The organism is Labrenzia sp. 011 (assembly GCF_003075075.1).
Lineage (GTDB): Bacteria > Pseudomonadota > Alphaproteobacteria > Rhizobiales > Stappiaceae > Roseibium.
In genome coordinates, this window is the sequence record NZ_QCYM01000004.1 from 227,529 (window position 1) to 280,037 (window position 52,509).

Consider the following 52,509-nt stretch of genomic DNA (forward strand, 5'->3'; position numbering starts at 1 on the left):
GCAGGTTCGGGTCGATCCGGCTTGGTTCCGGGCTCGGTTTGCCGTAAACCTGTGCGGCAGATATTTCGCATCTCCAGAGACCTTCCACGAAACGTGCAATGACAGATTCAGCAGCCACGGCCGGCGAGGCCTTTCAGCCGACGGAATATATCGACGGCGACCCCGGGTCAGGCATCCTGCTCCTGTGCGATCACGCGTGCAACGCGGTCCCGCCGGGCTATGGGAGCCTGGGAGTTCCTCCGGAACAGTTCGAGCGCCATATCGGTTACGATATCGGGGCGCGCGCGGTCACGCTCGAACTGGCCAGGCGGCTCGGCGCACCGGCCTGTCTGACGACCTACTCCCGCCTGCTGATCGATCCGAATCGCGGCGCTGACGACCCGACCCTGATCATGCGCCTGTCGGACGGCGCCGTGGTTCCCGGCAATGCGGCGGTGGATGCAGCCGAACGCTCCCGCCGGATCGAGGCCTACCACCGGCCCTATCACCAGCTGATCGCGCGGACACTCGACACGATGCTGGCCGTGGCTGACCCGCCGGTGATCTTTTCGATCCACAGTTTCACGCCCGTGTGGCGCGGGGTGCCGCGGCCCTGGCATGTGACGGTCCTGTGGGACAGCGATCCGAGGGCCGTCGAGCCGCTGCTGGCGGGGCTGCGCGCCCAGGAGGGGCTGGTCGTCGCAGACAACGAGCCTTATGACGGGGCTCTCAAAAACGACACAATGTACCAGCACGCAACGCGCCGGGGATTGGCCCAGGCACTGCTCGAACTGCGTCAGGACCTTATCGCCGACGCGGCCGGCGCGCTGGAGTGGGCAGACCGGCTGGAACCTGTCCTGAGAGATGTCTCCCGGCTGCCGGAGTGCCGGCAGATCCGGCATTTCAAATCGCGCTGCGACGCCGACTGAGGGCGGGCAGCCTGTTACGGGAAAGGAATTCGAGGGCATGGACGAACAGACCAGAGTGGAATTGGAAGCCGCGGTGTTCCGGCGCCTTGTGGAGCACCTGCGCGGCCGCACCGATGTCCAGAACATCGATCTGATGAACCTGGCGGGCTTCTGCCGCAACTGCCTGTCCAACTGGTATCAGGACGCGGCCGGGGAAAAGGGGATCGAACTGGACAAGGCGGCAGCCCGCGAAGTGGTCTATGGCATGCCCTATGACGAATGGAAGGCGAAATACCAGTCGGAAGCCTCGGCGGAGCAGCAGGCCGCCTTCGAGAAAAACAAACCGCAGCACTGATGTCGCCGCGGTTTTGCACCGGTGCTGCTTGACGGAGTCGCGCAAGTCTGGCACGGCACGGTCGGATTTCAGCGGCTGCCAGGGAATCGTTTCTGGAACCGGCAGCCGGTTTCAACCAACCAAGAAGACGACAGAAGGAGAACTGAGTTCATGTCCGATCCGGGTGGAGTGGCAGCCGATCAGCTGCGGGCATTCGTGGAACGCATCGAGCGCCTTGAAGAAGAAAAGAAAGTCATCTCGGATGACATCAAGGACGTATACGCCGAGGCAAAGGGCAACGGCTACGATGTGAAGATCCTGCGCAAGGTCGTGTCGCTGCGGAAAAAGCAGCCGCATGAGCGTGAGGAAGAGGAAGCCGTGCTGGATCTTTACATGCATGCACTCGGCATGGCCGGTCAGGCACCGTCCGAAGGCTGAAACGGCTTATCCGGTTCCGGTAATGCAGACAAGAAGAGCGGCTCAGACGGGCCGCTCTTTTTTCGTTTCCGGCAGGTGCGATCAGCGTGCGAAGCGGACCGGCAGGACAACGATGGCGGGGCCTTCGAACCGGTCGGTGCGCAGTCCGGCGTAGGGATCGATCTCGAAGCTCGCAGCAACAAAGCGGTTGCCGGGCATCATGACGTTTTCAAGCGCGCGCTGGTTGGGATGGCTCAACCCGGCGAAGGTCTGATGGCGCGTGGTGCCGGCGCCTGAGAGCAGCGTCGGCGCGGACTTGTCCGGCAGGCTCGCAAAACCGGCGAGCGGGTCGATGATCTGGTCACGCGGTATGCGTCCGGACACGGAGGGCAGTTTCCGGCCGTTGGTGGCGGGTGCTGCGGGGCCGGTGCGGCTCTCGGAGCGCTGCTGTGGCACGCCTGCGGATGGCCGCAGCGCGCTGTTCAGGCTCTGGGGCGCGGCACTCGCGGAGGCATAGGCGAGTGTCGTTTCAGGACGTGGGGCCGGCAGCGGGGAGGGGACCGTTCCCGTTGCCGCCGCGATTGCGGCTACCGGATCGGAGGCGGTCGCACCATCGGCAAGGCCGAGGGTTTCAGCCGCCGTCCTGGCCGCATTGCTCAGGTCGGTCCGGGGTTTTTGAACCGGCGCACGGGCGACCTGAAACCGGGCATCGATTTCGTCGCCGGTCGGGGCTGGAGCGCCGGAGTCCAGCGCGAAACGCTGGGCGTCGAGCGTATTGGGCGCGGGAGGCGGAGCGGCGGCTACCGGAGCCGGCGGTGTGGGCGCTGCGGCCGCTGCGGCTGGTGCCACGTCTTCCGGCTTGAGGATCGGCTCGGCGCTGGCGACGACGATCGGCTCCTCGGGCGTTTCCGGTTTTTTCTCCAGTACCTTGCGTGTCGGGATCGGCGGATTTTCCAGAACCGGAGAGGCTTCCGCGGTCAGGGGCGCGGGCGGCTTGGCGCCGACTGCGCCCGGACGCTGGTTCTGTTCACCACGATTGTTGCCGCCAAAGAGGCTGGCGAACAGGTTGCCGCCACCGGCGGGCTTGTCGTTGCTTGTGGCGACCGGGATCGGGGTTCCGGGTTTGGTCAGGCTCTGGTCCCGGGTGCTGGCGGGACGGGTGCTGGACGCGGGGCGGCTGTTGGAGGCGACGATTGTCGGCCGTGAGGAGCCGCGGCTGCCGGAGCGCGATTCCGCAAGCGCGAGCTTGTAGCCGCTCAAGGGCTTGCCGTCGGACGGGATGTGCAGGGTCTTGCCGTCCGGGAAGACCTTGGCGAGCTGCGAACGGGTCATGCGCGGCCAGTGGCGGACCGTGCCGGTATCCATGTGGACGAATGGCGACCCCGAACGCGGATAATAGCCGACGCCGCCCACTTGCTTGCGCAGGCCGGTTGCCCGCAGCTTGGCGAGATTGACGCCGGGAATGTAGAAGTCCATCGCCTTGCCAAGCGTATGCTGGCTGTTTTTCGCAACACCGGAAGAGCGCTTGCGCAGCATGTTGTTGGTTGCCGGAGAGCGGTAACTGGAGACGACGTTGATCGGTTCACGGGCGCCGACGTTCTGGTAGACTTCCCAGACCAGATCCAGAAGTTCCGGATCCATCTTGATGATTTCGTTGCGCCGCCAGTCGCGCAGGAAGCGGTTGGCCTCGCGCAAACCTTCGGGCAGATAGCGGCCGTTTTTCTTGAAGGTGATCGAAACACGCTCTTTGGTATGCGTATTGTACAGCTTCAGGGTACGGGTTTCCGCCTGTGCGGCACCCGTCAGGAAGGCACACACAATTGCCAGCGCGCCGACCGCTGTTGCAACATCTTTCAGCCAATCGACGGCGTCGAAATCAAACAACCGTTTACGCAAAATCTGTCTCGCCGTGTTTGATGGCTTCACCCATCCCGTGCTCCCCAGCAGGTGACCCATGCTAACTGCAGCAGGTTAAGAAGTTTTTACCCTAATTTCATTCGCGCAATAATCGTTGCGGAAATACAACGGCGCAACAGGAAATTCGAGAAAAGCCTTCCGCAGATCTGCATACCGGCAGAATGCGTCAAAAAATCGTCCGAAGTCCGTCGGTCGGCGAGGGCGATTGGTCAAGGGACCTTCGGCAGGAAATCAGCATATCTGCCGGAGGGCGCGGGTTCGGGCGGTCTCAGGCGGCCGCGTCCTCCAGACCGTATTCCTTCAGCTTGCGATACAGAGTCGACCGGCCGATGCCCAGGCGCTTGGCGACTTCCGTCATGCGGCCCGAGTAGTGGGTGATGGCGGTGCGAATCATTTCTTCCTCGATATCGGTCAGTTTGCGCACATGGCCGTCCTGATCGAGAGTGCGCATGAACCCGAAGGGAGCGGCCTGTTCGAAGCCGGTGCGAGGCGCGGAATGGGCGGCAGGGTCCTGCGGTCTTGCGCCGGTTTGCGCCGGAGGAGCGGGCGCGGGAGCCGGTGCCGACGCTTCGGCGGGAGCCGCAAGACCGGCGGGAGCGGAGGATGGCGCCGCGGGCTGATCGACAGCGGCGGCGACCTGCGGAAAATCGTGAACCGTCAGTTGCGGGCCGTCACACAGGACAACGGCCCGGAAAACGGCATTTTCCAGTTGCCGGATGTTGCCCGGCCAGTGATAGGCCTGAAGCATGGCAAGGGTGTCCGCGCTCACGCCGGCAACCTGGGGCTTGCGTTCCTCGGCGGCGAATCTGGCCAGGAAATGGCGCGTCAGGGCGGGGATATCCTCACGCCGGTCGCGCAGGGGCGGAATCCAGATCGGAAAGACGTTGAGCCGGTAGTAGAGATCCTCCCGGAACGCGCCGTCCTTGACCTGATCGATCAGGCGGCGGTTCGTCGCGGAAATCAGCCGGAAATCCACCTTGACCGGGCGCCGGGCGCCGATCGGATCGATCTCGCCTTCCTGGATGGCCCGCAGCAGCTTGACCTGGACTTCCTGCGGCAGTTCGCCGACCTCGTCGAGAAACAGCGTGCCGCCGTGGGCTTCCTGGAACTTGCCGACGTGCTTGTCGACGGCACCGGTGAACGCGCCCTTCTCGTGGCCGAAGAGAATCGATTCAACCAGATTTTCCGGAATGGCGCCGCAATTCACCGTCACCAGAGGCTTGGATTTGCGGTCGCTTGACCCCTGGATGGCGCTGGCGATCATTTCCTTGCCGACACCGCTTTCCCCCTCGATGAGGATGGGAATATTCGAGGCTGCGGCGCGCTTGCCGAGATTGATCACCCGTTCCATGGCCGGGGAATGGGTGATGATGTCGGCGAAGGTCAGTGTGCCCGACGCCTGCTTGCGGAACCGGGTGATCTCGTCCTCGAGGGCCGAGGTCTTCAGCAGATTGCGGATCGACACGTTCAGCCGTTCCGGGGCAACGGGCTTGACGGCAAAGTCCTGGGCGCCGGCATTCATGACGCTGACGACCGTGTCGATGCCGCCATGAGCCGTCTGGACGATGACCGGCGTGGCGATCCTGTCGCCGCGCAGCCGCTGCAGGACACCGAGGCCGTCCAGTTCCGGCATGACCATGTCCAGGATGATCAGATCGATTTCGCTGGCTTCCGGTCCGGTCATGATGCGCACGGCTTCCGCGCCGTTTTCCGCAGTCTTGAACCGGTAGCCGAACTTGACGACCGCTTCCTGAAGCAGTCGCCGCTGGATCGGATCGTCGTCTACAATGAGAATTTTACCGCTGATAGCTTGCATTTGCCGGCCGGACCCGTCCCGATTTGTCTCGTTTCGAACCATTCTGGTCGCAATTGGGTAAACAAATCGTCCAGGGCAAGGCAAAAAAGTTTGGCATTAGCAATTGCGGGGCCATGCTGGACCGGCCTACTAATTCGGTACCAGACATGCAGAAGCCTCTCGCAGGCGACCGTTTACCGGAGAAAGAAATGCCGAAGATGCCGCTTCCCGTTTTTGCGCCTCAGTCTTCTTCGTCCGCCGATCTCGGGCATCTGCCCGAGTGGAACCTGGCGGATCTGTATCCGGCGCCCGACGCACCGGAGGTGGCCGCGGATCTGAAAGAGAGCCTGGACCGGTCGAAGACCTTCGAAACCTCCTACAAGGGCCGCCTTGCGGAAATGGCGCAGGACAATGTGGCGGCGCTGGTCACCGCGATCCGGGCCTATGAGGAACTGGAAGATCTCATGGGCCGGCTGGTCTCCTTCGCGGGACTGGTCTACGCGGAGAACACCATCGACCCTGCTTCGCAGAAATTCTATGGCGACGTGCAGGAGCAGATCACCACCGCCAGTTCCCACCTCCTGTTCTTTACCCTGGAACTGAACAAGATCGACGACGCGGTGATGGATGCGGCTCTGCAGGATCCGCAGCTCGGTCATTACCGTCCGTGGATCGAGGATCTGCGCAAGGGCAAGCCCTATCAGCTCGAGGATCGGGTCGAGCAGCTTTTCCACGAGAAATCCGTCACCGGCGCAGGCGCCTGGAACCGTCTCTTCGACGAGACCATGGCGTCGCTGAAATTCGATGTCGACGGCGAGGAACTGGCCATCGAACAGACGCTCAACCTGCTTGTCGATCCGTCACCGGAAAAGCGCCGGCTTGCCTCGCAGGCGCTGACGAAAACCTTCAACGAGAACCTGCGAACCTTCACGCTCATCACCAACACGCTTGCCAAGGACAAGGAGATTTCCGACCGCTGGCGGAATTTTTCCGATGTCGCCGACAGTCGCCATCTGGCGAACCGTGTCGAGCGGGAGGTCGTGGACGCCATGGTTGCCGCCGTCCGGGATGCGTATCCGCGCCTGTCGCACCGCTACTACAAGCTGAAGGCCAAATGGCTGGGCGTGGAGCAGCTCAATACCTGGGACCGCAATGCGCCGCTTCCCGATGCCGATACACGGGTCATCCCCTGGGACGAAGCCAGGACGACAGTGCTTTCGGCCTACAGCACCTTCTCTCCGGACATGGCCGAGATCGCCGGGCGCTTCTTCGAAAAGGGCTGGATCGATGCACCGGCCCGCCCGGGCAAGGCGCCGGGCGCCTTTGCTCATCCGACGGTGCCCAGTGCGCATCCCTATGTGCTGGTCAACTACCAGGGCAAGGTCCGCGACGTGATGACCCTCGCGCACGAACTGGGTCACGGGGTCCATCAGGTGCTTGCGGGACCCAACGGGCCGCTGATGGCACCGACCCCGCTGACACTGGCGGAAACCGCGAGTGTCTTCGGTGAAATGCTGACATTCAAATCCCTGCTGGCCAAGGCGGACAATCCGCAGACGCGCAAGATCATGCTGGCCTCCAAGGCCGAGGACATGATCAACACCGTGGTCCGGCAGATCGCCTTCTATACCTTCGAGCGCAAGGTGCACACGGAGCGGCGCAACGGCGAATTGACCGCCGAAAAGATCGGCGAACTGTGGCTGTCCGTCCAGGGCGAGAGCCTGGGGCCGGCGATCCGGCTGAACGAGGGCTACGAGTCCTTCTGGACCTATATTCCGCATTTCATCCATTCGCCTTTCTACGTCTATGCCTATGCGTTCGGCGACTGTCTGGTGAACTCGCTCTATGCGGTCTACGAAGAGGCGGAGGCCGGGTTTCAGGAGAAGTATTTCGATCTCCTGAAGGCAGGCGGCACCAAGCATCATTCCGAGCTGCTCGCGCCGTTCGGTCTCGATGCCACCGATCCGGATTTCTGGAAGAAGGGTCTTTCGGTGATCGAACGCATCATCGACGAACTCGAAGAACTCGATCAGGCCTGAGACCGGACACCGCCGCATGAAACCAGAATCCGCACCGCCGTTCCGGCATTCACCCTATGACGGATCAAGCCAGCCCTTCACGGTCGGTCTGAAACCGCTCGACGAGGAGGCTTTTCTGGAGCCGGACCCGTTGCTTGGCGCATATCTGGACGAGAAGGACCGGTTGTTTGCCGCGGACCTGGAGACGGTATTCCGGGCCGAGGACGGCACGGAGGCGGCCCAGGCGGAAGTGCTGGATCTCGTCACCGGAAACCTGGAGCGGTTCCACGGCGGAACGCACCGCTGCGGTTCCGATGCGGTGGAGATCCCGGCTGCGGGGCGGATCGTGCGGTTGTCGGAAGGACCTGCCCTTCTCACCGCCTCGCGGCTCGTTCAGGAAGACCTCATCATCATGCGGCCCGGCTGCGACGGCTATCGTCTGGCGGCGGCCTCCCTGTGTTTTCCGTCGTCCTGGTCGCTTGGCGAGAAATTCGGCCAGTCCATGACCGGAATTCACGAGAATGTGCCCGGGTTCAACGGTGAACGCATGGGCAAGACCGTGGCGCGGCTGTTCGAGAACCTGAAGCCGGGCCAGCTTATCGGCAGGTTCAACTGGTCGGTCTACCCGGACGGGGACCTGCATCATCCGCGTCCCAAGCAGATCCGCCCCGAAATTTCCGGTGAGGCGCTCGCCCGGCTGTTTCTGCGGGTGGAGCGCCAGACCCTGCGGCGGCTGCCCGGAAGCGGCGATATCCTGTTCACGATCAAGATCCATCACGACCCGCTCGCCGCGCTGGAGGCTCACGAGGATCGGGCCAGGCTCGCTGCAGGCCTCAGGCAGCAGCTTCTCGAACTGGATGCGGACCAGCTCGCCTACAAGGGGCTGACCGCCACCCGCGATGCGCTCGCGGAGGCTCTCGAAGGACTTTCGGTCGCAGCGCAATAGCACGGGCGGGACTGGATATTGTCGGGCCTCCGCATATGTAGACGATGACACCATGCCTCGAAAATGGAGCCCGTAACCGCATGCCGCAGTCCAAAGACCGGGAAAGCAACCGGTTCAGCGCCCGCATGGGCCGCTATGCCAGGGTCGGCACGAACATGGGCGGAATCGCCGCCAAGGTTGCCGGCGCGAGGCTGTTCGGCATGGAACTGGACAATGCGAAGAACGCGACGGAACTGGCGGCGGCGCTGGGTGGTCTCAAGGGGCCGCTGATGAAGGTCGCGCAGCTCCTGTCGACCATCCCCGACGTTCTGCCGCCGGAATATACGACGGAGCTGGCCAAGTTGCAGGCGAATGCTCCGCCCATGGGCTGGGCCTTCGTGAAGCGCCGGATGCGCGCGGAACTCGGGGCCGACTGGCAAAGCCGCTTCGAGGACTTCGGCCGGGAGCCGGCGGCGGCCGCCTCGCTCGGGCAGGTTCATCGCGCCGTCGGGCATGACGGCAGGATCCTGGCCTGCAAGCTGCAGTATCCGGACATGGCGTCCGCGGTGGAAGCGGATCTCAAGCAGCTGCAAATGCTGTTTTCCGTTCACCGGCGCATGAGCCCGGCCATTGACACGCGGGAGATCGCCAAGGAAATCAGCGCCCGGGTGCGCGAAGAACTCGATTATGTGCGCGAGGCGGCCCATATCGCCATGTACCAACGGATACTCGCCGACAGCAGCCGTATCCGTGTGCCGGAGGTGGTCGAACCGCTTTCGACCGGGCGGCTGCTCACCATGGGCTGGCTGGCCGGGAAACCGCTTCTGGACTTCAAGGAGCACAGCCAGGAGGAGCGCAATCTTCTCGCGGAGACCATGTTCCACGCCTGGTGGCATCCCTTCAGTCATTTCGGCGTCATTCACGGCGATCCGCACCTGGGCAACTATACGGTTTTCGAAACCGACGGGGCACCGGCGGGCATCAATCTTCTGGACTATGGCTGCATCCGTGTCTTTCCGGAAAGTTTTGTCGAAGGCGTGGTCGATCTCTATCGCGGCCTGCTGGAGGGCGACGACGCGCGCGTCGTGTCCGCCTATGAACGCTGGGGCTTCAGGAACCTCAAGAAGGAGGTGATCGAGGTTCTCAACATCTGGGCGCGCTTCATCTACGGCCCGCTTCTGACCGATCGTGTCCGCTCGGTCGCGGACGGCGTTTCGGCGGCCGAATACGGCCGCAAGGAAGCTTTCCGGGTTCACAGTGCGCTGAAGGAACTCGGTCCGGTCACTGTGCCGCAGGAATTCGTCTTCATGGACAGGGCGGCCATCGGCCTCGGGGGGGTGTTTCTTCACCTGCGGGCGGAAGTGAATTTCTTTCGCCTGTTCAACGAGCAGATCGAGGGTTTCGAAGCCGCGACGGTCCGCCGCCGGCAGGATGAGGTGCTCGCGGCGGCCGGGCTGCCGACGGCGGCGCACACGGCCTGATGCGGGGTCGTCGGTCAGGCGAAATCCGCGGCCGGGCGGGCCGCAGGCAAAAAGTCGCGCCCGCAAAGCGCGATTCTGCATGCGGGCACATTGCCCAAGGGGAAAACTTTATTGTATGAAGGCAGCCGAAGATCGCAAATCCTGGGGGACTTTATGTCTGACGATAACGCTCCGGCAATGGACTATGACGCTCACGAGCGGACTTATGAAGGGTTCATCCACTTCTCCAAGGTCGGCACTCTCTCCGTCCTGACCGTCATGGTGTGCCTGATCATGTTCAGTTTCGGTGGTACCGCCGCGGCTATTTTCGGCTGGCTGATGCTGATCGCCACCTTCGTTGCCGCCGCGGTCGGGCTCGCACTGGGTGCCTCCGGCTGGATCCCGCCTGCGGCGGTGTTCGTCCTGTCCGGCATTCTGGCGATCCTGACGGTCTGATCCGTCTGTTCCTGCAGTCCGCCTTGCGGAAAGGCGCGGTTCGTTCCGCGCCTTTTGTCTTGAGTGGCACAGGCTCTGGTATAAGCAGGGGTCATGAGCCCGTCCGCGCCCGTCTCCTTTGTTTACGATCCTCCGTCAGAGCCCTATCTGACTGTCATCCATGCGGATGACGAACTGCTCGTGGTGGACAAGCCGAGCGGGCTTCTGAGTGTTCCGGGCAAAGCCGCCGAACATTCCGACTGTCTTGAGTACAGGGCTCGGGAGGTCCATGGGCAGGCGCGCATCGTTCACCGGCTGGATATGGATACCTCCGGCGTGATGGTCCTGGCGATGAACCCGCGGGCGCATCGCCATCTCGGTCTCCAGTTCGAACGGCGCAAAACCGCCAAGACCTATGTCGCCGAGATTTGGGGCCATCCGGCCGCCGAGGAAGGCGAGATCGATCTGCCGCTGGTGTGCGACTGGCCGAACCGGCCGAAGCAGATGGTCAGTCACGAACATGGCCGCGCGGCGCTGACGCGCTGGAAGGTTCTGGACCGGCGCGAGCGCACGACACGCGTCAGACTGTTTCCCCATACGGGACGATCCCACCAGCTCCGGGTGCATATGCTTGCCCTGGGCCATCCGATCATCGGCGACAGATTTTATGCGCAGGGAGCGGCCCTGAGCGCCTGTACGCGGCTGGCCCTGCATGCGGAAAGCCTCGAACTGCATCATCCGGCGGACGGCGTGCGGGTCCTTTTTGAAAGCCCGTGCCCCTTCTGACCCGGAGCAGTCCGTGCGCAGGCGAAGGCGCTCGTGTTCGCCCGTCTGACATTCATCGATTTCAAGGCCCTTTGAGGGATCTTGCCGGGGTCAGCACATGAACTCGGGGTAAAGGTCCTGCATGCGCGGGCCGCAGATCCGGTTCACGACCTCGATCTCGTCATCCGTCAACTGCGCCGGCTCCTGATAGGACACGGCCGGTGTCATGTCGTTTGCGGAGTTCGGTTTCCAGGTGTTGATCTTCGTGTCGGCAACATCCGCCCTGATGCCTCGCAGGCCGGAAAAGGCCTCGATATCGCGGATGTTCCGGTCCAGATCGCCGGTCAGATCCTCATAGCGGACCACATGCAGCATCGCAGGCAGGTTGCGGAACCCGTTCTTCTTCAGAACGGCGACGACTTCGGTGTTTGCCTGCCATTCCTGACAGGCTTCGATCAGCTTTTGCCGGCTGGTCAGCCAGTTCTTCGACTTCTGGGATTTGATGACGTCAAAAACATTCCGGTAGATATAGATGCATCTGAGATCCGCGATCAGGTCCGCCATCTTCACCACTTGCGGGAACGCAAGCTTTGGAACCTTCGCCGCCCATACCTCTTTGCCGATCGCCTTGGTCGCTTCATCGTGATGCTGGCGGTAAAAGTGAACGGCGCCGGTCAGGGCGTGTCTGGCGAAATCTCCCGGCAGGTCCAGGCCGACCATCCAGTAGTCGACGTTCCCGGCGAGAATGTTTTCCCATTCGAACTTGTGTCTCGCCTCGTTGTTCTGGAGGTGCAGAAGCTCCCTGTGGGCGAAGTCACAGAGTTCGGTCAGGCGGCGTCCGGTGAACTCGCCATAGCAGATGCCGTTTTCCGAGCTGGTGATCAATCGCTGAAGAAGGGTCGTGCCTGAACGGGTGGTGGGAGAGGTGACGATGATGGGTCCGGAAGGCATAAGGGCTGGATCGCCTTTTCTATGTGGGTGTCGTGGCGCTTGTCGAGAATCGGAACTGTCGTCACGCTACCACATCCGGCAAAACCGGTCGAAACACGGCCAATCCTCCGCGATCTGCGGAGCGTCATTCCGGTATGTCGCCGCAAGGCGGGCAGGGCGAGGGCCGGGTCCGCAGCCGCCCCTTGCCGGTCAGCCGGGTCCCGGACCGTCCAGAACCAGGGTCGATTGTATGGGATGCCCGTCAGCGTCCGTTCAGCCAGTGACGGGTCTGTTCCAGGGGGGAGGGAGACTGGATGCCCTGATCTGCATCAGGGGGCGCTGCCGGTCAGGCGGTTTCAGCCCTGGCCGACGCGGCCGATGCCTTCACGGGCCAGCTTGTTGGAATTGTCCAGCGAAATGGCCTTGGTGTAATTCCGGCGTGCGTCCTTCTGCTTGCCGAGCATTTCCAGGGCAAGGCCGCGGTTCGCCCAGGCAATGGAGGAGTTCCGGTCAAGGTTGACGGCCATGGACAGATCGGAGAAGGCAGCGTTCGGGTCATTGACCGCGATATAGGCGATGCCGCGGGCGGTATAGGGCGCGGCAGCCTTAGGATTGAGGCCGATCGCGGTCGCGAAGTCCTCGATTGCCCGGTTGTTCTGGTTCTGCGCCTGATAGATCAGACCGCGATTGTAGAAGGCACGGGCGTCGCTGCTGTCGCGGGAAATCACGGAATTGAAATCCGCCAGGGCGGCGTTGAAATTGCCCTGCTGGCGGTAGATGTTGCCGCGCCCGACATAGGCAACGTCATAATCGGGTTTGATGTTGATCGCGCGGGTGTAATCGGCAATCGCCAGGTCGTTCTGGTTCAGCCGGCGGTAGACAAGTGCCCGGTTGGCATAGGTCTGGTAGGACTGGGGATCGAGCTGCAGCGCCCTGTTGAAGTCTTCCACCGCCTTGTCGAGCTTCCCGGCCTGACCATAGGCAATGCCGCGCGTGGAGTAGGCGTGGGCGTCCGAGGGATTGGCCTCGATCACTGCCGTCAGGGAGGCGATATTGGTGGAAGAGCCGGCAGAGGTGTTGATCGGTACGTCGTTATAGACGCCGCCGGCATTGCATGCCGCCAGAAGCGTCGCCAGACCGAACAATGTGGCAAAGGGCAGAAGTTTGCGCATGCGGCACATGTGATCTCTTATGGTCAAGGGACTGGACATGCCGTTCTTCTGCCTCCAATTGGGCGGGAATGTGGCTTCGCTTCCGGAGCTGCCCCTATCCGGGACTTCTCCACAAAACGCCAAAAAGCCGACCGTGACTCCGGTCGGCCTTACGGCAGTTCTGAATGATATCGGCGATCCATGCCGCCAGGCACACTCAAGCCGCTTAGCGGCGAGCGGCCGGCTTGCCCGGAAGCAGGCCTTCGCGCTGTGCCCGCTTGCGAGCCAGCTTGCGCGCGCGGCGAATTGCTTCAGCCTTTTCACGCGCCTTCTTCTCGGACGGCTTTTCAAAATGACCACGAAGTTTCATTTCACGGAAGATGCCTTCGCGCTGCATCTTTTTCTTGAGCGCCTTCAGCGCTTGATCGACATTGTTGTCGCGAACCAGAACCTGCACGCGTTTTTTCCCATTTTCGTTGCGCTGCGACCGATCCGCAGCCAGAATTGGACTTGGCCAGTATTGGACAATGATAGAAGCGAGGCCTTGCCAGCGGTTCCTGCAGCCGCCCGGAAAACACGCAGCCAACGTTTATCTCATTCACATGTGTATCGAGCAACATATGTGAACAGAAACCTGATCGCCGCTGACGCGTCGCTCACTTTGGGCGGGTTAATACCAGAGCAGACAAGCCGTGTCCACAGTCATTCGAAAAGAAAGGGCGCGCGGGAGGCGGGCGGCCCTTCATCGGACAGGTGCTTCCTGCACCGCTCCGCGACGGCAATTTAGTGGTTGGCACCGCCTTTCGGGAGGACTAGGGTCGGCTCCGGAAAACAGGGTGAGATGGTAGGCGCCGGTTGTCCGCCGGCAGCATTGCGGCTGCGGGAACACCGGAAGGCGCGTACCGTTGCATTCCCGTTTCATGAGGCCATACCCTAGAGGCGGTATCTCACCGTTCCTGACCCCTGACTGTTGGAGAAAAGAATGGCGCAGCTCGCGTCAACGGCCCCCGATTCGGACAAGGGCGCATCCCTCTGGCGGAGCGATATCCTGCCCACTCTGGCACTGGGACTGCCGCTGGCAGGCGCGCAGCTCGCGCAGATGGCGATCAACACCACGGATGTGCTGATGATCGGCCGGCTGGGCGCGGAAGAGCTGGCGGCCTCCGTGCTGGCGTTCAATTTCTACATGCTCACCTGGTTCTTCGGCATGGGGGTCCTGCAGGCGGTCATTCCGCTGGCGGCGCGTGCGCGCGGCCAGCGCAAGCCACGCGACCTTCGCCGCGCCGTGCGCATGGGGTTCTGGATCTCGGTGATCTTCTGCATCCCGGTCTGGAGCATTCTGTTCTTCACCGAAACCATTCTGCTGGCACTGGGGCAGGAAGCCGATCTGGCGGCGACCGCCGGCCTCTATATGCGCTTTCTGCAATGGACCATGCTGCCGGCGCTGCTGATCATGGCCGTGCGCGGCTTCCTGACGGTCATGGAGCGCACGCAGGTGGTGCTGTGGGCCACGATCGCCGGGGCGCTCGTCAACGCCATCCTGGACTACCTGCTGATATTCGGCGAATTCGGTTTTCCGCGGCTGGAGCTTGTGGGGGCGGGCATCGCGTCCGTGTTCAGCGCCTCGGTCACGTTCCTGTTTCTGCTCGTGTATGCCATCCGGCATCCGAAACTGCGGCGTTACCATATTCTCGGACGGATCTGGCGGTCGGACTGGCCGGTGTTCTTTCAGATCGTTCGTCTGGGAACCCCCATCGGACTGACGATCATCGCGGAGGGGGCCCTGTTCACGGCATCCTCCATCATGATCGGCTGGCTGGGAACCCTGCCGCTGGCCGGCCACGGTGTCGCGCTGCAGATCGCATCGGTCACCTTCATGGTGCCCGTGGGCTTCTCGGTGGCGGCGATGACCCGTGTCAGCCTGGCGGCGGGGCGCGGCGACCACGCGGGGGTCGGCCGGGCCGGTTGGACCGCGCTCGGGGTGACCATGGTCTGCATGGGCAGTTTCGCGGTCCTGTTCTGGAGCCTGCCGGAGACCCTTGTCGGCTTCTATCTCGATCTCGAGGATCCCGAAGCCCGGGAGGTGATGGCCTACGGAACGTCGTTCCTGCTGGTTGCCGCGCTTTTCCAGCTTGCCGACGGCGGCCAGATCATCGGAGTGAACAATCTGCGCGGGCTGGGCGATACCACCATCCCGCTGTTCTATGCGCTGTTCGGGTACTGGGTGGTGGGCATCAGCCTGTCGCTGGGTCTCGGATTTGCTGCGGGATGGGGCGGTGTCGGCGTCTGGTGCGGCCTGGCCGGGGGCCTTGCCTCGGTTGCCCTGCTGGCAAACCTGCGCTTCGCGCGCCGGGAGAAGCTGGGGCTGGTCACCGACTGACAGGCGGTATGCACCGGCTCTGCCGTCAGGCCGTCTTCGGGGAAATCCGGTTCACATGGCCCATCTTGCGGCCCGGGCGGGTTTCCGACTTGCCGTAAAGATGGAGCCGGGCGGTGGGATCCTCAAGCACGTCCTGCCATGCGTCGGCCTCGGAGCCGATGAGGTTTTCCATGACCGCATCCGAATGGCGTTCGCCGGAGCCCAGGGGCCAGCCGGCGACCGCACGGATATGCTGGTCGAACTGGGACGTCAGGCAGGCATCCTGCGTCCAGTGGCCGGAATTGTGAACGCGCGGAGCGATTTCGTTGACCAGAAGCCTTTCGCCGTCGCCGTCACGGACCAGAAACATTTCCACGCCCATCACGCCGACATAATCGAGGCTCGTGACGATGCGTTCGGCCGTGGCACGGGCAGAGGCCGCTGTTTGCGCGGAGACGCCGGCAGGAACCGTCGATGTCTTGAGAATATGGTTTTCGTGGTGGTTGCGGGCGATGTCATAGCTGGCGCAGGTGCCGTCCAGATCCCTTGCGACGATCACGGAGACCTCGCATTCGAAGGGGATCAGGTCTTCCAGCACGGCGGGGACCGCGCCGATTTTCTCAAAGGCGCCAGCGGCGTCCCCGGGGCTGCGGATCATCATCTGGCCCTTGCCGTCATAACCGAAGCGGCGGGTTTTCAGCACGCCTCTGCCGTCAAAGCGGGCCAGGGCTGTTTCGAGATCCGTCTGGGATCCGATTGGCGCAAATCCGGCGATCGCGACGCCGGCGCCGGACAGGAATTCCTTTTCGGACAGGCGGTCCTGGGAAACCTCAAGGGCACGCACGCCTGGCCGCACTGGCACTTTCGCATCGAGATGGGCGGCTGTCGGGCCGGGAACATTCTCGAATTCGTAGGTGACGACGGAAACGTCCGCGGCGAATCTGTCGAGGGCCTGGGTGTCGTCATAGGAGGCAATGGTGACGCCGGCACTGACGTCGAATGCCGGGCTGCCCGGGTCGGGGCAGAATATATGCACCTTGAGGCCGAGGCTGGCGGCGGATTGCGCCAGCATGCGGCCAAGCTGTCCGCCGCCGAGAATGCCGATCGTGTCGCCCGGGCTCAGCCGGTTTTTTGCGCTCATGGCTGAAATCCTGATTCTGCGCGAATATTCAAAGGGGCTCGTCGGAGGGAAATTCGGCCACGGCCGAGGTGCGTTCCGAGCGGAAGGCGTCCAGAGCAGCCTCGACATGGGGATCGTTGAGCGCAAGCACGGCGGCGGCGAGCAGGGCGGCGTTGGTCGCACCCGCCTTGCCGATCGCCAGCGTTCCGACCGGAATGCCGGCGGGCATCTGTACGATGGACAGAAGGCTGTCTTCCCCCGAAAGCGCCCGGCTTTCCACCGGTACCCCGAAGACCGGCAGCGGGGTCAGGGCGGCGACCATTCCCGGAAGATGGGCCGCGCCGCCGGCGCCGGCGATAATGAGCTTGAAGCCTTCGGCCTTCGCGCTTCTGGCAAAATCGTACATCCGGTCCGGCGTGCGGTGGGCGGAGACGATGCGGGCCTCGTAGGTCACCTTGAGCTGATCGAGCGTGTCGGCCGCGTGTTTCATTGTCGGCCAGTCAGATTGACTGCCCATGATGATTGCGACATCCGCTTTTGTCATTTCCTGCTCCAGTGTCCGGCGGCTCCAGGGCATTCCGCATCCGCTGGAACGCGCTCGGAATGTCCCGACATTTGCGAAACGATCGGCCTGCGGCCGGACGTCCGTTGATCTCGAAGAGCCGCGGAGTATAGGCAGGGAGCCGGTCATCGCAAGCCGCAATCCCCGCGGACCCGGTTGCGGGCAGGAGCGGGCGGACGAAACCAGGGTTTGCCCGCGCGGGTCTTCAGGCGATGATGTCGGGGAAAAGCTGGTCTTCCAGCGCGCTGATCCGGTCCTTGATCATCAGCTTTTTCTTTTTCAGCCTCTGAAGCTGCAAGGCGTCGAGATTGGCCGTTGTCGCCAGCGCTTCCACTGCAACGTCAAGATCCCTGTGCTCCTGACGAAGCTGCGCGAGCTCGGTCCGTAAAGCATTGTTGTCCAACTGCGCCATCTGCATCCCCCGAAAATGGGATCAGTTCCAGAGCATCTTCCCCGCGTCGGGCCGAATGCAGGAGAGATACCCCGGTACTCGTAAAGAGTGGTCACCTTTTCCGCTTTCGTATGATTCCACAAGCGGCAAGGCGATGTAGTCCATTTTTCGTTGTGCAGGCAAGATAGCATCTTTGCCGCCGCCAGCGGATTTTCGTCCGCCGTGCCGGTCAGCGACGATGGACCGCACTTATTTTCACCCTTGGGAAAACCTGTGAACCGGCAAAGTTACCATGGGGAAATTTCGTGAGTTTTGAACCGCTTATTTGCAGAGCGAATTTTAGAGTTTTCTAAGGATAGCAGCCGGAATGCGTTATTTGACGGCGAAACGATCAAGATATGCGGATTCCGCAATCGACAAGGCCGGATTCCCTATGGCACGATGATTCCGTTGAGCCAACAGACAGGAGGTTTTTCCATGTCAATGCAGTCACATCTCGCAGAACTTGAGCGCCGTCACGCGGAAATGGAACGCAAGATCGAAAATGCCAAGTTGCATCCGAGTACCGACTCCCTGGAATTGGCTGGAATGAAACGACAGAAACTGAAGATCAAGGACGAGATCGAGCGAATACGACAGGATGGTGTGACGCTTCACTAGAAGCGCTATCCAGAGGTTTCGAAAACGCCGCGGATCATCGCGGCGTTTTTTGTTTGCAAGTCGGGTCGCCGAGCGGGGGCGACGGTCGGTTCACAGCGCCCTGGCCCGTTCCCGGAGGGCGAATTTCTGGATCTTGCCGGTGGATGTTTTCGGCAGTTCGCAGAAGACAACCGTCTTGGGAGCCTTGAAGTTCGCCAGATGGTCCCGGCAGAAGGCGATCAGCTCTGCCTCGCCGGTCTCCGCTCCCTGCCGGACTTCGACAAAGGCGCATGGCGTTTCGCCCCATTTTTCGTCCGGCCGGGCCACAACGGCGGCGGCCTGCACATCCGGATGCTTGTAGAGCACCTCCTCCACCTCGATGGACGAAATATTCTCTCCGCCGGAAATGATGATGTCCTTGGACCGGTCCTTGAGCTGGATATAGCCGTCCGGGTGCATCACGCCGAGATCGCCGGAATGGAACCAGCCGCCGGCAAAGGCCTTTTCGGTGGCCTCCAGGTTCTTCAGATAGCCTTTCATGACCACATTGCCCCGGAACATGACCTCGCCGAGGGTCTGGCCGTCGGCGGGAACGGGTTCCATGGTCTCGGGATCGAGGACCGCCAGATCCTCCAGCGCGACATAGCGCACGCCCTGGCGGGCCTTCTTCCGGGCCTGCTCGTCCAGCGGCAGGGCGTCCCATTCCGTCTTCCAGTCGTTGACGACCGCGGGGCCGTAGACCTCGGTCAGGCCGTAGAGATGGGTGACGTTGAAGCCGGCGGTCTTCATGGCCGCCAGAACGCTTTCGGGCGGCGGCGCGGCGGCGGTGAAGAATTCGACCACCCGATCGAGCGCGCGCTTCTCCTCAGGGGCGGCGTTGAGCAGCGTCGACATGATGATCGGCGCGCCGCACAGATGGGTGACCTTTTCGTCGGCGATCAGATCCCACATGGCTTTCGGCCTGATCCAGCGCAGGCACACATGGGTGCCGGCCACGATCGAGAGGGACCAGGGAAAGCACCAGCCGTTGCAGTGAAACATCGGCAGGGTCCACAGATAGACCGGGTGCCCGGTCATGGCGGCGGTGATCACATTGGCCTGGGCGAGCAGATAGGCGCCGCGGTGATGGTAGACGACCCCCTTGGGATTGCCCGTCGTGCCGGACGTATAGTTGAGGGCGATGGCGTCCCATTCGTCCTCGGGCAGGGACCAGCGGTAGTCGGGATCCCCCGATTGCAGGAACGCCTCGTAGTCCAGCGTGCCGAGGCGTTCGCCATCCTGGGGGAACTCGGGATCGGAATAGTCGATCACGGCGGGACGGACCCTGGCGATCGACAGCGCTTCCCTGACGACCGGGGCGTATTCCCGGTCGGTGATCAGAACCTTGCAATCGGCATGGTCGATCTGAAAGGCGAGGACCGCCGCGTCCAGACGGGTGTTCAGCGAATGCAGCACCGCTCCCGTCATGGGGACGCCGTAGTGGGCTTCGAGCATCGGCGGCACGTTGGGAAGTATCACGCTGACCGTATCGTTCTTGCCCACACCAAGCCCGGCGAGGGCAGAGGCAAGCTGGCGTGTGCGGCGGTAAAAGCTGCGGTAGTCGGTGCGCTGGTTGCCGTGAACGATCGCGACCGTGTCCGGAAATACATCCGCTGCCCGCGCAAGGAAGCTGAGCGGGCTCAGTGCGGCATAGTTCGCGGTGGTCTTGTCGAGACCCCGGGTGAACGGGTTGAGACTGGCATCCATGATCTACCTCCCTGGATCCTTCTGGCGGAATCAAAACCGGAAACCGGACGGCACGCAATGCTTCTTTTGCAGAGTGCAGAGGTCTCAGGCGAAGAACGCCGAAATGCCGTCAAAGGTCAGTTTGGCGCCGATCACGGCCATGAAGACGTAGATGATGCCGTAGAAGGTTTCCGCCTTGACGATGCGCACAAGGCGCACACCGGCCAGGGTGGCGATCAGGGCGACCGGAAACAGGGCCGTGGAAGTCGCCAGATTGGTGGTGTCGAACTGTCCGAGCAGAAAGTAGGGAACCACCTTGATGGCATTCATGGAGGCGAAGAAGATGACGGCCGTGCCGGCGAAAAGCTGCGGCGACAGGCGCAGGGGCAGCATGTACATCTGGAACGGGGGGCCGCCCGTGTGGCTGATGAAACTGGTGAAACCGGCAACCCCGCCCCAGAAGGTGCCCTTGGGCATATTGTGGCCCGGTGCCGTGGTCTTCCCGCGGCGCACGAAGACATAGTCGGCGACGAAGGCGATGGAAATGATGCCGACCAGCAGGGTGACGAAGGCATCATTGACATAGGCGGCGGCGGCCCAGCCCGCGCCGATCCCCAGGATCGCGGCGGGCAGCATGATGGTCAGGCTTCTCCAGTCGGCGCGGCCCTTGTAGGCGAGGAGTGCAACCACATCCATGACAAGCAGGATCGGCAGCATGATGCCGGCGGCCTGAAGCGGCGAGACGACGAGAGCCATGACCGGAACGCCGAGCATGGCGAATGTTCCCCCGAAGCCGCCCTTTGAAAGGCCGACGAGAAACACGGCCGGAATGGCGGCTGCATAGAACCAGGGGTCTGAAATCGCGAACATGTGCTCGGTCGGTGGGATCATTGAAGGGACAGGCCCGGCAAACAAGCATGCCAGAGTGATTACGTAAAGTCCCGACCGCCGAATTGCTTATGGACGAAGGCTTGCAATTCCACCTGTCCTTACAGCACTGTATTGCGCAAAAGCCCGCAACCTTCGTGTTTCGACAGATGCTGAAGACGCGGGCGGCTATCTGGGAGGAGAAGTCATGGCGAGCAGGTATCACGACGTCTATCAGGGCTGGAAGGACGATCCGCTGGGGTTCTGGAAGGACGCCGCCTCGGAAATCGACTGGATCTCGACGACCGACCGGGTCTTCGATCCCGATCAGGGGCAGTACGGGCGCTGGTATCCGGACTGGGAATGCAATACCTGCTACAACTGCCTCGACCGGCATGTGGAACGCGGACGGCCCGGCCAGCCCGCGCTGATCTATGACAGCCCGATCACCGGGAAGACCGCAACCTATACCTATTCGGAACTGCTGGAAGAGGTCGAGGCGCTGGCCTGCGTTCTGGCCGACATGGGGCTCGTGAAGGGCGACAGGGCAATCCTCTACATGCCGATGACACCGCAGGCGGTGATGGCGATGCTTGCCTGCGCACGTCTGGGAGTCATCCATTCGGTGGTTTTCGGCGGTTTTGCGGCGCACGAACTGGCGACCCGTATCGACGACGCGGCGCCGAAAGCGATCATCGCGTCGTCCTGCGGCATCGAGCCGGGCCGGGTGATCGCCTACAAGCCGCTGATCGACGCGGCGATCGAGCAGGCGCGGCACAAGCCGGAATGCTGTCTCGTGTTCCAGCGCGAGCAACTTGCCGCCAGCCTGGTGGAGGGCCGCGACCACGATCTCACCGTCCTGCAGGACGCGGCGAAATCCGCCGGCAGGCGAATTGCCCCGGTGGCGGTCAAGGCCACCGACCCGCTCTATATCCTCTATACCTCCGGCACGACCGGCGAGCCGAAAGGCGTCGTGCGGGACAATGGCGGCCATATGGTCGCGCTCAAATGGTCGATGAGCAATCTCTACGACATCCAGCCCGGGGAAGTTTTCTGGGCGGCGTCCGATGTGGGCTGGGTGGTCGGTCATTCCTATATCTGCTACGCGCCGCTTCTGCATGGCTGTACGACCATCGTGTTCGAGGGCAAGCCCGTGGGCACACCCGATGCGGGTGTCTTCTGGCGGGTGATCTCCGACCACGATGTGGTGTCGCTCTTCACGGCGCCGACCGCCTTCCGGGCCATCCGCAAGGAGGATCCCAAGGGCGAGCTGATGAAGAAATACGACCTGTCCCGGTACCGGTCGCTGTTCCTGGCGGGGGAGCGCGCGGACCCGGACACCGTCAACTGGGCGATCGAGAAACTGCAGGTGCCGGTCATTGACCACTGGTGGCAGACGGAAACCGGCTGGTGCATCGTCGGCAACCCGCTTGGCCTCGGGCAATTGCCGGTCAAGCCCGGATCGCCCACGGTGCCAATGCCCGGTTACGACGTCCAGGTCCTTGACGATGCGGGCCATCCGCTGGGCACGAACACGCTGGGCAATATCGTGATAAAACTTCCGTTGCCACCGGGCGCCCTGCCGACGCTCTGGAATGCCGACAAGCGGTTCTTCGATTCCTATCTGGCGGAATTCCCGGGTTACTACAAGACGTCCGACGCCGGGGTGATCGATGACGACGGATATCTGTCGATCATGGCGCGGACGGACGACATCATCAATGTGGCCGGCCACCGGCTGTCCACCGGCGGGATGGAGGAGGTTCTGGCGACCCATCCCGATGTCGCGGAATGTGCTGTGATCGGCATTGCGGACAAGCTGAAAGGCCAGTTGCCCTGCGGCTTCGTGGTGCTCAAATCCGGTGTGGAGCGGTCGGAGGAGGAGATCGAGAAGGAGCTGGTCAAACTGGTGCGCGACCAGATCGGGCCCGTGGCCGCCTTCAAGATCGCGATCACCGTGGAGCGGCTTCCCAAGACCCGGTCCGGCAAGATCCTGCGCGGCACCATGCGCCAGATCGCCGACGGCCAGGACTACAAGATGCCCGCGACAATTGACGACCCGGCAATCCTGGACGAGATCTGCGAAGCGTTGAAAACACACGGCATTTCCGTTTGATAAACCGGAATGCCGGCGGAGGTGCCGCAAAACGGCCATCGACAGCGCCGGTTTTGCGACTTAATGTCGGGCCGCCGCGAAGCGGCCCGCGTATCTGACGCGGTGCGATTTTACTCAAGCAGCCGTGAGGATTTCCGTGTCTTTGGAAAACAAGGTCGCCATCGTAACCGGCGCAGCCCGTGGAATCGGGTTCGCCATTGCCAAGCGTTTCGTCATGGACGGCGCGAAGGTCGTGATCGCCGATGTGGACGATGAAGCCGGCGAAGCAGCGGTCGGGGATCTGAAGTCCCTGGGCGAAGCGATGTATATTCACTGCAATGTCGCCGAACGTCTGGACGTGCGCAACATGGTCGCCGAGACCCTGAACGCCCATGGCGATATCGACGTGCTGGTCAACAACGCCGGTATCGTGGCCGGCGCCGACTTCCTCGATCTGGAGGAAGAGGATTTCGACCGGGTTCTCTCCGTCAACCTCAAGGGTGCCTTCCTGTGCTCCCAGGCGGTGGCCCGTCATATGGTCGAGAAGGTGCAGGGCGGCGGAACGCCGGGCTGCATCATCAACATGTCTTCGATCAACTCGGTTCTGGCGATTCCGAATCAGATTCCCTACTGCGTCTCCAAGGGCGGCCTGTCGCAGTTGACCAAGGCAACCTCGCTCTCTCTGGCGCCGCACGGCATCCGGGTCAACGCGATCGGTCCGGGATCAATCATGACCGACATGCTGGCCTCGGTGAACGCGGATCCGGCGGCGAAAAACCGCATCATGTCCCGCACGCCGATGCTGCGGATCGGCGATCCTGCCGAAATCGCCGGCGTTGCCGCCTTCCTGGCTTCCGAGGATGCCGGCTATGTGACCGGACAGACGATCTTTGCCGACGGCGGCCGTCTGCCGCTGAACTATACGGTCGCCGTGCCTGAGGACGACTGATCGCCGGCTGATTTATCCTCCTCCCTTCGCGGGAGGAGGCGCCGGGCGCGGATTGCTTGCAGCCGGACTTGGTCCGGCGCTTCATGCGGTGACAGAGCCCGGCATGAGGGCTGTCCGGCTCTTTCCGCGAAACGCTTCTGTACCGCCTGCGCTCAGGCCGTATCTTCGTCCGCGTTGAATTGCAGGCGGGCGAGTTTGGCATACAGACCGCCGGCGGCGCTGAGTTCGGCGTGGGTTCCGGTCTCGACGATCCGCCCTTCCTCCATCACGACGATCCGGTCGGCTTTGAGTACGGTCGCAAGCCGGTGGGCGATCACCAGCGTGGTACGGTCGGCCATCAGCCGGTCGAGGGCCTGCTGCACCAGGTTCTCGCTTTCCGCATCGAGGGCGCTGGTGGCCTCGTCCAGAAGCAGCACAGGCGCACTCTTGAGAACGGCCCGGGCGATGGCAATGCGCTGGCGCTGGCCGCCCGACAGGGTTATGCCGCGTTCACCCACAAGGGTGTCGTAGCCGTTGGTCATGGTGTCAATGAAGGGCGCGGCAAGGGCTGCCCGAGCGGCCTCGATGATATCCTGTCTGGTGGCGTCCGGCCGGCCATAGGCGATGTTTTCCGCAATGCTCGTCCCGAAGATGGCCGTGTCCTGCGGAACCAGGGCAATGTGCCTGCGCAGGTCTTCCGGGTCCAGCTGCCTGATATCCACGCCGTTCAGGCAAATGCGTCCGGCTGTCGGGTCGTAATAGCGCATCAGCAGGCTGAAGAGTGTGGATTTTCCCGCGCCGGACGGGCCGACCACCGCCACGGTCTCGCCCGGCGAAACCGTGAGGGCAAGATTGGTGAGGACGGGCAGATCCCGGCTGTTTTCATAGGCGAAGGAAACCCGGTCGAAGGTGATTTCCCCCCTCGGCGTCTCGGGAAGCGGGACCGGATCGGCGGGAGCGGCGATTTCCGGTTCGATCTCCAGAAGCTCGGACAGGCGTTCGGCGGCGCCGGCGGCCTGGGAAAGTTCGCCCCAGACTTCGGACAGGGCGGCGAGGGAGCCGGCGGCCAGAATGGAATAGAGCAGGAACTGGCTCAGTTCCCCGCCGGTGATGCGGCCCGAGAAGACGTCGCTCGCGCCGATCCACAGAACCGCGACAATGCTGGCGCCGATGACAAAGATCGCAAAACCCGTCAGCGCGGCCCGGGCCATGATCGCCTGGCGCGCGGCCTGAAAGGCGGCCTCGACAGCGGCCCGGTAGCGATCGGCGCTGCGGCGCTCATGGGTGAAGGCCTGGAGGGTCCGCACGGCGCCGAGCATTTCGCCGGCAAAGGCGGAAGCGTCCGCGAGCGTGTCCTGGGCGAAGCGGGATCTCTTGCGCACCTGCCGCCCGAATCCCAGGATGGGCACGAGAATGACCGGAATGGCCGCAAGGACAATGACCGAGAGCCGGGGGCTGGTGACCACCATCATCACCGAGGCGCCGGCGAACATGATCAGGTTGCGCATGGCCAGCGAGGCGCTTGCGCCGAAGGCGGACTTGATCTGTGTGGTGTCCGCGGTCAGGCGGGAGAGGATTTCCCCGGATTTCGCACTGTCGTAAAAGGAGGGGCTGAGGTGGGTCAGATGGGCAAAGACATCCGAGCGCACGTCGCTCACCACACGCTCCCCGAGCCACATCACCAGGAAATAGCGGATGGAACTGGCCATCGCCAGGGCGCAGACGACCCCGAGCAGGACGGCGAAGTAGGAATTGACCAGGGCGGGATCATCGGCCCCGAAGCCGAAATCGATCATCCGGCGGACGGCGGCGGGCAGGACCAGGGTGATGACAGCCGCCGAAAACAACGCGAAAACCGCGGCCGTCACGACGCCCTTGTGTTTCAGCAGGTAGGGCAGAAGCCGGGTCAGGGGCTTGAGAGACTTGCGGGATGAACCGGTCCGGGGATTTGCGTCAGAAGTTTGGGCGTCGGCCAAGAGGATCTCCTCGTCGTTTGCGACCGTCTTTAGCATGTTCAGCGGCGGGCTCAATGGCCCAGATCAAGTTTGCCGCAGGATCGCCTTGCGGCAGCTCCGGGGCGGCCCGGAGCCGTTCCGGATTCCTCGGGAAAGGCCGGGACGGCAATGCTGGATTTTGCCTCTTGTCTTGCTCGTCCCCTTGGGGTATATCCCCGCCACATGTTTCTGAGGGCGGCGTCCGCATCCGGATCGGCGGCCCTTTATCTCGTTTGCGCTGGCGTTGCGGCTTTTATGGCAAGACGCTACGAGGCGCCTGAAAGGACCGGCCATGAAAGCGGATATTCATCCCGACTACCACACCATCAAGGTCGTCATGACCGATGGCACCGAATTCACCACCCGCTCCACCTATGGTGCGGAAGGCGATACCCTGCAGCTCGACATCGACCCGACGTCGCACCCGGCATGGACCGGCGGCGACCGTCAGCTGATGGACCGTGGCGGCCGCGTATCCCGCTTCAAGAACAAGTTTGCCGGTTTCCTGGGCTCCTGATCAGCCCATCAAGACCGTCCTGCTTTCGAAACCCGGCCTCTGGCCGGGTTTTTTGTTTGGCGGGTGCCTGCCGGTGCCTGAGCATGGCGCGTTGACTTGAATTGGGGAAATCGCCTGAACGCATTTGCGATGCAAAGATTGCCTCGGGCGTCTTTCTGAATCCATGAAACCGCTTAAACGCGACACGCTCCAGGTGTCCCTTGCCGATTTGGCCAATCAAAAAAGCCGCCCGGAGGCGGCTTTCTGGACACGGAAAATCCGGGGTGGGATCAGGCAAGCTTGCCGAAAGCGGCGTGAAGCTGGTTGATCTGCGAGGCGACCGGATTGTCGTTGTTGGCTTCCTCGGAAATCTCCACCTCTTCCTTGCGGTAGAGCATCCTGTCGAGGTGGACCACGCGTTCCTGCAGGCGGGTGGAGCGTTCGACCAGATCGCGCAGGGTCGCGGGAAGCTCGTCCCAGGTCGGGCCGCCCGTGGCGCTGCTCAGCTTGTCGAGGCGAACCTTGTTCTTGTCGCTGCCGGCCTGTTCGCGGGACATCTCGCCCTCGTTGACCGCACGCTGCAGCAATAGCCAGGAGGCGAGCTGCATCAGCCGGGTCGTCAGGCGCATGGATTCAGTGGCATAGGCGAGAGAGGCGGGCCGCGGAAGCTGCTTGGCTTCCTCGCGTCCTTCTCCGTCCAGATACATGGCCGTTTCCTCGACCAGTGACATGCCTTCCTGAAACAGGCTCTGGAAGTTGTCGGAACTGGCCAGGTGATGTGCGATATGCACCGTTTCAACAGAACCGCCGGCTTTTTTCATGTCTTCCGTCATTGGATTACTGCGCCTCAATTGCTCTTCCGGTTGACCCAGCATCTCTTCTGAAACTGACCCAGGATAAAACATCCCGGGGCAATGTGTTCCTTTTTGGAACGATGCAGGTCTTCATGCCATTTACTGAGCAATCCGTGTGCCATTTACAAAGGCAAACGGCCCTTAACCAGAACAGTCACAGTGTACTATGAGGCTGCGGCAAAAAAAAGAGCCGCGGGAAGGCGGCTCTGAGTCATTAACAGGGAGGCGTCAAACAGAGTGGACAGGAGCCACTCAAATCCAGATGACTGGATGTATAAATTTATAATTTGGAAAGATTAACAAGAGGTAAATAAGTTAATTTTTACCTGACCGGTTTACCTTGAGGGGAGGTGACGGGTTGCCTTTATTTCAGTTTTTACAGAAATTTACGTAGTTATTTCTGAAAAATGGAGTTGGCGGCATTGCGAATATTCCCGCGTTGCTCCAGCTCCTGCCGGGTGCGGTTAATTTCCCCGGTCAGCGCGCCAATCCGCTCCGCGAGGTCACTCTCCGACAGGCAGGACAAATCGTCCCCTACGGCAATCGTGCCCGGGGCGGATTTTTTTGGGACATCCTCATCGAACAGGCCCATTGTCTCTTTCCTTCAGGCGTGACAGACGAATTCGGTCCGTTCCGCTTGTCTGATCCGCTTTTATTCAAATAGGTTCATGGCGAATTTACCATAGGCCAGGCACAGATCGCCTAGCCAGTCCCAAAATGAACCAGAAGGAGGGACCCTCCATGCAGAATCTGCCTGACAGCATGGCCGCGGTGGCGATATCGAGACCGGGCGGTCCGGAAGTGCTCGTGCTGGAGAACCGCCCGGTGCCGGAGCCGGGGCCGGGGGAAATCCTGATCCGGGTCGCCGCCGCCGGTGTGAACCGTCCCGACGTCCTGCAGCGCATGGGGGCCTATCCGCCGCCGAAGGGGGCGTCCGACCTTCCCGGGCTGGAGGTTGCCGGCGAGGTTGTGGCCTGCGGCGAGGGCGCCGGACGTCATGCGATCGGCGACGCGGTCGCGGCCCTGTGTCCGGGAGGCGGCTACGCGGGTTACTGCAAGGTGGCGCAAGGCCATGCGCTGCCGGTTCCGAAAGGTCTCTCGATGACGGAAGCCGCAGCGCTGCCGGAAACATTCTTTACGGTCTGGAGCAATGTGTTCGACCGGAGCGGGCTGAAAAGCGGAGAGCGTTTCCTGGTGCATGGCGGCACGTCCGGTATCGGCACGACCGCGATCCAGCTCGCGAAGGCCTTCGGAGCGGAGGTTTTCACGACGGTCGGATCGCCGGAAAAGGCGGAGGCGGTGCGCAAGCTCGGCGCCGACCATGTCATCAACTACCGGGATGAGGCGTTCGAAAAGGTCATCCTGGAGGTTACGAACGGCGAGGGCGTCGATGTGATCCTGGACATGGTGGGCGGCGACTATGTGGAGCGGAACTGGAAAGCGGCCGCCGTGGAAGGGCGGATCTGCCAGATCGCAACGCTGAACGGTGTGTCCGAGAAGGTAAATTTCTCCCGGCTGATGGTCAAAAGGCTGACCCATACCGGGAGCACGCTCCGGCCGCGCAGCGATGCCTTCAAGACCGCGATCGCCGAGGCGCTGGAAGCCCGCGTCTGGCCGCTGATCGAATCGGGGAAAATCCGTCCGGTGATGGATTCGACCTTTCCCCTGACCGAAGCGGCCGAGGCGCATCGGCGGATGGAAAGCTCTGGCCATATTGGCAAAATCGTCCTGACCGTGGAAGGCTGACTTTCCATCCGGAGCGGGCAGAATCACCGGAATGCAAGTCGATTGCGTTTCGGCAGGTTTTCTCCTATATTCCGGCTGCTTCCCTTGAAATGGAAATAGAACATCGCTTTTTCGTCCCGCCGGGCGAGGGAGCAGACGAGAGGAATTTATCCGATGGCGAACACGCCGCTTATGCCGAAGGCAACCGCCGTCTGGCTTGTCGACAATACCGCGTTGAGCTTCACCCAGATTGCCGCATTCTGCAGGCTTCATCCTCTGGAAGTGAAGGCGATTGCCGATGGCGAAGCCGCACAGGGTATCAAGGGGCTCGATCCGGTCCTGACGGGTCAGCTGTCCCGCGAGGAACTGGAAAAGGCGCAGGCCGATCCGAACTATCAGCTGAAACTTCAGGGCTCGAAAGTGGTCGTCCCGGAATCCAAGCGCAAGGGACCGCGTTACACGCCTGTTTCCCGCCGCCAGGACCGCCCGAACGCCATCCTGTGGCTGGTGCGCAACCATCCGGAACTGAAGGACGCGCAGATCATCCGTCTTGTCGGCACCACCAAGCCGACGATTGCGGCGATTCGCGACCGGACCCACTGGAATTCCTCGAGCCTGGTGCCATCCGATCCGGTCACGCTCGGCCTGTGCAGCCAGCTTGAGCTGGATATGGAAGTCGAAAAGGCCGCCAAGAATGCACCGCAGCCGATCGCAGGCGGTCCCGACGATACGCTGATGCCGGTCGAGGATACGACCAGCGAAGACGCTCTCGCCGCGGCCTTCTCCTTCGGCACGAGCAAGCCGATCCAGCGGGAAGAAGAAGAGGTTCTGGACGCCGAAGCGGTCTTCGCGAACCTGGGCATGCCGAAAAAGGCGAGCAGCGAAGAGGAGCCGGCAGACGACGTCGACGTCTTTGCTGCGAGTGAAGAGGGCGAGACCGCCGCTGAAGCTGAAGCTGAGGCAGAGGCTGACGCTGAAGTTGAGGCGAGCGAAGAGGCAGACGTTGAGGCTGCTGCTGACGCAGAAGCAGAAGCAGAAGCAGAAGCAGAAGCAGAAGCAGAAGTCGAAATTGTCGATGAGGCTGTTGCCGACGAAGACGCCAAGGAAAAGTAAGATTTCCTTCGGTTCTGCTGCGAAATATCGAGCCGCCGGCTGGAAGAGCCGGCGGTTTTTTTGTGCCGAAATCCCGGTTTTGCCGATATGCGGCGAAAACGCGTTGCCACGCTGTTGTTCAGGCCATAGTCTGCCCGCCTTTCTGGGAGAACAAAATGTCGAACAAACTGCTCAAACTGGGCTTTTCGCTGGCTCTTGCCCTCGGTGTCACACAGGCGCAGGCTGAAACGCGAATTACCTACAAATCCGCAAAATCCACGTCCTCCTACTACCAGATGGGCGTGCAGATTGCCGAAGCCGTCAAGGCCGGCAGCGACGGCGAGATGATCGTCACCGTCGAGGAAAGCCAGGGCTCCGTCCAGAACGTGATGGAAGCCAAGGCGAGAGGCGGAGACTATGTCTTCACCACGCCGCCGGCTCTCGTGTCGCTGGCCCAGGGCGGCAAGGCGATGTTCGAGGGCAAGGGCGATCCGAAGTTCGATGAGATCCGGGCCCTGTTTCCGATTCCCTCGCTGACCATGCACTTCGTGATGTCCGCCGACAGCGGCGTGACGGATTTTGCCGGCATGGAGGGCAAGACCATCCTGCTGGGCAAGGGATCGTTCGGGGCGAACGAAGGCGCGAAATATCTCAAGCTCTTCGGTCTGGAAGGCAAGGTGGACCTTGCGGAGGTCGAGCTGTCGAATGCGGTGGCAGCCCTGAAGAACGGGCAGATCGACGGCTTCGTGACGGCGGGTTCCTGGCCGGCGCCGAATGTCATCGAGGCGGCAGCGTCCTCGGATGTTCATGTGCTTTCCCTCGACGACGACCAGATCGCGAAGACAAAGCGTGCGAAACTGGTCATTCCGGCGGGTACCTATGCGGGGCAGGACGCGGATATCGTGACCACCTCGCTGCCGGTCGCAGCCTATGCGACCACGGCCATGGATGAGGATACCGCCTATATGCTGACCAAGACGTTCTGGGAGCAGAAGGCCGGGATGGGCGCGGATGCACCGTGGTGGAACGGCGTGGACCAGTCCCTGATGGCCAATATCACCGGCAAGCTGCACCCCGGTGCGGTCCGCTACTACAAGGAAGCCGGGATCGAACTCACGGAAGCCCAGCAGTAGGCAAAACCCCGTGGGGGTGAAACCCACCGGCGCGCGGCCGTCAGCAGTTGCTGCCGGCTCCGCGTGCCGGGTGCCTCCGGGCGGCTGCCGGAAGACGGACCGGCGCTGGCCGCCCTGCAAACCATTTCAATCAGACAAGACAGTCCATGATCCGCAGCACACCTGCAAACACGCCCCTTTGGCGAACGGCGATGATCGTATCGGCCGTCACCCTCGTTGTCTTCCATCTCGGGCTGATCTTTTCCGGGCTGGTTCCCAATCTGGTCAGCCGCCCGCTGCATCTTGCCCTGGCGCTGCCCTGGATTTTCGTCTTCGCGGGCGGGGGACAGATCCGGCGTGTGAGCGGGGCGTTTTTCTGCATTGCGGGAATTGCCGCCTGCCTCTGGGTCGCCGTCAATCAGTCGACGTTGTCCGACCAGTACGGATTTCTCGAGGGCAATTTCCAGCGGGTCATTGCCGTCGTGCTGCTGGGAACCGTCCTGGAAGGGGCGCGCCGTGCCATCGGCTGGCCTTTGCCGGTGGTTGCCGCGCTCGCGCTCGCCTACGGTCTGTTCGGGCGGCACATACCGGGGGAATTCGGACATTCCGGAACACCGGTCGCCAGCTTTCTGGGAACATTGACAATCGCGGAAGGGGGCATCTGGGGAAGTCTGACCGGCGTTTCGGTCAATGTGGTGGCGATTTTCGTGATCTTCGGGGCGGTCCTGAACGCAGGGGAGGCCGGGCAGGGCTTCATGAATGTCGCCGCCGCGGCGGCGGGCCGGCTGAAGGGGGGCGCTGCCAAGGTCTCCGTCCTGTCCTCGGCGCTGTTCGGATCGATCTCCGGATCGGCGTCCGCCAATGTGGCCTCCACCGGCGCGATCACGCTGCCTGCAATGACCCGGCTTGGCTATCCGAAGAGACTGGCCGGTGCTGTCGAGGCGGTGGCCTCCTCGGGCGGGCAGATCATGCCGCCGCTGATGGGGGCCGGGGCCTTCGTCATGGTCGAACTCACCCGGGTTCCCTACATCCAGATCATGGCAGCCGCGCTGCTTCCCGCCGTTTTGTATTTCTTCGCCGTGTGGGTGGGAATCAATGCCTATGCGCGCCGTTTCGACCTTGCCTCGATCGCACGGGAAGACCAGCCGCGGCTGAGGCAGGTCGCCATCACCTCGGCGTTTTTCCTGGTGCCGTTTGCAGTGCTGCTCTACGGGATGTTCGTTGCCCGCTATACGCCGCAATACGCGGCCTGCATTGCTATCCTGGCCGGTTTCGTTCTTCTCTTTTTCAATGCCGGCGGCACCTTCGACCGCCGGGAGATCCTTCGCCGCCTGGAAGAAGCGGTCGTGAACGCGGCGCGTCAGGTTTCGGTCATTGCGGCGATCATCGTCTGCGCGTCGATCATCATCGGCGTTCTGGCGATTACAGGGCTGGGAGTGAAGATCACCTCGCTGATCCTGTCCGGCTCGGGCGGCTATCTGTGGCCGTCGCTGTTTCTGACGGCGCTGGCCTGTCTCGTTCTGGGCATGGAGGTGCCGACGACCGCCGCCTACGTCATATGCGTGTCCGTCGCCGGTCCCGCGCTGATGCAGCAGGGGCTGGAGCCGTTGCAGGCGCATCTCTTCGTGTTCTGGTTCGCCTTGCTCTCGACCATCACGCCGCCGGTGTGCGGTGCGGTCTTCATCGCAGCGGGCATGGTGGGGGAAAACTGGCTCAAGGTCGCGCTGACGGCCATGGCGCTGGGGATCGGTCTTTATGTCATTCCGCTCGCGATGATCGCCAATCCGTCCGTCATCGCATTGGCGGCGTCGCCGGTTGCCGCGATCGTGTCCGCCGTGAAAATCGGCGTCGGGCTCGGGCTCATGTCCTTCGGCATTATCGGCTACAGAAAATTCTGGCAGCAGCTGCTCGCGACGGGCGGCGGTCTCGCCGTGATCTTCGTCGGCGGAAACCTGATATAAGCACGGCGCAACACGGAGCCGGCGACATGCGGGCTGTGTCAGTCGCCGTCCGTCCGGCATAGTGGGAAGGGACGCTGTTCGGCGATGGCTTCCATCGCGAAGTAGGAAGTGACGTTTTCCAGCTCCACCTGCGAAATGAGACGCTGGTAGATCGCGTCGTAGCTGGTCATGTCGCGTGTCACCACCTTGATGAGGTAGTCATAGTCCCCTCCGATCCGGTAGAAGTCGACCACATTGGGAATGGATGATACATGCTCCCGGAACGTCGCCAGCCAGCTGGAGGAATGATGCCGGGTGCGGATCATCATGATGACCACGAGGCCGGCGCCCAGTTTTTCCCGGTTCAGCAACACCGTCTGGTTGCGGATGGCTCCCGCCGCTTCCAGCGCCTTCAGGCGTCGCCAGCAGGCGTTCTGGGACAGGCCGATATTGTCCGCCAGTTCCCGCTGGGACTGGGCCGCATTTCGCTGAAGTTCTTCCAGAATACGGCAATCTATTTGATCTAGTTTTATCATATATTTCCGTTCGTATGACCCAATTTACCGGTGGTATGGCCAAAAAACTGTGATGAATTCACTCTGTTTGAATGTCAAGATTGCATGCATGAACGACAGAATACAAGCCATCGAACCGGAAACAGCCGCTGCGTGCCAGGGGAGCGTTCTGGACGCATTCCGGGACACCTTGCGTGTCTCTGATCTTGTCGAGGCGCTGCGGGACGGCCTGATCGGCGAGGATGCCCTGGTGCCGGGTCTCGATGGTCCGAAGAGACTCGTCTATGCGGATTACGTCGCCTCGGGCCGGGCGCTGAGCCAGATCGAGGACTTCATCCGCGACCAGGTGCTGCCCTATTACGCCAACAGTCACACACAGGCGTCTTATTGTGGCGCCTTTGTTACCCGGTTGCGCTCCCGGGTCCGGGCGGAGATCGCCCGCATTACCGGCGCCGGCGAGGGGTATTCGGTCGTCTTCACGGGATCGGGCTCGACCGCCGGACTGAACCGGATCGTCATGCTTCTGGACATACCCCGGATCGTTGCATCCGGCGGACGGGCCGTCGTCCTGATCGGTCCCTACGAACATCATTCCAATCTTCTGCCCTGGCGCGAAAGCGGCGCGGAGGTGATCGAGATCGCGGAAGATCCCCGCGGTGGTGTGGATCTGGCCGTTCTCGAAAGCCGTCTTCGCGAGAATGCGGGGGCGGACCTGCTGGTCGGCGCCTTCGGGTCGGCGTCGAATGTCACCGGCATACTGACCGACGACATTTCTGTCACGCGGATGCTGAAGAAGCACGGCGCGCTGGCGATCTGGGACTACGGCTGCTCCGGCCCCTATGTGCCGATGCGCATGGAAGCGGGAACGGATGCGGCCAAGGACGCACTCGTCTTCTCGCCGCACAAGTTTCCGGGCGGTCCGGGCGGATCCGGGGTCATGATTGTCCGGGATGCGGTTGCGCGGCGGCAGACACCGACCCTGCCGGGCGGCGGCACCGTGTCCTTCGTGTCTCCCTGGGATCACATCTATTCCTCCAGCCTGGAGCACCGCGAAGAAGGCGGGACGCCGAATGTCCTGGGAGACATCCGCGCCGGTCTCGCACTGATGGTCAAGGATGCGCTGGACCCGGTCTGGCTGGCCGAGCGTCAGCAGGAGTTGCGCGCCCGGGCGCTGGCGGTCTGGCGGAACAATCCGTATCTCCACCTGCTTGGCCGCGCGGACGCCAGGGCCCTGCCGATATTCTCCTTCCAGGTGCGCGATGCGGCCGGGAATCTGGTTCATCACCAGCTCTTCACGCGGATGCTTTCGGATGTCTACGGAATCCAGGCGCGTGGGGGATGTGCCTGTGCCGGATCCTATGCCCATGCGCTTCTCGATATCGACCGGGAAGCCTCGGCCGGCATCAAAAAGGCGCTCGATGCGGGGGAGGAGATTGAAAAGCCGGGATGGGTCCGGCTAAACTTGTCTCCGCTGATGCGTGATGAGAAAGTGGATTTCGTCATCGCATCGGTGGATCGACTGGCCCGGGAACAGGCGGCTTTTTCCAGGCATTACGTGGCCGACATCTCGAATGGCCGCTTCTCCGCGACGCTCCTCGAAAAGGCCGTGCCCTGAATGTTGAACCCGCTCCGTCACAGCACCTTCCGCTATCTTTTCGCTTCGCAGGTCCTGTCTCTCACGGGCGTGGGGCTGATGACGGCGGGACTGTCGCTGGCGGCCTGGCGGATCGGCGGAGCGAGTCAGGCCGGGCCGATCCTGGGACTGTTCTTCGCCCTCAAGATGATCGCCTATGTCGGGTTTTCCCCCCTGGCCCAGGCCGCGCTGTCGCGCATTCCGCGGTTGCGCGCCCTGATCGGTCTGGATGTGTCGCGGCTGTTGTTCATGGTGCCCCTGGCCCTTGCGTCCTCCTGGTGGGAGATCGCGGTGCTGGCCTTCCTGTTTTTCGCCGTTTCTTCCGCTTTCACGCCGCTGTTTCAGGCAATGATACCCGCCGTTCTGCCGGACAAGGAAACCTATTCGGAGGCGCTGGCTCTCTCCCGGATCGCCTACACGCTGGAAAGCATCCTGACGCCCATTCTCGTCGGGGCGGCGCTGATGTTCATGCATACGGAATATCTTTTCGGTCTTGCCGCGCTGGGGTTCGTCGGATCTGCCGTCTGCATCCTGCTGTCCCGCGCGGGACGCGAAGTGCAGACCCACAATCAGGATCCGTTCCTGACGCGTGCGGTGCGCGGGTTGTGGATCTATGCCCGCACGCCCCGGCTGCGGGGTCTGTTCGTCCTGAATTTCGGCCTTTCCCTGGTCATGGCCTGGATCCTGGTCAATACCATCGTCTATGCCGGATCGCGATTTGAAGATGCCGAACGGGTCTATCCCTGGCTGATGGGGGGATATGGCGTGGGGGCTGCTCTCATGGCCTTCGTTCTGCCGTCCCTGCTGCGCAACTTTCCCGAGCGGCAGGTCATGGCGGCTGGGACGTTCATTTTTGCCGTGTTTTCGCCCCTGATCCTGCTGGAGCCAACCCTGCCGGAACTGGTGGTGCTCTGGGGCGCGTTCGGCGCCGCCTGTACGTTGACGCTGACGCCGGGCGGCCTGGTGCTGACGCGCTCGGCGTCCGACGCCGACCGGCCGGCAGTGTTCGCGGCGCAATTTTCGCTTTCTCACGCGGGCTGGCTGGTGGCCTATCCGCTTGCCGGCTGGATGGGGGCAGCCTTCGCACCTGCATCGGCCCTGATCATGCTGGCGATCCTGGCGTCCCTCGTGACAATCGCCGGTCTCGCGGTGTGGCCGGCAAAGGATCCGGACCTGCGCGAGCACAGTCACCCGGATCTGCCGCCGGACCACCCGCATATCGTGAGCGCCCACCGGGGCGTCCATGCCCACCCCTTTTACATCGACGAACTGCATCCGCGCTGGGATGCCTGAGAAGACCGCTTTACGGGTATTGAAGGATTGACTGATGTCTGAATCGAGTTCCACGTTTCCCCTGGATGGCGCCGGCCTGACAGTTCTGGAAGACCGGCTGCGGGAAAACCTGGAATATCTGTGCTGGCCGGGGAAATCCTGGGTGCCGCCGAAACAGGCGGACGGGGAACCGGTGAACGATGTGGTCATCATCGGCGGCGGCATGTGCGGCATGGTGGCCTGGCTGGCCCTGCGTACCGGCGGCGTCTCCGGCGTCCGGGTTTTCGACCGCAATCCGCAAGGCCTCGAGGGACCGTGGCTGAACTATGCCCGGATGGAAACGCTGCGTTCTCCCAAGACGCTGACCGGCCCCGCCTTCGGTCACGGCATGCTCACCTTCCAGGCCTGGTACAGGGCGCAATTCGGCACGAAGGCCTGGGAAGAGCTGGACAAGGCTCCCCGTCCCATGTGGATGGACTATCTGAAATGGTACCGCAAGGTTCTCGACATTCCGGTTGAAAACGGCGTGTCCCTGGACCGTGTGGAGCCGGAGGGCGATCTTCTGCGCCTGCATCTGACGGGGGCGGAGACGGCCTCCATCCTGGCGCGCAAGCTTGTGATGGCAACGGGCCGGGACGGCACCGGTGTTCCCAACATCCCGGGTTTCATGGAAGGGATTTCCCGTAAATACTGGGCTCACAGCTCGGACGAAATCGATTTCGCCGCGCTCAAGGGGAAAAAGGTGGCGGTCGTCGGTGTCGGCGCCTCGGCAGTGGACAATGCGGCGGAGGCACTCGAGCATGGGGCCGGCGAAGTGCGCCATCTGGTCCGGCGCAAGGAGATGCCCACCATCAACAAGATGATGGGCATCGGCAGCTACGGGTTCACGGCCGGTTACGGTGCCATGCCGGACGAATGGCGCTGGCGCTTCATGAACTATTCCTTTGTCACCCAGACCCCGCCGCCGCGCGGCTCGACCCTGAGGGTCTCCCGCCATGACAACGCCCATTTCCATTTCGACATGCCAGTGCGGAAGGTGGAGGAAACCGGCAGCGGCCTGAAACTGAGCCTTGGCGAGACGTCCGTCTATCACGCGGATTATCTCATCCTCGGCACCGGCTTTTCCGTCGATCCCATGGCGCGTTCCGAATTCGGTCCCGCGGCCGGAGAGATCGCTCTCTGGCGCGATGTCTATCAGCCGCCTTCCGGAGAGGAGAACCGGGACCTCGGGCTGTTTCCCTATCTGAACCAGGACTTCACCTTCCGGGAAAAGACGCTCGGAAACGCTCCCTGGCTGTCCAATGTCTATTGCTTCAACTACGGCGCCACGGCGAGCCTCGGCAAGGTTTCCGGCGATATTCCGGGCATTTCGGAAGGGGCGGCCTGGCTGGCCAGATCCATTGCGGCCGGACTTTATTGCGAGGACATCGGAGCGCATTGGCAGGCCTTCCTGGATTATGAGACACCCGAGCTGACCGGCGACGAATGGACGCCGACCGCCTTGCCCCAACAGGAACCGGAAGCCGCAGAGGCCGTATCGTGAGCAGTGAAACATTGACCGGAAACACTCTTGTGGACCTGTCGGACATAGCGGCGGGAAGTCCTGTGGCCGCGGCCATGGAGGGGCGTGCCAACATCATCGCCTTGTCCGGAACGACCGAGGAAGCGGTTCTCAAGCCTCAGGAGACGGGGGCGTGGTCGCATGACGTGCGCGCGGCGCTTGCCGCCCGCATCGCGGCGCTGAATGGCGAAACCGCACTGGCGGACCGCTATTGCGCGCTGATTGCCGATGCAGGCATCGCCGATCTTGCGGATCCTCTCAGCTCCGGCAAGGGGCAGGGGCTGGAAACGGTCTGCGACTTTATGGACAAGGTGGCGGTGCAGACACGCGATGTCGATGCGCGTGATATCAGGTCTCTGCAGGAGGCCGGCATTTCCGATGCGGATATCGTCCGGCTTTGCGAGATCAATGCCTTCATGGCCTATCAGGTGCGCGTACTGGCCGGGATCCGGCTGATGAAGGAGGGGCGGGCATGAGCGATGTCATCCGCAAGTTCACCCGTACCGTTCCCGACTGGCGGCCGAGGGTCGCGCCGATCAGGCTGGAGGATGCGACGCCGGAGCAGCTCGAAGCGCTTCAGGTGACGCCGTCCAACACGAAGATTTCCGCCTATGTGCTGACCCTGGCCCATGACGTGGAGACCCTGAAGGTGCGCTCGCCGCTGTTCAACGGCATCATGTACGACAAGGGTGGTCTTTCCCGCGAGGAACGCGAGCTTGGCGCCCTGGCGGCCTCGATGGTCAATCACTGCATCTATTGCGCTGCGGTCCATGCCGGCCGTCACGCCCAGATCGCCAAGGACACTTCCGTCACCGACGAACTCTTCGCCAAGGGGACGAAAGCCGAACTATCTCCGCGCGACCGGGCGATCTTCGACTTCGCTCATGCATTGTCCCAGACGCCGTCCGAGGCAAGCGCGGAGCAGATGTCGGCGCTGCGCGACGCAGGACTGGACGAAGCGGAAATTCTCGATCTCATCCTGTCCGCATCGCTGTTCGGCTGGGCCAACAGGCTGATGCATGTTCTCGGCGACCCGGTGCGGAAAGGCGGTGCATGATGAAGGACGGTCCGTTGAAAGTCGGCATAGCAGGCGCGGGATCGATCGCGTTCGCAACGGCGGCGCTGCTGCATCAGATGGGGCATGCCCCGATGCTCTGGTCGCCGTCGGGCGCGGGAACCGAGGGACTGCGTGCAGGCGGCGCGCTCAGGGCGACGGGGGCGATCGAGACCACCTTCACACCGGCGCTTGCCGGAGACGCCTGTGAACTGGCATCGGAATGTGACGTGATCGTCCTGGCAATCCCGGGCTATGGGCACAAGGCCGTCATGGACAGCCTGATCCCTTGCCTGCGCGCCGGCCAGCCGGTCATCATTTCCTCGCACGCATCCTTCGGCGCGCTCTATCTGGCCGACCAGCTGAAGGCGAGGGGCATCGATCTTCCGGTCACGGCATGGGGCACCACGGTGGTGACCGGCCGCAAACAGGCCCCGGATCATGTCCAGGTCAACACCGTGCGGTCGCTTGTCGACCTGTGTACGGTTCCTGCGGCGGAAAGCGACGCGGGCAAGGCCCTGTGCGAGCAGCTCTTCGGCGAGCGCTTCAATCTTCGCGACGGTCTGCTGGCGATCACGCTTTCCAATCTCAATCCCCAGAACCATATGGGCATCGCGCTTGCCAATGCCACCCGGATGGAAAAGGGCGAGACCTGGGGACAGGGGGAGCATGTGACGCCGAATGTCGGGCGCCTGCTGGAAGCGCTTGACCGGGAACGGCTTGCCATCGCGGACAAGCTCGGCCTGCCGGTCCGTACCATCTTCGAGCATTTCCATCTGTCGTTCCACGTGCCGGTGGCGTCCATCAGCGAGATGAACCAGCAGATGCACGAACTGGGCCGCGGCGGCATGGGGCCGGCAACGGCAGACAGCCGCTATGTGACCGAAGACGTGCCCTTCGGACTGGCGGTTACGGTCGCATTGGGGCGAATGTCCGGTTGTCCGGCCGTGCTGCACCAGGCGGGAGTTGAAATTTTTTCGGCCATGTACGGACGAGACTTTTTTGGTGAGAATGACCTGCTTCCGGCCATCGGCCTGGAGCGCATGAATCTGGACGACTTGTGTCAGGCGGCCTCGTCGGGGCGCCTGCCGGAAGGGGGCGGACGGGCCTAGCCCGTTCCGGCCATCAGAGGGGACTGGTCCACAAAACATAAAAGATCATCGCGTGGACAAATAGCGGAGAAACTTCATGACTAAGCTTATACTCAATCGACGGGCTTTCCTTGGCACTGCTGCCGCGACAGGAGCCACCCTGGCTTCTCCGGCGTATCTGCGCCGCTCCTACGCCGCCGGCGGCGAAGTGAACATCTGGACATATGCCAACTTCATTCCGGATGATTTCAAGGAGCAGTTCGAAAGCGAAACCGGGATCAAGGTCAATGTCCGGCTGGTCGATGACCAGGGCAAGCAGTTCAACCTGCTGGCGGCAGAAGCTTCCAGCCCGACCGTTGACATCGTGACGGTCGCGGGCCACCGGTTCCTGCAGTTCATCGACAGCGACCTTCTGGCGCCGATGGACCCGTCCCGCCTGTCGAACTGGGGCAACATGAATCCGGTTTACTCGGAAAGCGACTGGTCGACGATCAACGGCAACAAGTGGGGCGCGCCGATCCTGTCCGGGATGGAAGTCTTCGCCTACAACAGCGAAGTGATCTCACCGGAGGAAGCGACCACCTGGAACACGATCTTCTCCGACAAATATGCCGGCCAGTCGGCCTATGTCCTTCAGGACATGCTGTCCATCGTCATGCTGATGAAGGGCTACGACGGCAACATGGTCGCCTATCTGGACGACCCGGAAAAGGCCGCGGAGATCGTTGCCGAGGCCCGGGACTTCCTGATCGAAAAGAAGCCGCTCGTGCGCAAGTACTATGACGGCGGCGCCGAAGTGCAGCAGATGTTCATCAACCAGGACATCGTCATGGCCTGTGCCTGGAACGGACCGATCGCGGCACTGATGAACGACGACTTCCCGGTCGCCATGTCCATTCCGAAGGAAGGCAGCTACGGCTTCGTCTACACCTACAACATCGCCAACAACGCGCCCAACCAGGACAATGCCTACACCTTCCTGAACGCCATTCTGGCGTCCGGCGAGATCGGTGCGGCCATGAGCCGGGCTTCCGGGTTCATTTCCACCTACAAGGATGCTTCCCAGTATCTTTCGGACGCGGAAAAGGCATCGACCAGCTTCCCGGAAGAGGAACTGGCGAACATGCGGTTCTTCCGGGCGGAAGCCAACGAGCTGAAGTACGGGCTTGTCGATCCGGCGGTGGAAGAGATCAAGGCTGCCTGATCGCTGACCACCGGCCTTCAGGCCTCTGACTGCAAGCGCATCGTCCCGGACGCATTCTCGCAAATGCTCCGGGGCGGGGCTCCGGAAGGGGTGCCGGCCGGAGACGGACCCGTGTTGCCATGCGCGTCGAGGGGCCGCTCTCGGAGGTCGACACATCATCGCGTTTGTCCTTCGCGAGAAGGTGCGGCGCAAACGGCTGCGGCCTGTTTCGAAATCCGGATAGACTACATTCGACCGTGGTCCTGGCAGGGGCCGCTGTCTTGTTCGAGGAAAAAACAATGCCTGGAAAGGTTCAAACCAGCGCTGCGACACTGGCGGGTAAGAGCGGCGCCGTGACCCGGACGGGGGAACGGGACGGACGATCGCTGTGGGGCGTGATCGCTGCGTCGCAGGTCTATCAGGCGTTCTCCAATGCTCTGCTGAGTTCGCCGAGACGCCAGTTCGCCATATTGATCGCGTTTCCGGTGCTCTGGGTGCTGACCCAGCATCTGGGGCCCATGCTGCAGATGCTCTACGTCAGTTTTGTCGAGGCCTATCCGGTCTCGAGCGGCTACGAACAGCAATTCACTCTGGACAACTACGCACGGTTCTTCGGCAGTGCCATCTTCATCATGCCGTTTTTCCGCACGCTTGCCTTTGCCGCCACGCTGACGCTGGCGACGCTTGTACTAACCTATCCGGTTGCCTATTTCCTGGCCCGTCACGTCAAGCGTTCAAACCAGATGATCTTCCTGCTCTTGCTGCTGATCCCGTTCTGGGTCGGGGAGATCGTGCGTACCTATGCCATCATGATCCTGCTGGGCAACAACGGTGCGGTGAATCTGGTGCTCAAGTGGCTCGGTCTGATCGACCGGCCGATTCCCTTCATGTATACGGGCTTCTCACTTTCCGTCGGCATCATCTATCTCAGCGCGCTCTACATGCTGCTGCCGCTTTACTCCGCTCTTGAGAAGCTGCCGCGCAGCTATACGGAAGCGGCGGCGGATCTGGGCGCGGGGCCCTGGGCGCGCTTCTGGAAGGTCACGCTGCCGCTGTCGCTGGAGGGCATCTCCTCCGGTGCGACGCTCGTCTTCCTGATCTCGACCGGATATTACGCGACGCCGGTTCTGCTGGGCGGGCCCTCGACGACAGTCTTCGCGGAAACCATCGCTGGCTTCTTCCACACCGCCGGGGATGAATGGCCGACCGGCGCCGCCTTCGCCTGCCTGATGTTCGTGACGGCCCTGGCGATCAGCCTGGCGTTCGGACAGATGATGAACCGACTGCAGAAGGGAGTGCGCAAATGACCCGCCACACGCGCCTCGTGATGTCGATGATCTATTGGGCCTTCGTCCTGTATATCTTCGTTCCCCTGATCCTCATGGTCACCATGGGCTTCAAGGATTCCAAATTCATCGGCTTTCCGATCCGCTCCTGGACGCTGGACTGGTATCTGGAGGTCTTCGGGGATGCGGAAGTCCTGTCGGCCTTCGGCTATTCCATGCTGATCGGGGTTTCCTCCACGCTCGTGTCCCTTGCCGTGGGGGTCTGGATCGCGGTGCTTCTCAACGGACGCGGCTTCGTCGGCAAGGGGCTCATCTACGGACTGACGCTTCTGCCGGCACTCATCCCGGGCATCATCTCGGCGATTTCCTTCCGCATCTATGCGCAGCTCTGGGGAATCCCGCCGGGAACCGGCGCCATCATCTGGTGTCATGCCGTGCACAATGTGCCCTTCGTGGTGCTGATCGTCGCGGCCCGGCTCGGAACCCTGCCGAAGAGCCATCTCGATGCGGCCCGGGATCTGGGCGCCGATCCGATCATCGCCTTCATGCGGGTCACCTTGCCCTACCTGCGGCCGGCGCTTATCGGTGGCGGCGTCTTCTGCATGCTGATCAGTTTCGACGACTTCGTGCGCTCCTTCTTTCTGGGCGGCTACCAGCCGACGCTTCCGGTGCTCATCTTCGCCAAGCTGCGCTCGGGCATGTCGCCGGAAATCAATGCAATCGCAACCGTGGTCCTGGTTCTGACCGGCCTCCTCGGCATATGGGCGGAACGGACCACGCGCCGGATGAAACAAGGGAAATTACACTCATGACAGACTCCCAAGACAACGGTGCCGGGGAGATCGTTCGCCTGGACGCGATCAACAAGCGCTTCGGCGACACGGAAGCCCTGAAAAGCCTGACCATGTCGATCCGGGAAGGTGAATTCGTCACCTTCCTGGGGCCGTCGGGCTGCGGCAAGTCCACCACCTTGCGTATTCTCGGCGGTTTCGAGACCCCCACCTCCGGGCGGGTCATCGTCAACGGGGAAGACGTGACCAGCCTTCCGCCCAACCGCCGCAAGGTGAACATGGTCTTCCAGGACTATGCGCTGTTCCCGCACATGACGGTCCGGCGCAATATTTCCTTCGGTCTGGAACTCAAGGGGCTGGGCAAGCGGGATATCGCCAAGCGCTGCGACGAGCTGATGGAATTCCTGGAACTCTCGGCCCTCGCCGACCGTCTTCCCGACCAGCTTTCGGGCGGTCAGCGCCAGCGTGTGGCCCTTGCCCGGGCGCTGGCTCCCGACCCGGCGCTTCTGCTGCTGGACGAGCCGCTGGGCGCGCTGGATGCCAAGCTGCGCGGACAGGTCCAGGCGGAACTGAAGTCGATCCAGCGCCGGACGTCGAAGACCTTCTTCTTCGTGACCCATGACCAGGACGAGGCGCTGACCATGTCCGACCGCATCGTCGTCATGAACAACGGGGTGGTGGAACAGGACGGCACGCCGGAGGAGCTTTATTTCCATCCCACGTCGCGCTTCGTTGCCGAATTCGTGGGCGAAACCAATCTGATCGAAGGGCGCGTCGACGCGGTCAGCGGTGCCGACGTTACCCTCGACTGGAAGGGCCTGAAGCTGGCCGGGCGTCCGCCGGTCTCCGGAGGATTGCAGCCCGGCAACCAGGTCGCCGCCTCGATCCGTCTCGAAGGCATGAAGCTCTCCCTCGACAAGCCGGAGGACCAGCCCAATGCGGTTGCCGTGCGGATTGCCGGGCGGACCTTCAAGGGCAGCCGGACCGAACTGGATCTGCGCGCGGAGAACGCGCCCGAATTCGCCATGCGGGCCTATGTGGATACGGCTCTGGCCAACGGTCTGGGCGAGGCGCCTGTCTGGGCCAGCTGGTCGCAGGAAGCCATGGCGGTTCTTCGCGACTGACGGGCACCTCTGTTCAGACGCCCCGCCACGAGCGGTGACGAGCCGCCTCCTGCGGGGCGGCTCGGGTCGTTGGGGCGACCGTGACCTTTCGCGGCAGCCGCTTCAGCCGCCGTGTAAACCGGCGACCCTTTCGCGAACCGCATCCGCCGAGCTCAGTTTCAGGACGTCCGCTGCCAGGGTGCGGCAGTCCGGCAAGGCGAGGTCCCGCACGGTGAGCTTGAATTCGGCGATGTCTGACGGCGTCATGCTGAATTCATCCAGTCCCAGCCCCAGAAGGATCGGTGCCGCAATCGGGCTGCCGGCCATCGCGCCGCACATGCCTATCCAGATATCGGCCGCATGGGCCGCCTCGATGGAACGGGCGATCATGCGCAGGACGGCTGGATTGAACGGGTCGAAGAGGTCCTGAACCCTGGCGTTGGCCCGGTCCGCGGCCATGACATATTGCGTCAGGTCATTGGTGCCGATGCTGAAGAAGTCGACTTCGGGCGCGAGCATGTCCGCCATTTCGGCCGCCGCCGGCACCTCGATCATCATGCCGATCTCCAGGGTATCGTCAAACGCGAGACCGCGGCTGCGAAGCGTCGCCATCACGGCGCGGACCCGTTCCTTCGCGGCCCGCAGCTCCTGCAGGGTGCTGACGAGCGGAAACATGATGCGCACGGGGCCATGGGCGCTGGCGCGCAGGATCGCGGCGAGCTGCACATCGAAGAATTCCGGCACGGCGAGGCTGTAACGCAGACCGCGCCAGCCCAGATTGGGGTTGGCCTCCGGCGGCCTGTCCATATAGGGAACCGGCTTGTCGCCGCCGATGTCGGCCGTGCGCACGGTCAGCGGTCTGCCCTCCAGACCGGCCACAAGGGTGCGGTAGACCTCATACTGCTCGTCTTCACCGGGGGCGGCTTCGCGGCGCATGTACAGGAACTCGGTGCGCAGCAGGCCGACTTCCTGCGCGCCGCTGGTAGCGACCACGCCGAGCTCTTCCACCGATGCCATGTTCGCGGCGACCCGGATTTCATGACCGTCGGATGTTTGCGCGGGACGTGTCTTGAGCGCTTCGGCCCGGGCGCGCCGGTCCTCCCAGGTCTTGCGGTCCTTTTTCATCGTGGCGATGGCTGCCGGGTCGGGGGCAACGGTGAGCCTGCCGGCCGTGCCGTCGAGCAGGACCTGTGTGCCTTCCGCAACACCGGCCAGTTGCTCGCCGACAGCGAAAACCACCGGAATGCTCAGCGCGCTGGCGAGAATCGCCGCGTGCGAGGTCTTGCCGCCGGTCATGGCGCAAATTCCCAGGATCCTGCTTTCGTCGAGGGCGAGCACATCCGATGGACGCAGATCGGCGAAGGCCAGAACCGAAGGTTCGCTCACGGCGGCCGCGGCGGTTTCTCCGCCGGTCAGAAAGCGCAGGACGCGCAGGCCGACATCGATGATATCCGAGGCCCGGGCTTTCAGCAGCGGGTCTTCCAGGGCGGCATAGGTTCCGGCCAGATCGGCGACCACTTCGCGCCAGACCGCTTCGGCGCAGATGCCTTTGTCGGCGATGCGTCGCTTCACGGTCCCGATGATTTCCGGATCGTGCAGATAGCTTATATGGGCATCGAAGATCTTGCGGTCATAGGCGGTGATCCGCTGTCCCGCCGCGGCCAGGGATGCGGTGATTTCGGCTTCCGCATCGGCCAGGGCCCTGGTGAAACGTTCGGTTTCGGCGGCCGGGTCCGCGACCTCCACCGGCTCGATCTCCGGCAGGGTGTTCCTGACATGGTGGAGCGGGCCGAGCGCGAAACCGCTGGCGATGGAAATGCCCTCCAGGGTGCCTGACAGGGTTCCGGAGGAGGACGGCGGTGCGGTTTGGGGAGCTGCAGCCGGGGTCTCCACCGGCGCAGCGGGCGGGGAGGCAGTGGCTTCGTCGCCGAAATTCTTCCCGATCAGCTCCTCGAAGGCAGCAAAGACCGCCTCCGCTTCGGCGGGCTCGGCCGTCAGCGAAATCCTGTCGCCGGCGGTCACTTCCGAGAGCATGATGCCGTTGATGCTCTTGGCGTTGACCGGTTGTCTGCCCTTGCTGAGGTTGGCCAGCCGGATCTCTCCCGAAAAGGCGTTCATGGCGGTGACCAGAAGCGCGGCGGGCCGGGCGTGCAGACCCATGGGATTGCGGATGGTGAATTCGCGGGTCACGCCACCGGACTGTGCGTCCCGGGGAGCTTCAGAAGCAGGGGGCTTTTGCGCTGCCGCCTGACGGGCTTCGCCCATGACGGCCTGAAGCGGGCTTCCCGCGCCGATCTGGACGGCGGCGGCAAGCACGCCTTCGACAAGGGGGGCATCGCAGAAATGCACCTTTTCCTGCTCTTCGGGCTCCAGCAGGTCGATGGCCATTTCCGCATTCAGCCTGGCCGAGCCGATGTCGGCGAAGACGAGAACGCCTTCGTCCGACATGACCTCGCGGATGGCGTCCAGAACGCGGACTCCATCCGTCCCCAGCGGGTTTTCCGGATCGTCCACGCCACCTGCCGCAGCAACGGGCACCGGCTGGCCGCTCATCACGTCGGCGATTTCCTTCAGACCCTCGGCCAGTTTGCGACTGTGCGAGACAATGACAATTCCAATCACTGCGCGGCCTCTTCAACAACGTCGGAGAAAGCCTGCAGGATCAGGTGGCTGGAGGTTGCCCCCGGGTCCTGGTGGCCGATGCTGCGTTCGCCGAGATAACTTGCGCGCCCGCGCTGCGCCTGCATCGGGATGGTGGCTTCCATGCCCTGTCTGGCCGCTTCCGCGGCAGCCTTGAGGGCGGCCCGAATGTCGCTGCCTTTGGCGGCTTCTTCCCGGAAGGCCCTTGCCGCGGGCGCCAGGGCATCCAGCATTGTCTTCATCTCCACGTCCGAGCGGCCGCGTTTCATGACGCCGGCAACCGCGTCATCGAAAAACTGGGCCAGTTCGTCCGCGCTCAGGGAGGTCTTGCCCGCCAGGGGTTTGGCTCCGTCGAGAAACATGGTGCCGTAGAGCGGTCCGGCGGCGCCGCCGACCTTGGAGATCAGGCTCATTGCCACCGATTTGAGCATGGCGCCGATATCATCGCCCTCAGGCAGTTTTTCCAGGGCCGCCTTGAAGCCGCGATCCATGTTGTTGCCGTGATCGGAATCGCCGATCGGCGCGTCGAGCTCGGTCAGATACGCGCGGTTGTCCGCAAGCACCTTTGCCGATCTTTCGATCCATGCCCGCACCATCGGCGCGGTCACGGCTGTGGTCAGGGTTTCCGTCATGGTCACATCCCCCACCGCAGCGCCGGCGTCTTCACGGGCGCATCATACAGGCGCAGGATCTCTTCATCGGTCTTGACCAGCGTGATGGAGACACCGGCCATTTCCAGCGACGTGATGTAGTTGCCCACGAGGCTGCGGACGATCCTGATGCCCCGACGGGCGGTGAGATCGGCCAGCTTGGCGTAGACGGTATAGAGTTCGGACAGGGGCGTGCCGCCCATCCCGTTGACGATGGCAATGACCTCATCTCCCTTCTGCAGGGTGATGTCGGTGACCTCCACGTCGGTCCAGTCTCCCTTCGCCGGATCCCATTCGCTCAGGTTGCGCGTATAGGCCTCGTCGTCGAGAATGCGGTCCGTCAGGATCTCGGTCACCTCATCGGCGCTCCTGATCTTGTCGCGCAGGATGCCCGGCTCACCGTGAATGCCGATGCCGATCTCCATTTCGTCTTCCGGCAATTCGAAGCTCGGCGTGCCGTTCTGCGGGGTGGTGCAGGAAGTCAGCGCCATGCCCATGCTCTTGCCGTGGATGTTGACCTTCTTGCAAAGCGCGGCAAGCCGATCGAGGTCATAGCCTTCCAGAGAGGCGGCACCGCAGACCTTTTCGGCGATCACGGTAGTGCCGAGACCACGACGGCCGGCGGTATAGAGGGAATCCTTGAGGGCCACGTCATCGTCGATGATGATGTTGCGGACCTCGATGCCTTCGTCGCGCAGCATGTCGGCGGCCATCTGGAAGTTCATCACGTCGCCGGTGTAGTTCTTGACGATCTGCAGGATGCCGCGTCCGCCATGGACGGCCTTGCCGGCCTCGAACATCTGGTCGGGGGTCGGCGAGGTGAAGACCTGACCCGGACAGGCCGCGTCCAGCATCCCAAGGCCGACATATCCGCCATGCAGCGGTTCATGCCCGGACCCGCCGCCGGACACGACGGCGACACGGTCCTGCACGGGCGCGGCGACACATACATAATTCGGATCGAAATGCACGTCGATCTCGTCATGAGCAAGGCCGAAGCCCTTCAGCTGTTCGACGGTGACGTCCTCGGCGTTGTTGACCAGCTTTTTCATGGTTATTTCTCCCATTCCGGTGTTTCCGTGTCGTAGGCCTTGAAGACCGCGCGATAGTAGCCGCGATAGAAGGCGCCACCGACCAGCCCGCCGGCGATCGAGGCCACGGCCGGGATCCACCAGCCGCCCCGCGGTCCGGGAAAGGCCATTTCACCCCAGCCGAAGATGAAGGAGACGAGGCGCGGGCCCAGATCCCTCGCCGGGTTCATCGCGGTCATGGAAATCGGCGCCTCATAGGCGACCAGAGCCGCCACCAGCAGACCGATGAAGAAGGGCGCCAGATTGGCCGACGGCGCGGAGGTGTTGTGCTGGTCGGTCAGGAACAGGACGCCGAAGACGAGTATGGTGGTGGTGAAGGCTTCCGAGAGGAACCATTTGACCAGGGAAACCTGGGCGAAGGATTCCGCGGTCGTGCCGACAAAAGCGGGGTTCGGCGCATAGGTGCCGAAACCCATGGCGCTCAGCTGACTGCCGGGCGCACCGCGGACCAGGCCGGCGCCAAGTTCGTAATGTTCGATGATCCCCGAGTAGAAGCCGTAGATTGCCGCGCCGGCGACAATGGCGCCGAGCATCTGCGCGATGATGTAGGGCGCGACCTTGGACCATGGAAAGCCGGTGAACACGGCCAGGGCCAGGGTCACCGCCGGATTGATGTGACCGCCGGAAATCTTGCCCGATACATAGACGCCCAGGGCCACGCCGAGGGCGAACATCATCGAGACGGGCCAGAGGCTGAGACCTCCGGTCCACACGGACACGGCCACCGCACCCACGCCGAAGAGAACGAGAATGAAGGTTCCGATACCTTCGGCGACCATCTCAGGAACTATTCCCTTGCGCATCAGCTTGCTCCCTGCACGACAGGTGCAACGCCCGTTGTCGGGTCTGTCTTTTCGGTTGTCTTGATTTGCTTTGACGGAAAGCGATGTTGCACACGGGGAAAGTATCAGGCGCGTGGCAATTTTGATTGATCCGGATCAACCCCGGTCATTCTTTCAAAAAATCGGAAAGCCGATCCGTTCACAAATCCCGCAAAGCGGCCGCGCTTGCCCGTGAAAAAAACGTATCGAGGGAAAGAGGGCTGCGGAAAACGGGCTTTCCGCGACGGCTGTGAAGGGCGTCGTCGCCGGGGCCACCTGCGTCTCGAAAGGCTTGAAAATGAACCACATTTCCTGCGCTTTCGTTCCTTGATGAAGACCAGGTCGCCTCAAACCGCTTCATCTTCCTTCAGGAGGTCAGTCCCTAGCGTTCGGTCAGCTTCAGCTCTATGCGGCGGTTGCTGGCGAGCGCATCGGGCGTGTCGCCTTCGACCAGGGGCTGGAATTCGCCGAAGCCGGCGGCCACGAGGCGTTTCGGGTCGACGCCTCGTTCGATCAGATAGCGGACGACGGAAATCGCGCGGGCGGCGGAGAGTTCCCAGTTGTTGCGCAGGCGGCCGGTGCCGGAAAGCGGCCGGGCGTCGGTATGGCCATCGACGCGCAGCACCCAGTTGATCTCGTCGGGGATCTGCTGACTGAGTTCCTGGATGGCGTCGGCGAGCTTGTCGAGTTCCTGGCGGCCGTCGGGATTGATGTCTTCCGATCCTGAATCGAACAGCACTTCGGACTGGAACACGAAGCGGTCGCCGACCACGGAGATGTCGGAGCGCTGGGAGAGGATTTCCCGCAGGCGGCCGAAGAAGTCGGACCGGTAGCGGGAGAGCTCCTGCACGCGCTGGACAAGGGCGGCGTTGAGACGGCGTCCGAGGCTGGCGATCTTGGCCTGGCTGTCGGATTCCTTGGCTTCCGCCGCTTCGAGCGCCGCATTGGCGGCGGCGATCTGGCGTCGCAGGGCGGCGATCTGCTGATTGAGCAGTTCCACCTGGGCCAGGGCTTCCTGGCTGACCTGGCGTTCGTCGTCGAGAAGGTTTTCCAGGGTCGCCGCCCGCCCGCCGGCGACATCCGCCGCGCCGGAGCTGCTTTCGAGCAGCCCCATCAGGCGGCTCTGTTCGGCCTCGGCGTCGCTCAGGCTTGCCTGGAGGCTGACAATCGTATCTTCCAGCTCGCCCGAGTTGGCCCGTTCCAGCGCCAGCAGTTCCGTCAGTTCGCTGATCTGGGCGTTGAGGCGGTTGAGCACCGTGTCCCTGCCGGACAGCTGCTGGGACAGGAAGAACTGGGCGATCATGAAAATGGACAGCAGGAAGATGATGACGAGCAGGAGCGTCGCCATGGCATCGACGAAGCCGGGCCAGTAATCCGTCGACTGGGCCCGGCGGCGCGAGCGGAGTCCTGCCATGGCCCTACTCCTTTGCGCGGTCGAAGGCGGCGGAAATGGAGGAAAGCAGTCCCTCGATGCGTTTCTGCTGTTCGCCCTGGGCCTCGGCCCAGTCGCGCATCATCTGCTGTTCGGAGCGCACATGCTTGACCAGGCCCTGGATGCCTTCCGCCAGATTGGCCATGGCCTGATTGGCGTTCTTGCCACCGCCTTCCTCGACGCTTTTCTGAAGCGCGGAGATCGAGGCCTGGATGTGTTCGACGCCCGGCGAATCCGGCGCGTTGAACAGGGTGTCTTCCGGATCGATGTCGGTGACGGTGGACAGCCAGTCTTCCAGTTCGTTGTAGAAGCGGTTCTGTGCCTGACCGGCCTGAAGGTCGAGAAAGCCGAGCACGAGAGAGCCGGTGAGGCCGAAGAGCGAGGAGGAAAATGCCGTCCCCATGCCGGACAGCGGCGCTTCGAGCCCGGCCTTCAGATCCTCGAAAATGACATTGGCGTCGCCGGAACCCACGTCGAGGGACTGAATGGTCGCGCCCACGGAACTGACGGTCTGCAGCAGGCCCCAGAAGGTGCCGAGCAGGCCGAGGAAAACCAGAAGGCCGGTCAGATAGCGCGAGATCTCGCGCGATTCCTCAAGGCGCATGCCGATGGAATCGAGGATCGAGCGGGCGGTCGTCGGCGTCAGCGCCATGTCGCCGCCCTTGTTGCCCAGCAGGGCGGCCATCGGGGCCAGCAGAACGGGCGAGCGGGTGTCGAGAGCAGGATCGCCCATGCGGAAGCTGTTGACCCAGGTGATTTCCGGAAACAGCCGGATGACCCGTCCGAACAGCAGCAGTACGCCGAAGACGCCGACCAGGACAATGAGCCCGTTAAGGCCCGGGTTGCTCATGAAGGCGGTGGAGATCTGCGGAAACAGGATGAAGGCGATAAAGGCCACGATCACCAGGAAGATGATCATGAAGGTCAGATACGCCCGCGGGCTGGACAGGCTGTAGGGGTCGAATTCTCGGGCCATATTGCGCTATCTGTCACCTGTTGAGGAGCTAACCGATTGATAGCGTGATTTTTAACAGGTTGGAAACCTCTTATCGGAGGGAAAGCGCGAATAAAGGTGGGAAAGAGGCGAGGGAGGCCATTGCGAGGGGGATGCTGATCGCCCGGAAAGGGACAGGTTTCCGGATACCGGTTGGTGGACGTGGGCATTCGGGCTGACCCGAGGCATGGTGCATTTTGGCGCTGAACTGACAGTGTAGCGCACGGCGACTGACGTTGCTTCTTTCCCTCATCTCGGTCGCTAAACGGCTCGCCCTGGTCCGGAAAGCTGCTGTTCGTTGCACAACGAGCGAATGTCTACAGAGGGGGGGAGGACTAAGCCGCTCGCGCGGCAATGGTGCTCGTGGCGGGCGATTGGGATGATCTTCACGGCGTGTTTTGCGGATAGGCGGTTCTGTCTGACGATTGGGGTGTTCTCAATCATCAGACAGGAGGTTCC

At 62.6% G+C, this 52,509-nt stretch carries 46 protein-coding genes and 1 pseudogene; 27 read left to right on the plus strand and 20 right to left on the minus strand.

What is annotated here, in order from left to right; genetic code table 11:
* Positions 1–98: 98 nt before the first annotated feature.
* The 3 genes from DCO57_RS07210 to DCO57_RS07220 all read left to right on the plus strand — a co-directional run bounded on the left by DCO57_RS07210 (position 99) and on the right by DCO57_RS07220 (position 1,659).
* Positions 99–908: an N-formylglutamate amidohydrolase gene (locus DCO57_RS07210; RefSeq protein ID WP_116698186.1), complete on the plus strand. Its 810-nt coding sequence runs from the start codon at positions 99–101 to the stop codon at positions 906–908.
* 37 nt (positions 909–945) lie between these two features.
* Positions 946–1,242: a DUF1244 domain-containing protein gene (locus tag DCO57_RS07215; RefSeq protein WP_116698187.1), complete on the plus strand. Its 297-nt coding sequence runs from the start codon at positions 946–948 to the stop codon at positions 1,240–1,242.
* Positions 1,243–1,392: 150 nt separating this feature from the next.
* Positions 1,393–1,659, plus strand: coding sequence for a DUF2312 domain-containing protein (locus DCO57_RS07220; protein WP_116698188.1), 267 nt, complete (start codon positions 1,393–1,395; stop codon positions 1,657–1,659).
* Between the two features lie 81 nt (positions 1,660–1,740).
* On the opposite strand, the gene DCO57_RS07225 is transcribed toward DCO57_RS07220, so the two are convergent.
* Both DCO57_RS07225 and DCO57_RS07230 read right to left on the minus strand, forming a co-directional pair.
* Positions 1,741–3,534, minus strand: a complete 1,794-nt coding sequence (locus DCO57_RS07225; protein ID WP_116698189.1) for a DUF882 domain-containing protein — start codon at positions 3,532–3,534, stop codon at positions 1,741–1,743.
* A gap of 289 nt (positions 3,535–3,823) precedes the next feature.
* Positions 3,824–5,371, minus strand: a complete 1,548-nt coding sequence (locus DCO57_RS07230) for a sigma-54 dependent transcriptional regulator (protein ID WP_116698190.1) — start codon at positions 5,369–5,371, stop codon at positions 3,824–3,826.
* Positions 5,372–5,568: 197 nt separating this feature from the next.
* Here DCO57_RS07230 and DCO57_RS07235 point away from each other — a divergent pair, with 197 nt between their 5' ends.
* From DCO57_RS07235 to DCO57_RS07255, 5 genes are all read left to right on the plus strand, one after another.
* Positions 5,569–7,389: a M3 family oligoendopeptidase gene (locus DCO57_RS07235; RefSeq protein ID WP_116698245.1), complete on the plus strand. Its 1,821-nt coding sequence runs from the start codon at positions 5,569–5,571 to the stop codon at positions 7,387–7,389.
* 16 nt (positions 7,390–7,405) lie between these two features.
* Positions 7,406–8,314, plus strand: coding sequence for a DUF3445 domain-containing protein (locus tag DCO57_RS07240; protein WP_116698191.1), 909 nt, complete (start codon positions 7,406–7,408; stop codon positions 8,312–8,314).
* Positions 8,315–8,394: 80 nt separating this feature from the next.
* On the plus strand, positions 8,395–9,774 hold the full coding sequence (locus tag DCO57_RS07245; RefSeq protein WP_116698192.1) for an AarF/ABC1/UbiB kinase family protein: 1,380 nt from the start codon (positions 8,395–8,397) through the stop codon (positions 9,772–9,774).
* Positions 9,775–9,927: 153 nt separating this feature from the next.
* Entirely contained in the window at positions 9,928–10,209 is a 282-nt protein-coding gene (locus tag DCO57_RS07250; RefSeq protein WP_116698193.1) for an aa3-type cytochrome c oxidase subunit IV, read from the plus strand.
* 93 nt (positions 10,210–10,302) lie between these two features.
* Complete coding sequence (locus tag DCO57_RS07255) at positions 10,303–10,974, plus strand: pseudouridine synthase (protein WP_116698194.1); 672 nt, start codon at positions 10,303–10,305, stop codon at positions 10,972–10,974.
* A gap of 90 nt (positions 10,975–11,064) precedes the next feature.
* On the opposite strand, the gene DCO57_RS07260 is transcribed toward DCO57_RS07255, so the two are convergent.
* The 3 genes from DCO57_RS07260 to rpsU all read right to left on the minus strand — a co-directional run bounded on the left by DCO57_RS07260 (position 11,065) and on the right by rpsU (position 13,491).
* Entirely contained in the window at positions 11,065–11,904 is an 840-nt protein-coding gene (locus DCO57_RS07260; protein WP_116698195.1) for a sulfotransferase, read from the minus strand.
* A 335-nt stretch (positions 11,905–12,239) separates the two neighbouring features.
* Positions 12,240–13,055 carry a tetratricopeptide repeat protein gene (locus tag DCO57_RS07265; RefSeq protein ID WP_116698196.1) on the minus strand — a complete coding sequence of 272 codons (816 nt, stop codon included), beginning with the start codon at positions 13,053–13,055 and terminating at the stop codon, positions 12,240–12,242.
* A gap of 205 nt (positions 13,056–13,260) precedes the next feature.
* Positions 13,261–13,491: a 30S ribosomal protein S21 gene (gene rpsU, locus DCO57_RS07270; RefSeq protein ID WP_068409696.1), complete on the minus strand. Its 231-nt coding sequence runs from the start codon at positions 13,489–13,491 to the stop codon at positions 13,261–13,263.
* 525 nt (positions 13,492–14,016) lie between these two features.
* Between rpsU and DCO57_RS07275 the strand changes: the two genes are divergently transcribed.
* The gene (locus DCO57_RS07275) at positions 14,017–15,414 is read left to right on the plus strand and encodes an MATE family efflux transporter (RefSeq protein ID WP_116698197.1); all 1,398 of its coding nucleotides are present in this window, start codon (positions 14,017–14,019) and stop codon (positions 15,412–15,414) included.
* A gap of 25 nt (positions 15,415–15,439) precedes the next feature.
* Here DCO57_RS07275 and DCO57_RS07280 read toward each other — a convergent pair whose 3' ends face one another.
* The 3 genes from DCO57_RS07280 to DCO57_RS07290 all read right to left on the minus strand — a co-directional run bounded on the left by DCO57_RS07280 (position 15,440) and on the right by DCO57_RS07290 (position 17,487).
* A complete protein-coding gene (locus DCO57_RS07280; protein ID WP_116698198.1) occupies positions 15,440–16,534 on the minus strand; it encodes a 5-(carboxyamino)imidazole ribonucleotide synthase in 1,095 nt (364 codons plus the stop codon).
* A 28-nt stretch (positions 16,535–16,562) separates the two neighbouring features.
* Complete coding sequence (gene purE, locus DCO57_RS07285; protein ID WP_116698246.1) at positions 16,563–17,057, minus strand: 5-(carboxyamino)imidazole ribonucleotide mutase; 495 nt, start codon at positions 17,055–17,057, stop codon at positions 16,563–16,565.
* A gap of 223 nt (positions 17,058–17,280) precedes the next feature.
* Complete coding sequence (locus DCO57_RS07290; RefSeq protein ID WP_116698247.1) at positions 17,281–17,487, minus strand: DUF465 domain-containing protein; 207 nt, start codon at positions 17,485–17,487, stop codon at positions 17,281–17,283.
* Positions 17,488–17,943: 456 nt separating this feature from the next.
* Here DCO57_RS07290 and DCO57_RS07295 point away from each other — a divergent pair, with 456 nt between their 5' ends.
* On the plus strand, positions 17,944–18,126 hold the full coding sequence (locus tag DCO57_RS07295) for a DUF465 domain-containing protein (protein ID WP_116698248.1): 183 nt from the start codon (positions 17,944–17,946) through the stop codon (positions 18,124–18,126).
* Positions 18,127–18,216: 90 nt separating this feature from the next.
* Here the strand turns inward: DCO57_RS07295 and DCO57_RS07300 are convergent, their stop codons facing one another.
* Both DCO57_RS07300 and DCO57_RS07305 read right to left on the minus strand, forming a co-directional pair.
* Positions 18,217–19,851, minus strand: coding sequence for an acyl-CoA synthetase (locus DCO57_RS07300; protein WP_116698199.1), 1,635 nt, complete (start codon positions 19,849–19,851; stop codon positions 18,217–18,219).
* An 84-nt stretch (positions 19,852–19,935) separates the two neighbouring features.
* On the minus strand, positions 19,936–20,700 hold the full coding sequence (locus DCO57_RS07305) for a sulfite exporter TauE/SafE family protein (protein ID WP_116698200.1): 765 nt from the start codon (positions 20,698–20,700) through the stop codon (positions 19,936–19,938).
* Positions 20,701–20,905: 205 nt separating this feature from the next.
* Between DCO57_RS07305 and DCO57_RS07310 the strand changes: the two genes are divergently transcribed.
* Both DCO57_RS07310 and DCO57_RS07315 read left to right on the plus strand, forming a co-directional pair.
* Positions 20,906–22,813 (plus strand): propionyl-CoA synthetase, encoded by a 1,908-nt coding sequence (locus DCO57_RS07310; protein WP_116698201.1) that lies wholly within the window; start codon positions 20,906–20,908, stop codon positions 22,811–22,813.
* Positions 22,814–22,949: 136 nt separating this feature from the next.
* A complete protein-coding gene (locus DCO57_RS07315; protein ID WP_116698202.1) occupies positions 22,950–23,741 on the plus strand; it encodes a 3-oxoacyl-ACP reductase family protein in 792 nt (263 codons plus the stop codon).
* 152 nt (positions 23,742–23,893) lie between these two features.
* Here DCO57_RS07315 and DCO57_RS07320 read toward each other — a convergent pair whose 3' ends face one another.
* Positions 23,894–25,696 (minus strand): ABC transporter transmembrane domain-containing protein, encoded by a 1,803-nt coding sequence (locus tag DCO57_RS07320; RefSeq protein WP_244287897.1) that lies wholly within the window; start codon positions 25,694–25,696, stop codon positions 23,894–23,896.
* Positions 25,697–26,006: 310 nt separating this feature from the next.
* On the opposite strand from DCO57_RS07320, the gene rpmE reads away from it, so the two are divergent.
* On the plus strand, positions 26,007–26,231 hold the full coding sequence (gene rpmE / locus DCO57_RS07325; protein ID WP_008196026.1) for a 50S ribosomal protein L31: 225 nt from the start codon (positions 26,007–26,009) through the stop codon (positions 26,229–26,231).
* A 269-nt stretch (positions 26,232–26,500) separates the two neighbouring features.
* Here rpmE and DCO57_RS07330 read toward each other — a convergent pair whose 3' ends face one another.
* Positions 26,501–27,031, minus strand: a complete 531-nt coding sequence (locus DCO57_RS07330) for a DUF1465 family protein (RefSeq protein WP_165814675.1) — start codon at positions 27,029–27,031, stop codon at positions 26,501–26,503.
* A gap of 427 nt (positions 27,032–27,458) precedes the next feature.
* Entirely contained in the window at positions 27,459–27,656 is a 198-nt protein-coding gene (locus tag DCO57_RS07335; RefSeq protein ID WP_116698204.1) for a DUF1192 domain-containing protein, read from the minus strand.
* Positions 27,657–27,805: 149 nt separating this feature from the next.
* Between DCO57_RS07335 and DCO57_RS07340 the strand changes: the two genes are divergently transcribed.
* From DCO57_RS07340 to DCO57_RS07355, 4 genes and pseudogenes are all read left to right on the plus strand, one after another.
* A complete protein-coding gene (locus DCO57_RS07340) occupies positions 27,806–28,810 on the plus strand; it encodes an NAD(P)H-quinone oxidoreductase (protein WP_116698205.1) in 1,005 nt (334 codons plus the stop codon).
* A 153-nt stretch (positions 28,811–28,963) separates the two neighbouring features.
* Positions 28,964–29,644: pseudogene (locus tag DCO57_RS07345) on the plus strand (cell cycle transcriptional regulator TrcR); the annotation flags it as partial.
* Between the two features lie 413 nt (positions 29,645–30,057).
* Positions 30,058–31,014 (plus strand): TAXI family TRAP transporter solute-binding subunit, encoded by a 957-nt coding sequence (locus tag DCO57_RS07350; protein ID WP_116698206.1) that lies wholly within the window; start codon positions 30,058–30,060, stop codon positions 31,012–31,014.
* 191 nt (positions 31,015–31,205) lie between these two features.
* Positions 31,206–32,954, plus strand: coding sequence for a TRAP transporter fused permease subunit (locus DCO57_RS07355; protein WP_116698207.1), 1,749 nt, complete (start codon positions 31,206–31,208; stop codon positions 32,952–32,954).
* Positions 32,955–32,992: 38 nt separating this feature from the next.
* On the opposite strand, the gene DCO57_RS07360 is transcribed toward DCO57_RS07355, so the two are convergent.
* Positions 32,993–33,469 carry an Lrp/AsnC family transcriptional regulator gene (locus tag DCO57_RS07360; protein WP_116698208.1) on the minus strand — a complete coding sequence of 159 codons (477 nt, stop codon included), beginning with the start codon at positions 33,467–33,469 and terminating at the stop codon, positions 32,993–32,995.
* Between the two features lie 88 nt (positions 33,470–33,557).
* Between DCO57_RS07360 and DCO57_RS07365 the strand changes: the two genes are divergently transcribed.
* The 10 genes from DCO57_RS07365 to DCO57_RS07410 all read left to right on the plus strand — a co-directional run bounded on the left by DCO57_RS07365 (position 33,558) and on the right by DCO57_RS07410 (position 44,443).
* Positions 33,558–35,063, plus strand: a complete 1,506-nt coding sequence (locus tag DCO57_RS07365) for an aminotransferase class V-fold PLP-dependent enzyme (RefSeq protein ID WP_116698250.1) — start codon at positions 33,558–33,560, stop codon at positions 35,061–35,063.
* Positions 35,064–36,374, plus strand: coding sequence for an MFS transporter (locus DCO57_RS07370; RefSeq protein WP_116698209.1), 1,311 nt, complete (start codon positions 35,064–35,066; stop codon positions 36,372–36,374).
* Positions 36,375–36,408: 34 nt separating this feature from the next.
* Complete coding sequence (locus DCO57_RS07375; protein WP_116698210.1) at positions 36,409–37,896, plus strand: NAD(P)/FAD-dependent oxidoreductase; 1,488 nt, start codon at positions 36,409–36,411, stop codon at positions 37,894–37,896.
* The gene (locus tag DCO57_RS07380) at positions 37,893–38,390 is read left to right on the plus strand and encodes a hypothetical protein (RefSeq protein ID WP_244287898.1); all 498 of its coding nucleotides are present in this window, start codon (positions 37,893–37,895) and stop codon (positions 38,388–38,390) included. The genes DCO57_RS07375 and DCO57_RS07380 overlap by 4 nt, the downstream gene beginning before the upstream one ends.
* Positions 38,387–38,971 (plus strand): peroxidase-related enzyme, encoded by a 585-nt coding sequence (locus DCO57_RS07385; protein ID WP_116698212.1) that lies wholly within the window; start codon positions 38,387–38,389, stop codon positions 38,969–38,971. Before DCO57_RS07380 ends, DCO57_RS07385 begins: the two co-directional genes overlap by 4 nt.
* A 14-nt stretch (positions 38,972–38,985) precedes the next feature.
* Positions 38,986–40,080, plus strand: a complete 1,095-nt coding sequence (locus tag DCO57_RS07390; RefSeq protein ID WP_208977849.1) for an NAD/NADP-dependent octopine/nopaline dehydrogenase family protein — start codon at positions 38,986–38,988, stop codon at positions 40,078–40,080.
* A 76-nt stretch (positions 40,081–40,156) separates the two neighbouring features.
* The gene (locus DCO57_RS07395) at positions 40,157–41,263 is read left to right on the plus strand and encodes an extracellular solute-binding protein (RefSeq protein ID WP_116698213.1); all 1,107 of its coding nucleotides are present in this window, start codon (positions 40,157–40,159) and stop codon (positions 41,261–41,263) included.
* Positions 41,264–41,541: 278 nt separating this feature from the next.
* Positions 41,542–42,549 carry an ABC transporter permease gene (locus DCO57_RS07400; RefSeq protein ID WP_116698214.1) on the plus strand — a complete coding sequence of 336 codons (1,008 nt, stop codon included), beginning with the start codon at positions 41,542–41,544 and terminating at the stop codon, positions 42,547–42,549.
* Positions 42,546–43,340, plus strand: a complete 795-nt coding sequence (locus DCO57_RS07405; protein WP_116698215.1) for an ABC transporter permease — start codon at positions 42,546–42,548, stop codon at positions 43,338–43,340. The genes DCO57_RS07400 and DCO57_RS07405 overlap by 4 nt, the downstream gene beginning before the upstream one ends.
* Positions 43,337–44,443, plus strand: a complete 1,107-nt coding sequence (locus tag DCO57_RS07410) for an ABC transporter ATP-binding protein (protein WP_116698216.1) — start codon at positions 43,337–43,339, stop codon at positions 44,441–44,443. The genes DCO57_RS07405 and DCO57_RS07410 overlap by 4 nt, the downstream gene beginning before the upstream one ends.
* Before the next feature lie 102 nt (positions 44,444–44,545).
* Here the strand turns inward: DCO57_RS07410 and ptsP are convergent, their stop codons facing one another.
* The 6 genes from ptsP to DCO57_RS07440 all read right to left on the minus strand — a co-directional run bounded on the left by ptsP (position 44,546) and on the right by DCO57_RS07440 (position 52,032).
* Entirely contained in the window at positions 44,546–47,044 is a 2,499-nt protein-coding gene (gene ptsP / locus DCO57_RS07415; protein WP_116698217.1) for a phosphoenolpyruvate--protein phosphotransferase, read from the minus strand.
* Positions 47,041–47,694, minus strand: a complete 654-nt coding sequence (gene dhaL / locus DCO57_RS07420; protein WP_244287899.1) for a dihydroxyacetone kinase subunit DhaL — start codon at positions 47,692–47,694, stop codon at positions 47,041–47,043. Before dhaL ends, ptsP begins: the two co-directional genes overlap by 4 nt.
* 2 nt (positions 47,695–47,696) lie before the next feature.
* A complete protein-coding gene (gene dhaK / locus DCO57_RS07425; protein WP_116698218.1) occupies positions 47,697–48,764 on the minus strand; it encodes a dihydroxyacetone kinase subunit DhaK in 1,068 nt (355 codons plus the stop codon).
* Between the two features lie 2 nt (positions 48,765–48,766).
* Complete coding sequence (locus tag DCO57_RS07430; protein WP_116698219.1) at positions 48,767–49,606, minus strand: MIP/aquaporin family protein; 840 nt, start codon at positions 49,604–49,606, stop codon at positions 48,767–48,769.
* Positions 49,607–50,006: 400 nt separating this feature from the next.
* On the minus strand, positions 50,007–51,038 hold the full coding sequence (locus DCO57_RS07435; protein WP_116698220.1) for a peptidoglycan -binding protein: 1,032 nt from the start codon (positions 51,036–51,038) through the stop codon (positions 50,007–50,009).
* A gap of 4 nt (positions 51,039–51,042) precedes the next feature.
* Positions 51,043–52,032, minus strand: a complete 990-nt coding sequence (locus DCO57_RS07440; RefSeq protein WP_116698221.1) for a flagellar motor protein MotA — start codon at positions 52,030–52,032, stop codon at positions 51,043–51,045.
* Positions 52,033–52,509: the final 477 nt, after the last annotated feature.

What these genes read in the sequence shown, in the direction of transcription:
- DCO57_RS07210 (WP_116698186.1), top strand. Translation starts at nt 99, where the DNA reads ATGACAGATTCAGCAGCCACGGCCGGCGAGGCCTTTCAGCCGACGGAA.
- DCO57_RS07215 (WP_116698187.1), top strand. Translation starts at nt 946, where the DNA reads ATGGACGAACAGACCAGAGTGGAATTGGAAGCCGCGGTGTTCCGGCGC.
- DCO57_RS07220 (WP_116698188.1), top strand. Translation starts at nt 1,393, where the DNA reads ATGTCCGATCCGGGTGGAGTGGCAGCCGATCAGCTGCGGGCATTCGTG.
- DCO57_RS07230 (WP_116698190.1), bottom strand. Translation starts at nt 5,371, where the DNA reads ATGCAAGCTATCAGCGGTAAAATTCTCATTGTAGACGACGATCCGATC.
- DCO57_RS07235 (WP_116698245.1), top strand. Translation starts at nt 5,569, where the DNA reads ATGCCGCTTCCCGTTTTTGCGCCTCAGTCTTCTTCGTCCGCCGATCTC.
- DCO57_RS07240 (WP_116698191.1), top strand. Translation starts at nt 7,406, where the DNA reads ATGAAACCAGAATCCGCACCGCCGTTCCGGCATTCACCCTATGACGGA.
- DCO57_RS07245 (WP_116698192.1), top strand. Translation starts at nt 8,395, where the DNA reads ATGCCGCAGTCCAAAGACCGGGAAAGCAACCGGTTCAGCGCCCGCATG.
- DCO57_RS07250 (WP_116698193.1), top strand. Translation starts at nt 9,928, where the DNA reads ATGTCTGACGATAACGCTCCGGCAATGGACTATGACGCTCACGAGCGG.
- DCO57_RS07255 (WP_116698194.1), top strand. Translation starts at nt 10,303, where the DNA reads ATGAGCCCGTCCGCGCCCGTCTCCTTTGTTTACGATCCTCCGTCAGAG.
- DCO57_RS07260 (WP_116698195.1), bottom strand. Translation starts at nt 11,904, where the DNA reads ATGCCTTCCGGACCCATCATCGTCACCTCTCCCACCACCCGTTCAGGC.
- DCO57_RS07265 (WP_116698196.1), bottom strand. Translation starts at nt 13,055, where the DNA reads ATGCGCAAACTTCTGCCCTTTGCCACATTGTTCGGTCTGGCGACGCTT.
- DCO57_RS07275 (WP_116698197.1), top strand. Translation starts at nt 14,017, where the DNA reads ATGGCGCAGCTCGCGTCAACGGCCCCCGATTCGGACAAGGGCGCATCC.
- DCO57_RS07280 (WP_116698198.1), bottom strand. Translation starts at nt 16,534, where the DNA reads ATGAGCGCAAAAAACCGGCTGAGCCCGGGCGACACGATCGGCATTCTC.
- purE (WP_116698246.1), bottom strand. Translation starts at nt 17,057, where the DNA reads ATGACAAAAGCGGATGTCGCAATCATCATGGGCAGTCAATCTGACTGG.
- DCO57_RS07290 (WP_116698247.1), bottom strand. Translation starts at nt 17,487, where the DNA reads ATGGCGCAGTTGGACAACAATGCTTTACGGACCGAGCTCGCGCAGCTT.
- DCO57_RS07295 (WP_116698248.1), top strand. Translation starts at nt 17,944, where the DNA reads ATGTCAATGCAGTCACATCTCGCAGAACTTGAGCGCCGTCACGCGGAA.
- DCO57_RS07300 (WP_116698199.1), bottom strand. Translation starts at nt 19,851, where the DNA reads ATGGATGCCAGTCTCAACCCGTTCACCCGGGGTCTCGACAAGACCACC.
- DCO57_RS07305 (WP_116698200.1), bottom strand. Translation starts at nt 20,700, where the DNA reads ATGTTCGCGATTTCAGACCCCTGGTTCTATGCAGCCGCCATTCCGGCC.
- DCO57_RS07310 (WP_116698201.1), top strand. Translation starts at nt 20,906, where the DNA reads ATGGCGAGCAGGTATCACGACGTCTATCAGGGCTGGAAGGACGATCCG.
- rpmE (WP_008196026.1), top strand. Translation starts at nt 26,007, where the DNA reads ATGAAAGCGGATATTCATCCCGACTACCACACCATCAAGGTCGTCATG.
- DCO57_RS07330 (WP_165814675.1), bottom strand. Translation starts at nt 27,031, where the DNA reads ATGAAAAAAGCCGGCGGTTCTGTTGAAACGGTGCATATCGCACATCAC.
- DCO57_RS07335 (WP_116698204.1), bottom strand. Translation starts at nt 27,656, where the DNA reads ATGGGCCTGTTCGATGAGGATGTCCCAAAAAAATCCGCCCCGGGCACG.
- DCO57_RS07340 (WP_116698205.1), top strand. Translation starts at nt 27,806, where the DNA reads ATGCAGAATCTGCCTGACAGCATGGCCGCGGTGGCGATATCGAGACCG.
- DCO57_RS07350 (WP_116698206.1), top strand. Translation starts at nt 30,058, where the DNA reads ATGTCGAACAAACTGCTCAAACTGGGCTTTTCGCTGGCTCTTGCCCTC.
- DCO57_RS07355 (WP_116698207.1), top strand. Translation starts at nt 31,206, where the DNA reads ATGATCGTATCGGCCGTCACCCTCGTTGTCTTCCATCTCGGGCTGATC.
- DCO57_RS07360 (WP_116698208.1), bottom strand. Translation starts at nt 33,469, where the DNA reads ATGATAAAACTAGATCAAATAGATTGCCGTATTCTGGAAGAACTTCAG.
- DCO57_RS07365 (WP_116698250.1), top strand. Translation starts at nt 33,558, where the DNA reads ATGAACGACAGAATACAAGCCATCGAACCGGAAACAGCCGCTGCGTGC.
- DCO57_RS07370 (WP_116698209.1), top strand. Translation starts at nt 35,064, where the DNA reads ATGTTGAACCCGCTCCGTCACAGCACCTTCCGCTATCTTTTCGCTTCG.
- DCO57_RS07375 (WP_116698210.1), top strand. Translation starts at nt 36,409, where the DNA reads ATGTCTGAATCGAGTTCCACGTTTCCCCTGGATGGCGCCGGCCTGACA.
- DCO57_RS07385 (WP_116698212.1), top strand. Translation starts at nt 38,387, where the DNA reads ATGAGCGATGTCATCCGCAAGTTCACCCGTACCGTTCCCGACTGGCGG.
- DCO57_RS07395 (WP_116698213.1), top strand. Translation starts at nt 40,157, where the DNA reads ATGACTAAGCTTATACTCAATCGACGGGCTTTCCTTGGCACTGCTGCC.
- DCO57_RS07400 (WP_116698214.1), top strand. Translation starts at nt 41,542, where the DNA reads ATGCCTGGAAAGGTTCAAACCAGCGCTGCGACACTGGCGGGTAAGAGC.
- DCO57_RS07405 (WP_116698215.1), top strand. Translation starts at nt 42,546, where the DNA reads ATGACCCGCCACACGCGCCTCGTGATGTCGATGATCTATTGGGCCTTC.
- DCO57_RS07410 (WP_116698216.1), top strand. Translation starts at nt 43,337, where the DNA reads ATGACAGACTCCCAAGACAACGGTGCCGGGGAGATCGTTCGCCTGGAC.
- dhaL (WP_244287899.1), bottom strand. Translation starts at nt 47,694, where the DNA reads ATGACGGAAACCCTGACCACAGCCGTGACCGCGCCGATGGTGCGGGCA.
- dhaK (WP_116698218.1), bottom strand. Translation starts at nt 48,764, where the DNA reads ATGAAAAAGCTGGTCAACAACGCCGAGGACGTCACCGTCGAACAGCTG.
- DCO57_RS07430 (WP_116698219.1), bottom strand. Translation starts at nt 49,606, where the DNA reads ATGCGCAAGGGAATAGTTCCTGAGATGGTCGCCGAAGGTATCGGAACC.
- DCO57_RS07435 (WP_116698220.1), bottom strand. Translation starts at nt 51,038, where the DNA reads ATGGCAGGACTCCGCTCGCGCCGCCGGGCCCAGTCGACGGATTACTGG.
- DCO57_RS07440 (WP_116698221.1), bottom strand. Translation starts at nt 52,032, where the DNA reads ATGGCCCGAGAATTCGACCCCTACAGCCTGTCCAGCCCGCGGGCGTAT.